This window comes from Finegoldia sp. P2-F-LR, from assembly GCF_052932265.1.
In genome coordinates this window covers 173014-230684 of sequence record NZ_JBRFJF010000002.1, presented here as the reverse complement: position 1 = coordinate 230684, position 57671 = coordinate 173014, and the positions used below count along the sequence as shown (strand labels likewise).

General features: G+C 36.0%; 45 protein-coding genes, 1 pseudogene and 1 other annotated feature. Of the genes and pseudogenes, 28 read left to right on the top strand and 18 right to left on the bottom strand.

Annotated features, from left to right (window positions below; translation table 11 throughout):
- Positions 1–90: 90 nt before the first annotated feature.
- From ACU68W_RS02280 to ACU68W_RS02255, 6 genes are all read left to right on the top strand, one after another.
- Positions 91–13560 carry a SpaA isopeptide-forming pilin-related protein gene (locus tag ACU68W_RS02280; RefSeq protein WP_446756044.1) on the top strand — a complete coding sequence of 4490 codons (13470 nt, stop codon included), beginning with the start codon at positions 91–93 and terminating at the stop codon, positions 13558–13560.
- 315 nt (positions 13561–13875) lie between these two features.
- Positions 13876–16005, top strand: coding sequence for an isopeptide-forming domain-containing fimbrial protein (locus ACU68W_RS02275; RefSeq protein ID WP_446756043.1), 2130 nt, complete (start codon positions 13876–13878; stop codon positions 16003–16005).
- 121 nt (positions 16006–16126) lie between these two features.
- On the top strand, positions 16127–17503 hold the full coding sequence (locus ACU68W_RS02270) for an MSCRAMM family protein (protein ID WP_446756042.1): 1377 nt from the start codon (positions 16127–16129) through the stop codon (positions 17501–17503).
- 176 nt (positions 17504–17679) lie between these two features.
- The gene (locus ACU68W_RS02265; RefSeq protein WP_002840364.1) at positions 17680–18546 is read left to right on the top strand and encodes a class C sortase; all 867 of its coding nucleotides are present in this window, start codon (positions 17680–17682) and stop codon (positions 18544–18546) included.
- Positions 18533–19372, top strand: a complete 840-nt coding sequence (locus ACU68W_RS02260; RefSeq protein ID WP_446756041.1) for a class C sortase — start codon at positions 18533–18535, stop codon at positions 19370–19372. The genes ACU68W_RS02265 and ACU68W_RS02260 overlap by 14 nt, the downstream gene beginning before the upstream one ends.
- The gene (locus ACU68W_RS02255) at positions 19359–20213 is read left to right on the top strand and encodes a class C sortase (RefSeq protein WP_446756040.1); all 855 of its coding nucleotides are present in this window, start codon (positions 19359–19361) and stop codon (positions 20211–20213) included. Before ACU68W_RS02260 ends, ACU68W_RS02255 begins: the two co-directional genes overlap by 14 nt.
- 59 nt (positions 20214–20272) lie before the next feature.
- Here the strand turns inward: ACU68W_RS02255 and trhA are convergent, their stop codons facing one another.
- Positions 20273–20914, bottom strand: coding sequence for a PAQR family membrane homeostasis protein TrhA (trhA, locus tag ACU68W_RS02250; protein ID WP_446756039.1), 642 nt, complete (start codon positions 20912–20914; stop codon positions 20273–20275).
- Between the two features lie 151 nt (positions 20915–21065).
- Between trhA and ACU68W_RS02245 the strand changes: the two genes are divergently transcribed.
- The 3 genes from ACU68W_RS02245 to fic all read left to right on the top strand — a co-directional run bounded on the left by ACU68W_RS02245 (position 21066) and on the right by fic (position 23195).
- Positions 21066–21569, top strand: a complete 504-nt coding sequence (locus ACU68W_RS02245; protein WP_446756038.1) for a GNAT family N-acetyltransferase — start codon at positions 21066–21068, stop codon at positions 21567–21569.
- On the top strand, positions 21569–22303 hold the full coding sequence (locus tag ACU68W_RS02240; RefSeq protein ID WP_446756037.1) for a carbon-nitrogen hydrolase family protein: 735 nt from the start codon (positions 21569–21571) through the stop codon (positions 22301–22303). The genes ACU68W_RS02245 and ACU68W_RS02240 overlap by 1 nt, the downstream gene beginning before the upstream one ends.
- A 316-nt stretch (positions 22304–22619) precedes the next feature.
- A complete protein-coding gene (gene fic, locus ACU68W_RS02235; protein ID WP_446756036.1) occupies positions 22620–23195 on the top strand; it encodes a protein adenylyltransferase Fic in 576 nt (191 codons plus the stop codon).
- 376 nt (positions 23196–23571) lie between these two features.
- Here the strand turns inward: fic and ACU68W_RS02230 are convergent, their stop codons facing one another.
- On the bottom strand, positions 23572–23949 hold the full coding sequence (locus ACU68W_RS02230) for a type II toxin-antitoxin system death-on-curing family toxin (protein ID WP_094202443.1): 378 nt from the start codon (positions 23947–23949) through the stop codon (positions 23572–23574).
- On the bottom strand, positions 23946–24188 hold the full coding sequence (locus ACU68W_RS02225; protein WP_094202444.1) for a type II toxin-antitoxin system Phd/YefM family antitoxin: 243 nt from the start codon (positions 24186–24188) through the stop codon (positions 23946–23948). Before ACU68W_RS02225 ends, ACU68W_RS02230 begins: the two co-directional genes overlap by 4 nt.
- A 376-nt stretch (positions 24189–24564) precedes the next feature.
- Between ACU68W_RS02225 and ACU68W_RS02220 the strand changes: the two genes are divergently transcribed.
- Together ACU68W_RS02220 and ACU68W_RS02215 are read left to right on the top strand one after the other, a co-directional pair.
- Positions 24565–25104, top strand: a complete 540-nt coding sequence (locus tag ACU68W_RS02220) for a helix-turn-helix domain-containing protein (RefSeq protein ID WP_002834810.1) — start codon at positions 24565–24567, stop codon at positions 25102–25104.
- Complete coding sequence (locus tag ACU68W_RS02215; protein WP_146001973.1) at positions 25038–25961, top strand: IS3 family transposase; 924 nt, start codon at positions 25038–25040, stop codon at positions 25959–25961. The genes ACU68W_RS02220 and ACU68W_RS02215 overlap by 67 nt, the downstream gene beginning before the upstream one ends.
- Before the next feature lie 62 nt (positions 25962–26023).
- Here ACU68W_RS02215 and ACU68W_RS02210 read toward each other — a convergent pair whose 3' ends face one another.
- Both ACU68W_RS02210 and ACU68W_RS02205 read right to left on the bottom strand, forming a co-directional pair.
- Complete coding sequence (locus tag ACU68W_RS02210) at positions 26024–26629, bottom strand: hypothetical protein (protein WP_446756035.1); 606 nt, start codon at positions 26627–26629, stop codon at positions 26024–26026.
- A gap of 83 nt (positions 26630–26712) precedes the next feature.
- On the bottom strand, positions 26713–27639 hold the full coding sequence (locus tag ACU68W_RS02205; protein ID WP_446756034.1) for a YdcF family protein: 927 nt from the start codon (positions 27637–27639) through the stop codon (positions 26713–26715).
- A gap of 79 nt (positions 27640–27718) precedes the next feature.
- Between ACU68W_RS02205 and ACU68W_RS02200 the strand changes: the two genes are divergently transcribed.
- From ACU68W_RS02200 to pepD, 11 genes are all read left to right on the top strand, one after another.
- Positions 27719–28504, top strand: coding sequence for a patatin-like phospholipase family protein (locus ACU68W_RS02200; RefSeq protein ID WP_446756033.1), 786 nt, complete (start codon positions 27719–27721; stop codon positions 28502–28504).
- 106 nt (positions 28505–28610) lie between these two features.
- Positions 28611–29105 carry a TDE2712 family protein gene (locus ACU68W_RS02195; protein ID WP_294685572.1) on the top strand — a complete coding sequence of 165 codons (495 nt, stop codon included), beginning with the start codon at positions 28611–28613 and terminating at the stop codon, positions 29103–29105.
- A gap of 61 nt (positions 29106–29166) precedes the next feature.
- The gene (locus ACU68W_RS02190) at positions 29167–30915 is read left to right on the top strand and encodes an ABC transporter ATP-binding protein (RefSeq protein ID WP_446756032.1); all 1749 of its coding nucleotides are present in this window, start codon (positions 29167–29169) and stop codon (positions 30913–30915) included.
- Complete coding sequence (locus ACU68W_RS02185) at positions 30893–32629, top strand: ABC transporter ATP-binding protein (RefSeq protein ID WP_446756031.1); 1737 nt, start codon at positions 30893–30895, stop codon at positions 32627–32629. Before ACU68W_RS02190 ends, ACU68W_RS02185 begins: the two co-directional genes overlap by 23 nt.
- A 1-nt stretch (position 32630) precedes the next feature.
- Positions 32631–34094 carry a 4-alpha-glucanotransferase gene (malQ, locus tag ACU68W_RS02180; RefSeq protein ID WP_446756030.1) on the top strand — a complete coding sequence of 488 codons (1464 nt, stop codon included), beginning with the start codon at positions 32631–32633 and terminating at the stop codon, positions 34092–34094.
- A 59-nt stretch (positions 34095–34153) separates the two neighbouring features.
- Positions 34154–34957, top strand: a complete 804-nt coding sequence (gene thiD, locus ACU68W_RS02175) for a bifunctional hydroxymethylpyrimidine kinase/phosphomethylpyrimidine kinase (RefSeq protein ID WP_094223861.1) — start codon at positions 34154–34156, stop codon at positions 34955–34957.
- A complete protein-coding gene (gene thiE / locus ACU68W_RS02170) occupies positions 34950–35588 on the top strand; it encodes a thiamine phosphate synthase (protein WP_094223860.1) in 639 nt (212 codons plus the stop codon). Before thiD ends, thiE begins: the two co-directional genes overlap by 8 nt.
- Positions 35589–36274: 686 nt before the next feature.
- Positions 36275–36775 carry a DNA-deoxyinosine glycosylase gene (locus ACU68W_RS02165; RefSeq protein ID WP_306479109.1) on the top strand — a complete coding sequence of 167 codons (501 nt, stop codon included), beginning with the start codon at positions 36275–36277 and terminating at the stop codon, positions 36773–36775.
- Positions 36776–36871: 96 nt separating this feature from the next.
- A complete protein-coding gene (locus tag ACU68W_RS02160; RefSeq protein WP_446756029.1) occupies positions 36872–38125 on the top strand; it encodes an L-cysteine desulfidase family protein in 1254 nt (417 codons plus the stop codon).
- Positions 38126–38354: 229 nt separating this feature from the next.
- Entirely contained in the window at positions 38355–39566 is a 1212-nt protein-coding gene (locus tag ACU68W_RS02155) for a DUF819 family protein (protein WP_094223857.1), read from the top strand.
- 83 nt (positions 39567–39649) lie between these two features.
- Positions 39650–41065, top strand: a complete 1416-nt coding sequence (gene pepD, locus ACU68W_RS02150) for a beta-Ala-His dipeptidase (RefSeq protein WP_446756028.1) — start codon at positions 39650–39652, stop codon at positions 41063–41065.
- Between the two features lie 550 nt (positions 41066–41615).
- Here the strand turns inward: pepD and ACU68W_RS02145 are convergent.
- The 11 genes and pseudogenes from ACU68W_RS02145 to ACU68W_RS02095 form a co-directional block, all read right to left on the bottom strand.
- A pseudogene (locus tag ACU68W_RS02145) lies at positions 41616–42724 on the bottom strand (pyridoxal phosphate-dependent aminotransferase).
- A 55-nt stretch (positions 42725–42779) separates the two neighbouring features.
- Positions 42780–44135 carry a phenylacetate--CoA ligase family protein gene (locus tag ACU68W_RS02140; protein ID WP_446756027.1) on the bottom strand — a complete coding sequence of 452 codons (1356 nt, stop codon included), beginning with the start codon at positions 44133–44135 and terminating at the stop codon, positions 42780–42782.
- The gene (locus tag ACU68W_RS02135) at positions 44128–45021 is read right to left on the bottom strand and encodes a thiamine pyrophosphate-dependent enzyme (RefSeq protein WP_446756026.1); all 894 of its coding nucleotides are present in this window, start codon (positions 45019–45021) and stop codon (positions 44128–44130) included. The genes ACU68W_RS02140 and ACU68W_RS02135 overlap by 8 nt, the downstream gene beginning before the upstream one ends.
- Complete coding sequence (porA, locus tag ACU68W_RS02130; RefSeq protein ID WP_446756025.1) at positions 45018–46157, bottom strand: pyruvate ferredoxin oxidoreductase; 1140 nt, start codon at positions 46155–46157, stop codon at positions 45018–45020. Before porA ends, ACU68W_RS02135 begins: the two co-directional genes overlap by 4 nt.
- Positions 46154–46447, bottom strand: a complete 294-nt coding sequence (locus ACU68W_RS02125) for a 4Fe-4S binding protein (RefSeq protein WP_446756024.1) — start codon at positions 46445–46447, stop codon at positions 46154–46156. Before ACU68W_RS02125 ends, porA begins: the two co-directional genes overlap by 4 nt.
- On the bottom strand, positions 46428–46964 hold the full coding sequence (locus ACU68W_RS02120; protein WP_446756023.1) for a 2-oxoacid:acceptor oxidoreductase family protein: 537 nt from the start codon (positions 46962–46964) through the stop codon (positions 46428–46430). Before ACU68W_RS02120 ends, ACU68W_RS02125 begins: the two co-directional genes overlap by 20 nt.
- A 51-nt stretch (positions 46965–47015) precedes the next feature.
- Positions 47016–47241 (bottom strand) — a binding site (T-box leader).
- Between the two features lie 85 nt (positions 47242–47326).
- Complete coding sequence (locus ACU68W_RS02115) at positions 47327–47638, bottom strand: DUF5960 family protein (RefSeq protein ID WP_294685553.1); 312 nt, start codon at positions 47636–47638, stop codon at positions 47327–47329.
- Between the two features lie 2 nt (positions 47639–47640).
- Positions 47641–47976, bottom strand: a complete 336-nt coding sequence (locus tag ACU68W_RS02110; RefSeq protein WP_294685552.1) for a hypothetical protein — start codon at positions 47974–47976, stop codon at positions 47641–47643.
- Positions 47966–49384 carry a Y-family DNA polymerase gene (locus tag ACU68W_RS02105; protein WP_446756022.1) on the bottom strand — a complete coding sequence of 473 codons (1419 nt, stop codon included), beginning with the start codon at positions 49382–49384 and terminating at the stop codon, positions 47966–47968. Before ACU68W_RS02105 ends, ACU68W_RS02110 begins: the two co-directional genes overlap by 11 nt.
- Before the next feature lie 10 nt (positions 49385–49394).
- Positions 49395–49937: an ImmA/IrrE family metallo-endopeptidase gene (locus tag ACU68W_RS02100; protein WP_294685551.1), complete on the bottom strand. Its 543-nt coding sequence runs from the start codon at positions 49935–49937 to the stop codon at positions 49395–49397.
- Between the two features lie 4 nt (positions 49938–49941).
- On the bottom strand, positions 49942–50346 hold the full coding sequence (locus ACU68W_RS02095) for a helix-turn-helix domain-containing protein (RefSeq protein ID WP_294685550.1): 405 nt from the start codon (positions 50344–50346) through the stop codon (positions 49942–49944).
- 181 nt (positions 50347–50527) lie between these two features.
- Here ACU68W_RS02095 and ACU68W_RS02090 point away from each other — a divergent pair, with 181 nt between their 5' ends.
- The 5 genes from ACU68W_RS02090 to ACU68W_RS02070 all read left to right on the top strand — a co-directional run bounded on the left by ACU68W_RS02090 (position 50528) and on the right by ACU68W_RS02070 (position 53661).
- On the top strand, positions 50528–50653 hold the full coding sequence (locus ACU68W_RS02090; RefSeq protein WP_002834945.1) for an LDCC motif putative metal-binding protein: 126 nt from the start codon (positions 50528–50530) through the stop codon (positions 50651–50653).
- Between the two features lie 279 nt (positions 50654–50932).
- Positions 50933–51769 carry a KilA-N domain-containing protein gene (locus tag ACU68W_RS02085; protein ID WP_094223845.1) on the top strand — a complete coding sequence of 279 codons (837 nt, stop codon included), beginning with the start codon at positions 50933–50935 and terminating at the stop codon, positions 51767–51769.
- 59 nt (positions 51770–51828) lie between these two features.
- Positions 51829–52299, top strand: coding sequence for a GNAT family N-acetyltransferase (locus tag ACU68W_RS02080; protein ID WP_094223844.1), 471 nt, complete (start codon positions 51829–51831; stop codon positions 52297–52299).
- A gap of 58 nt (positions 52300–52357) precedes the next feature.
- Positions 52358–53005 (top strand): SIMPL domain-containing protein, encoded by a 648-nt coding sequence (locus tag ACU68W_RS02075; RefSeq protein WP_446756021.1) that lies wholly within the window; start codon positions 52358–52360, stop codon positions 53003–53005.
- Positions 53006–53007: 2 nt separating this feature from the next.
- On the top strand, positions 53008–53661 hold the full coding sequence (locus ACU68W_RS02070; RefSeq protein ID WP_094206303.1) for a hypothetical protein: 654 nt from the start codon (positions 53008–53010) through the stop codon (positions 53659–53661).
- Between the two features lie 39 nt (positions 53662–53700).
- On the opposite strand, the gene ACU68W_RS02065 is transcribed toward ACU68W_RS02070, so the two are convergent.
- The gene (locus tag ACU68W_RS02065) at positions 53701–55062 is read right to left on the bottom strand and encodes a YjiH family protein (protein ID WP_446756020.1); all 1362 of its coding nucleotides are present in this window, start codon (positions 55060–55062) and stop codon (positions 53701–53703) included.
- Positions 55063–55437: 375 nt separating this feature from the next.
- Positions 55438–56700 carry a YkvI family membrane protein gene (locus tag ACU68W_RS02060; protein ID WP_446756019.1) on the bottom strand — a complete coding sequence of 421 codons (1263 nt, stop codon included), beginning with the start codon at positions 56698–56700 and terminating at the stop codon, positions 55438–55440.
- A 135-nt stretch (positions 56701–56835) separates the two neighbouring features.
- On the opposite strand from ACU68W_RS02060, the gene ACU68W_RS02055 reads away from it, so the two are divergent.
- On the top strand, positions 56836–57597 hold the full coding sequence (locus tag ACU68W_RS02055; protein ID WP_316057314.1) for an AIM24 family protein: 762 nt from the start codon (positions 56836–56838) through the stop codon (positions 57595–57597).
- Positions 57598–57671: the final 74 nt, after the last annotated feature.

Here is a 57671-nt window from a genome sequence, read left to right as displayed (position 1 = left end):
TGCATGTAAAGCAGTAGAGAATAAAATTAGTATGATAAATATCAAAAAACTAACATTTGAAATAAAAATCAAGTAATTCAGGAGGTTAAAATGAGAAAAATATTAGACAGACTAACGGCGTTAGTCATGGTAATGCTAATGTTCATACAAACATGCGTACCAGCCATAACATCATTTGCTAAGGAGGAAGAGCTCGACAAGAGATATGTAATACAAAAGCTCGAGACCCTGAAACAGGATACCTATGCCAACTTTTCATTGAACCTCGCTACAGTACTTGATGACAAGAATCTGGACACAGACACGAACGTCAAGTTTGTATTGAACACCACGAACGTCAATTCTAACATCAAACTATTAGTTAGAAAGGATTTTAGTCTTTATGACGAGAGGACATTTGATACAGTAGAAGAGGCTCACAAAAAATTCGACAGAGTGGACAAATCACTCAAAGATCAAGGATTGAGCTTGGATGCATCCGTAGTACAAGAAGATGGAAAATACAGAATCCATAACAACTACGTGCCTAAAACTGATAAGGAAGACTTTGGAGACGACTACAAAGTATACAGCCTTAAAGTTGTAGACGAATTTGATTTTGATAAAGAAGGATTGTTCAACAAACTTCCAGAAAATCTAAAATCAACAGAACAACATAGACTTCAACTTGCAGAAGAACGCAGACTTCAACAAGATGGCGAAGTGCCAGAAGGTGACAAACACAACCGCACTTACATCTTCGACTTCAAAGTTGACAAAGCAGTTGACAGCAAACTAACAGCAATAGCTCTTAATAAGGATGCAAACAATCCACTAGAAGTAAAACAAAACGCAGACCTATTTGCAGCTATATTAAATGATAAAACTTACAGCGTGTACCAAACAGAACAATTACCAGCTGAAGTTACATCATCAATAGAACACAAAAAAGAAGTTGCCGAAGCAAAAGCACAAGCAGACGCCAAAGCAAAAGCAGAGGCAGATGCCAAAGCAAAAGCCGAAGCTGACGAAAAGGCGAAAAAAGAAGCCGACGAAAAAGCAAAGAAGGACGCTAAGGCAAAAGAAGAGGCAGACGCAAAAGCAAAACAAGAAGCAGACGCTAAGGCAAAACAAGAAGCTGAAAAAATAAAAGCTGAAGAAGCTAAAAAAACAGAAGAACAAAAAGCTCTTGAAGAAAAAGCCAAAGCAGAAAAAGATGCCAAGGCAAAACAAGAAGCAGACGCCAAAGCCAAAGCCGAAGCTGAAAAGTTAAAAGCAGAAGCCGAAGCAAAACAAAAAGCAGAAGCAGAAGCAAAAGCAAAACAAGAAGAACTTGCCAAAAAACAAGATGAAGCAGAAGCTAAAAAAGCCGCTGAAGAAAAAGCGAAAAAAGACCTTGAAAACAAAAAACTTCTTGGACTTGTACAAGGCTCAGAAGAAGACCAAGAAGAAGAACCTATTATAAAGAAGAAGGAAACAACTGAAGAAGTCAAAAAAGAACCTGCAACACCAGAAGAAAGAAAACAAAAAGCAGAAGAATTTGACAAAGCATTAAAAGATAGAAAAGAAGAAATCAAAAAATCAGAAGACAAAAAAGATGCTAATAATAAAGATGCTAATAATAAGGAAGACAATAAAAAATCAATTGACAAAAAAGAAGTTAGCAAAGAAACAAAAGGATTATTAGAAGGCATCAAAGAATTCTTCGGATTTTCAAACCTACAAAAAGCAGATCGTGAACTAAAAGCAATCCTATCAGTAAAAGCAAATGGATTAAAAGAAGTTCAAGCATTATTATCCAGCTTTGAAACAAAATATCACCTAACAAAAGAAGAACAAGCAAAGCTAATGGACGATAACAAAGATGCAATCAAAGCACTTATCGAAAAAGATGCAGATAAGAACTTCACACCACAAATGCTTTTTGATAGCCCAGTAGGTGCAACTAGTCAAGGTTTGGAAAATAAAAAGTTTACAATTAGAACTAGATTTGACGCATCTGTGGCAAACGGACAAATTCCAGCTACTCAATCATTTACTATAAAACTTGATGATAGGCTTACTGTTAAAGATCCTTCAACATTAAAACCTATAACAGATAAAAATGGAAATTTAATAGCAAGACCAACTTATGATACTAGTTCAAACTCTATCGTATATAATTTAGCACAACCAATTACTGAAAACATTCAAATTCCTCTTGCGATAGATGTTGACTATAATGTAGAAAAAATCAAAAAACTAGACGGAGATGCTACAAAGCACTCCATCAAAAACTCAATCTCAGGAATTGGAGTTAATGGAGAAGTCAAACTACCAGAAACAGTAGTAGATAACGATGGTAATGTAGTTAATCAAATAATTGAGCCAGGATCTGATAATGTACTTGAAATTGTTGACCAAGGTAAAGACTATAAAGTTTACATGGATGCCAAAGGTAGTCCGATTGTTGAAAACGGGAAATTAGTGGCAATTGATTGGCAAGTTAAATTCTCATCTAATGTGGATTTAAAAGAATTAGGCCTTATATCTAACGCAACCCTAGTAAAGGGATCCGGCTTAGGACAATTTGAAAATATCCTATTAAATGATAATAATGTTAGCATGAACGACTTATCAACAAATGATATTGAAGGTAAGTTCGGCATAATCGCTTCCAAGAATCATAAGCTTTCAACTAGTATGAAGGAAGCAAAGTTTAACTTCAGGACAAAAGTAAACAACGTACAGTCTAAGTACATGATTGACCTCTCTGTAGCCCTTCAAGCTAGACAAAAAACTGGTGCAGTTAGACTACTTTTTGATCAAGGATTTGATGAAGAAGCTATAAAAGAAAGCACATCTAAGCGTGTTGGAATGAACAATAGAACAACAATCTTAGGTGAATTTGCCAGCGAAAACACTGCAAAATGGACTGTCACAGATGGAGTCTCAACTGGAGATACAGTTAATGGATTCCCATTAGCAACAAGAAATCTATCAGGAGAACAAAATTTAACTTCATCTAAGGTTGCTGTATATGGTTTGGACCCAGAAACAGGTAAAATGGTTGTTAAACAAGATGTAACAGATCTTAATAACACTATTCCATCAGCAGGAACTAACCCACAAGGAACACAACTTCCAGGAAGAATTGCAGTTTATGAATATAACACAAGTCTAAATGATTCTAAGCAAGGCTATTCATTAGCTGGTGTTAATATTAACAAATATCAAGACCTAAAGATTAACCAAACATGGGCAGGTATAACTTCTGACAAAAAGATGCCAGCACAAGGCTTCGAAGTACAAGACCAAGCAGGAACAAAATTAAAGTCACTCAATGTTGATGAAGGTCAACCAGGAGTAGCAGATAGAAAAATAAACGTACCTGGAGTTAAATATTGGAACATTGATGGTAATGGAAATGAAACAAGAATTAACCACAAGGTAGTTCAAAATCTTCCAGAAGATAAAATGATTAATGGAAAAACTTATTCTTACAAGGAAAAATACAACAACTACACCTTAGATGATAAAGCCTTCCAAATCTACAACATTATGCAAGAGTCTACGGATGAAAAAGATGCTAACTTTACTATTTTAAAAACTGATGGTAAGACAAACAAACCATTAGCAGGGGCTAAGTTTACACTTCAAAGCCCAACAGAGACAATTGAACTTGTAACTGACAGCAATGGTCGTGCAAACTTTTCTAATGTAAGTCCAGGAACTTATACTCTTATAGAAAATAAAGCACCAACAGGATATAAGATAGACCAAACATCAAAGCAAATCGTAGTTTCCAAGACAGGATCAATATCTGTAACAGGAAATAATATTGTAGCTAGTGGTGGAACTATTGATACAGAAACAGCTCATCACCAATATTACCCACGATATGCATCTTACATGAACTCAATGCACTACGGTAGTGTTGACCAACAAGGAAATATTGTATCCTACATTTATCTAAAACCAGAATCTGACAATGGCGGAAATGGTACAGACAAAAACACTAGATTAAATCTTAATCTTAATGGTGGAACAATTTCCAAAGTAGAAGTAATAGATGTAGCCCCAGATGGCACCACTGGATACAATACAAGATCATCAGTATTTTCTGCTATGCAAAATCAAACTGCAAGTAGTATTACAGGAAGTGATGTTTTAGGCGTTGGCTCTAAAAATGTTATTACAGGAAATGACAAAGTACCAGATACTTACACTCATAAGACTGGCTACCAAATCAAATTCCCAACAGCTAGATTTAACAATGACTGGGGATTCTTAGTAAAAGTTACAGCTACTAAATCACAGGGAGCAACTCCAACATTTTCTTATGATTGGTTAACAGATACTAAGAATGTTGCTGATGAAGCAAGAATCCAAACAAGCGTAGGATTATCAAATAAAACTGCTAGCACTGACCCATCTAACCCTACTGGAGAAAAAAATCCTATAGTTTTAACAATAAAAAACGAAGCCTTTCCAAAAGCAAAGGTACAAGTTACAAAGATAAAAGAAGATAAAACTGTTTTAGCAAATTCTACATTTGTTTTAAAAGACTCTAAGGGCAATGATATTAGTACAGTATTAGCAGATGCCAATGGTCTTGCAGACTTTGGAGAATTAAATCCAGGTAACTATACAATAGAAGAAAGCATAGCACCAAAAAATTACAAAAAATCCAATGTTATCTTTGATGTAAATGTAGCTGAAGATGGTAAAGTAACTTATAAGGCAAGATTTAAAGATGGCAATGGCACTCCTATTAATGGTATAGATTATATATTAGAAGATGTTGAAGCAAATCAACAAGAACAACCAATACAAGTAGGAAATGTACAACAATACATGATTCTACAAGAAAAACAATCTCAACCAGCTGATGGCCGTCTTGGTACACAAGAAGGAATTTGGGAAGCCTACGGTATTGAATCTTATAGATACAAATCAACTTTTACAGTAAATAATGCCAAAAAGGGCGGACGTTTCAAAATCCAATTTGACCCACATCTAGACTTCAAGAGATATGTCTATGAAATGCCAAAACTAAAAGATGGTAGTGGTAAAGTAATAGCAGAGCCATACTTTAATTATGAAACTAATTTGTTGACATATGTATTTACAGATGATGTACAAAATACTGTCAATACACAAGTTGAAATCATCGGTATAATACCAGACAAGTTTTATGCAACACAAACTGATAAAACTAATGGATATAATTTTACAATAACCCTAGATCCAGATGATCCAAACGCAAGCACAGCAAATAAAAAAGTATTACCTGTAAATATTAAGACCGACTACTATTCTTACGACTCTCAAGGCGGAAGTGGGCCACTAACAAGTGAATATATAACAGATGTTTACAAGGGATCAGATGGAAATATTTACCTAAAGGCAGTATCTTATTACAATCCAATAGCAGAATCTAGTGGACCAAGAAAATTAAGATATGATTGGCTATCAATGAATAGACCTCAACCACCAGGTATTGAAAACTATCGTGCTAATGGATACCCAGCCTTTGGTATTGACGACATTAAGGTTTACAAAGTTTATGGAAGTCAGAGTGAAAAACAATATCTTATGCCATTATCCTATGGTATCAGACCTGAACAAGATCCTAATAATTACAACCTAGTGTATTCAAAATCTGGAATCAATGCTAGTAACCAAGGATTTTCAGATTATGATGGAACTTATAGAGTAGAATATAAACCAGAAAATCTTAAATCTTATGAAAGACTTTTAGACGGTGGACACGAAGGACACCCACTAGAAATATCCCTACCTAGAGTAAATAATAACGAAGGTTATGTAGTTATCCAAACCTTTAAGGTTACTGATGAGCAAAGATTTAAAACCTTGTGGAGTGGTTATTACCTTTCTCAAGGATCTAGACACACAGCATCCTACCAAAAAGGTAACTACAACTGGGCTATAGGTTCAGAAACTGGTCAAGAATTACCAAAATACTATACACAAAAAGTAAAATTAATAAATAAAACTTATACACCAGGTAACTTTAAAATCAAAAAAACGGACGAGACTGACACATCTAAAAATCTTAAAGGGGCAGTTTTTGAATTAAGAAACCAAGCTGGAGATGTAATCTATAGACCTAGTGATGATAATGGTATAGTTGAATTTAATGACCTAGAACCAGGAAGATATACACTAAAAGAAAACAAAGCTCCTGATGGATATACAATGTCAGATAAAACATGGCAAGTTGTGGTCTATGACAGTGGAATTGTTTCAATTACAGAAATTGCTCTTGGTGAAACAGGCGAACCTTTAACTGGTAATACTATAACACTTCCAGTAACCAACAAACCATCTGGTACAGACTTTATTGTCTACAAAAAAGACTCTGATGGTAAGACTCTTCAAGGTGCAAAATTTAAGATTACAAAACAAGATGATCCAACTTTCACAGCTGTAGAAAAGACTTCGGATGCAAATGGTATAGTAAAATTTGGTTCACTAACTAAGGGAACTTATGTAATTGAAGAAACAGCAGCACCAGCAGGATATAACAAATCCAACAAAAAATGGGTACTTGTAATTGATGACAAGGGTAATAAAAAAGTTTACAACTACAGAGAAAGTTCTGGCACAACTCCAACATTAAACTCAATCCTAGAAAAACCTAATGTTAATTGGGTTAATGTCGCAGGAAGATCTCTAGACGGCTGGAATCTTTACGATAATAGACGTACAGACTGGACAGGAAACTTCCCAACACCATATAAGATGGGTACAAGAATTGTTGGTATAAATAGAGATGAAAAATATGTAATTCAAAGATTTGTAATAAATCCAGAATCAAATGATCTTGGACCTACTACTGCAACAATCCACAGGGAAAAACCAGAATATCCAAATATGGATTGGTACAAAGGTGACGAGGTTTATCAAGTATTTGAGCTTAACAAGCCAGTTACTGGAGCAATTTCTGACATCAGACTTGCAGAATATGGTGCAAGAGATATTACAACACAAGTTAGACCTAGCACCGACAATACTCATTTTGGTCAACCACCAAGACTAAAACTAGACTTCCCAGCAACTACAAAACCTATAGTTGTTGATATCAAAGTCCCATATAAGGATAATGATGGTGGAGTTGGTCTAGGAATGGACTGGACTGAAAATGGTACAACTTATTGGAAGAGTGACTACTACGAAAAGGCATCAATAATTAAAGAAGCTGACCCCGTACTATCACAATCAACTGGAATCATCGGATCTTTCGTATCAGAAAATTCACTTGATGTGACAAATGACATCTTAACTTATGGTTTCAAACTTAAAAAGGTAATTGATGGTACAGGAACTCAAGTAATTGAAGGGGCAAGCTTTAAATTAGTAGGCCCTGGAGACAGTGGCAAAGAAATAACTAAAACCACTGGTTCTGATGGAATAATATCCTTTGATGGACTAAAACCAGGAACTTATACTATGACAGAAACATCTCCTGCACCAGGTTATGAAAAAACTACGGCAACATGGACAGTCACTGTAACAAAAGATGGGAAAGTTTACTATAAAGTTAATAAACAAGATACTGTAAATAACACAGCATCAGTAGCTACACTTAACTTAATGAGCAGAGCAAAATCCAATATAATGTCTGGTGTAAATACAGCAGTACTGATGAACTTCAACCTAGAAATGAGTCCGGATTTAATTGAAGACGCATTAAAAGCAGGAGCAGATGGTTTTGCAATAGTAGATAATCAAAGTTCAACTCAACCGCAAAAAAGAGAAGATTTTAGACATTCAGATTATAATCAATTGATGGAAACTAAGATTATTGAAATTGATAAGAACACCAATAAATATAAACAAGTATTTTTGTATAATCCTGGTGGAAATAATAATTATAATCGAAATATCAAGATTCACAGGGCATTTGATAATTACGGTATAAGTAATAGTCAAGTTAAAGTAAGAGCTTACCGAGTACCAAGAGGCACAAGCCTAGCAAATATCAAGCAAAGCTCAGATATTGATAAAATATCTAATAAGACTGACATTTCTTCAAAAGTAAAATTTTCTACAATAACAGACCCATCTAGTGGTAGACCTGTATTAAAACTTGAAACAAATTCTATTGATTCTAGTATCGGTGGACCTGTTTTAATGGAAATCGAGACAAATTATGAAGAAAACCAAGCAATTGGATTGGGCTCAAATTATATATTTAATAAAGCGGGTAATGTAAATGGAAACAATTGTTGGCTAGAAAAATCCTATGCTAATGAAGCAGGAGTACCAGTAGTAAAAACCACTGTTAACCACACAATAACATTTGATGGAAATGGTGGAAAATGGCATATGGATCCAGTTACTGTTGAAGATAATAAAGTATATGACTTACCCGGATCATCTTTTATAGCTCCAGATGGAAAAGAATTCGATGGTTGGATGGTAAATGGACAAAAGAAAAACCCTGGAGATAGAATAACTGTAACTAGTGACTTAACTCTGATAGCTCAATGGAGAGATAAAGCTCCAGAGCAAGCAACAGTTTCATTTAGTCCTGGAGAAGGTTCTGGCACAATGGCAGATGTAAAAGTAAATGTTGGTTCAAATTATCAATTACCAGATAACGGATTTACTGCACCAAATGGAAAGAAATTTGATGCTTGGTCAGTAAATGGAGAAAGAAAAAATCCAGAAGACTCAATAACAGTTAATTCTAATACAACAATAACTGCTCTTTGGAAGGAAAAAGCTCCAGAAACTTATAATGTAATAGTTCAAAATTCGCAACAAGAAGGTGGAACAATTTCTGCAGAGCCAACTTCTGCAACAGCAGGTACACAAATCAACTTGACTGTAACACCAAATCCAGGTTTTGAAATTGCAAGTGTATCAATGAATGGAACTGCTCTTACTGCAACTAATGGTGTTTACACATTTACAATGCCAGATGGTGATGTAAATGTAGCCGCTACATTTAAACAGGTTGATTTGGGAACAGAAATCCCAACTAATGGCGCAGCTATAATCAAGAATAAGCAAACGGGTCTTGAACTAAAAATAGCTAAGAAGGACAACAATGGCAGTCCTCTTGAAGGTGCAAAATTTACAATTCAAGAAGAGGGTGGAACAACTATATTAGCAACAGCTACATCAGATAAAGATGGTAATGTAGTATTTGTAGATAAAGATAAAAAACCTATCAAGCTTACAAAGGGTGGCAAATATACTCTTACTGAAACAAAGGCACCTATTGGATTTAAAAAAGCTGCAGCTCCATGGCATATCAAAGTAGAAGAAGTAAATGGACAACTTGTTATTAAGAAGGGCGGTCCAAAAGCTACATCATCATCTTTCTTGACATCAGAGAAAGCTGTAGCTGCTAATAATCTAAATGGAAATATTAAATACAAATCAATTGTAAAGAGTATTGATACAACTTCAAAGACTTTTGTTCAAAGATTATATGTAGATACTAGAGATTACGGAAAAACTGTAAATCTTCAAATTAAACCAAAACACAAGAGAGAAGAAATAGATAGAGCTGGACTTCCTCCAGTAACTATTACAGAAGGCGTAAAGACAGCTTATAGATCAACTTATAAGGTTACAAATCCAGACAATGTTAAAGTGGATGATGTTTTAAATCAATACGATTTGAGACAGCCTAATGTATCTGTAGTAAACACAGCTAGGTGGAGACCATTTGATTGGGGCTTCGATGAAGATATCCTAAACTTAGAACCAGGCGTCTACTTCATAGATATCGAAGGTTACTACGACCAATCTATTATTGATAAAAAGGTTACTAATGAAGTGGCAATAGATAGTAACTACAACTTCACTAAAAAGGATGGTACTACTCCAAGTACAGAACCAGTTAAAAAAGCTCCTTATGAAAGAACTGATATACCACAAGGTGACCTAGGGAAAATCGAACTTCACTTCGACTTCTATGATGGAGCAAGAGAATTCCAAGAAATAAGTGATGTTTCAAATTTAGGTTACAAGCATTTTGAAAAAGGTTCATATCAACATGGTGCTACAACAATAAAGAACTGGATAAAACAAAGATTAATAAATAAAGGTTATAATGCTGATGATGCTCAAACTCTTGCGGATAATTGGGCTAATAGAAAACAACCAGGTCAAAAATATGTAAACGCCTTAAGCAAAAAAGTTAAAATAAATTCTACTGATAGAAATTGGGTTGATACAGGAATAATCGATCCTTCAGTAACAGAAAAACTAGCAGCTCATGTAGATACAAGTCTTGATATTTCATCTCTATACACATCAGATAAACTTGAAACAATACCACAAGAAGGTATGTCAGTAACAAATGATAAGGAAGTTTACAACATTACCTTCTCAAAGCACAAAGAAGGTGGAGATGACAATACAAACAGACTAGAAGGCGCTGTATTCAAGCTTCAAAAGAAGGAAGGTTCCTTCTGGAATGACCTAGATGATTCTTATGTATCATCTGCCTTCAATGGTTACTTTGGATTTAGACGTCTAGAGCCAGGTAGCTATAGATTAATAGAAGTGTCACCTCCTAAGGGATATAGGGCAATTGATGGAACTTTGCTTGAGTTTACAATCAATACTTTTGATCCACATGGGGAAGTTGAAACAAGAGCAGATGGCAAGACTTATGATAAGAAGTCAGGTCTACAAGTAGAAGTACAAACAGACGGAACTAATAAAGTAATAGACCCACAAACAGGGAAAATCATTGAAAATGCCAATGGTTATGTAACCATTGATAGTAAACAAGATAGTTTAAAACCAAATGTAGTAAATAGTGATGCGACAAAGGCTCTTGTAGACTTTGTAACATCTGCTACTGCCAAGAATATTGGTAAGGTAATCAACAAAGTACCAGGAAAAGGTAAAGTAAAGATTACAAAATATGGTGATGATAAAACTAAATTATTACCTGGAGTAGAATTTGTAGCTACAAAATTGAGTCAAGAAAAAGACGAAAATGGCAATCCAAAACCTGCTGCAACTTACACTGGAACTACAGGTGAAAATGGTGAAGTTATCATTGATGGCCTACCAATAGGTAACTATGAACTTAGAGAAAAGAAATCTGTATCAGGCCACATCAACACTGGTCAAGTATGGCACTTCACAGTAGGTGGAGAGGGTCTAGATCCTTACGCCAACGATACAAGCTCAGGTGGCAGAAACTTATCAGGTTATATAAGCATAACTCAATCAGATATTAAAGTTGTAAAGCCTCAACAAAATAATATAGAAGTAGATACAAACCAAATATTCCCACACTCTGGAGAAACTTTTAAAATTAAAAATGATTATGAGGTTGATCCAAGTGTAAAGATAAGCTCAGGCGATTACTTCGTTCTCAAACTAACTGATAATATCGACCTTGAAGGTATAAGAAGGGGAGACCAAGACAATCTTGACTTATTCGCTGATGGTGTAGGAACTATAGCTAAGGCAAAATACGATAAAGAAGCTGGAACTATAACTTATACATTCACAAAATATGCTGACCAATACACACTACAAGATTTCTCCAACACTTTGGCAGCCCATCCTACTCTTGATAGAGTAAAGAAGTCAAGCTGGCAAAATATTGGTACATCAGTAGGCGATAAAGGCCATTATAAGAATATTTACTTCAATTATATAGTTGATAATGAAGTTGATTACGATGATTATAATAACTATATCAGTATGGCATCAAAGATTGTAAGCTTCAACTCAGAAACAGGGGAATTTGTCCACTATTTCTATATAAATAGACCAAGATATACTGCAAATCGTAATTTGACATTTAGGTACCAACCAAGTGCCGCTGTAAAAGATTTGAAATTTACTAAGTATGTTTTATCTTACAATTCTGATGATTATCTATATGATAGTATGCCAGCATCCTTTGGGGTTGATGAAAATGATTATAACTTAGCAGATGCTGGAAGAACATCTTTTGGTAATGTTAGTGCTAATGAGAAAAAAGCTGAATATATTGGACAGTTCCCATCAAACAAATCTATGATTATAAAAGTCACAGGCAAGATTGACACAACTAACCTAATGGAATATAGAGGCTACTCTGCACTGTACTATAGATATCAAGCAAGTAATGGCTACTGGTACACTAATCCAGCGGTTTATAGATGGGATGGAATATACGCCTTTGGTAATGATAATACAGCAAAAGCTGAACTTAATATCAGAGCAGTTAACCCAACTAATAAAATTCAGTTCAAGAAAGTTGACGAAAGTGGAAAAATCTTAACGGGCGCACAGTTCTCACTATACAAAAATGACGGAACTATAGAACAACCATCACAAGCTTGGACTGCTCAAGGTGATCCTAAGGGAACTGATAATAATGGTTTAATTTCCTATGAAAAGCTAGAAAAAGGCTTATACAAATTAGAAGAAACCACAGCACCAAAAGATTATATCAAGCCAACAGAGCCTGTAGCGATATTCAAGGTAGACGAAAATGGAAGAATTTTCAGAGAAGTAACAGTCAATAAGTCTGACGGATCGAAAACAGAAAAGACCTACCAAGAAGTAGATGGAAATATACCAATAAACATCATAAACTACAAATCCATCCAATTTGTAAAGATTGATGGAGATAACAAAGAAATCTATCTACAAGGTGCAAGATTCGAAGTTTGGAAGAAAGCTAATCCGAAAGATACTAACTATTCGCCATATAAAGTCAAAGACTCTGATGGTAAGCTCGTAAAACTTACAGTTTCATCAGATGATAATGGTAAATTTTCTTTAAATATTACTGAAGACGGAGATTACGCACTTAAAGAAGTACAAGCACCTAAGGGATACACTAAGATACCTGGATTTGTAAAAGAATTCAAGATAACAAGTGGAAAACTCACGGTACTTGAAAAAGATCCATTAAAGGCAAGCTTAGTGAAAGGTCAAAATGGCAAGATAACAAGTCAAATTACAAACATAGATACAGAAAATAAGACATTCACTCAAAGGCTTATAATAAATTCTAACCACGACTCTTGGACTTTTGACGGTCCTGACACACAACTTAAACTTGCTCAAAGCGGTTGGAATGTAAACACATCAGGTAAAACTTTAAAAGTTGCTGTAGTCGATAAGGGTAAAAGTATAAATGATTTAGTAGATACGAAATTTAAGGTTGTATCTCCAAGAGATACCTCACTAAATTCAGACACTCTTATTTATACAGTCAAAAATTTCCTTAATAATGGAGATTATACTAAACCAAATCCAAATGGAAGTAATATAGTAACAGAAAAGACATTAGTAGTTGATATTGAGGGTAAAATTCAAGATAAATCTCAACCTGTAGATTTGAACACAGAAATATATTCTAATGGATTTAGTCAAAGTATAGATAAAGTAACTTATAAATTAGATATAAATGCAAAACCTGATGGTCCAGGAACTTATATCGAACCTATCATTCCAATAGCAATAGAAAACCGTAAGGCGGAATATCCATTGACAGGTGCGATGGGTATCATAGGTTTCCTTGTAGTGGGTGCTGTGATTATGACAACTGCGTACTACAAGTACAGACGTAAGAGAAGAGAGAGTGCGTTATCATGATTGGATTAGATCAAAAGATGAGGTACCCTCCGTAAAGGGACTAAATAAGAGACAAGGGGATGAGGCGATGAGCCAAGTCCCTGGTATCTCAAGGTTATTGAAAAACTGAGCAAAACAAAAAGCTTATCAGTATAAGAACTGACAAAAGAAATAAGCGAGTCGAAAGATTTGCGAAAAGAAATTGGCTAGGATAATGATATCGGGTAGGATATTATTAGAGAAAGCCAAAGACAAAAACGCCCACGAGGGCATTAGTAAAAGGTAATAATTTGCGAGAAGCAAATGGTTATAAAATAAATATAAAGGAGTTATATTATGAAAAAAAGATTTTTATCACTAATCATAGCATTAGCGATGATGGTTGGCGTATTCACCCCACTATTATCAAGTGCGGCTGAAACACCAGCAAAAAACACTATCGGAACAATTGATGAAACTAAATTATCAGATACTCTTCCAACAAGTACAACTGTTAATGTGTACAAGTTACAAGCTAAAGAGTACAATGCTCCAAAACAATGGAACCACAATGGTGGTAAATTAACAGACGAACAATTAGCTACTTTAGGTAAAGATGTTAAAGGTCTTAAGGGAGTTGAATTCTCTTACTATTCTGTAACTGCAGCTCAACTTGAAAAACTAAAAGCAACAAAGCCAGCACCGGCAACAGCAGAAGAAGTTAAGAAAGCTTTAGGTGCAGACTTCACTCAAGAACCAACAAAGCTAGCTTTAACTAACAAAGAGGGTATGGCTACTGTAAGCTTAGCTAATGGTAACTATTGGTTTATTGAAACAGCAGCTCCAGTAAATGTTACAACGGACGGTTCACATGCTATTCCATTTGGACTAACATTACCACAAGTTCAATTAACACAAAACGAACAAGGTGAATTAGTGGCTGCAACTCCAACAAAATATTTAACTGAATTAAATATTTATCCAAAGAACACAACAACTACACCAAAAGTTGACAAGGATTTTGAAGGAAAAGCTGACGCTAATAGAGACATCAACAAAGAAAAAACAGAAAAAAGAGATTATACTCTAGGTGATGATGTACCTTACGAAATTCAAACTATTATTCCAGCACACACAAAATATGGTTCAGTTTACTGGACTGACCAAATGACTGAAGGTCTTACATTTAAACAAGATACATTAAACGTTAAGTTTGATGATACAGATGCAGAAGCAGCTGATTTTAAAGTAACACCAGAAGGAAATGGATTTAAACTTGAATTAACAGCTGAAGGACTTAAAAAAGTTGAAAACAAAGATGCAGACGTTAAGATTACTGTAACTTATAAAGCAACTCTTAATAAAAAATCAGTTGTAAACATTCCAGAATCAAACGACGTTATATTCCACTATGGTAACAAACCAGGCAAAGGAAACACACCAATTCCTAACAAACCAGATAATGGTAAAATCACATTCACAAAAACTTGGGACGGAGACGCTCCAGAAGGTGCTTCAATCACAGTTCAACTTTACAACGCTAATACAGGTGAAAAAGTTGGTGAAGCTAAAACATTAAACGCTGAAAACAAATTTAAAGCAGAATGGACAGGTCTAGATGATAAAATCGAATATAAAGTAGAAGAAAAATCTGTAGAAGGTTATGAAGCTGTATATTCTAAAGGTGAAGGACTTGGAGTTCTAGGAGTTAAGAACTGGAAGTCAGAAAACCCAGAACCACTTAACCCACATGAACCAAAAGTAGTTCACTATGGTAAGAGATTTGTAAAAGCTGACAAAGGTACAAATAAGTCTCTTGAAGGTGCAAAATTTGTAGTAAAAGCAAAGACATTTGCAAACAATAATGATAAACATCTTGCAGATGTAGCAGGTAAATACCTAGCTAGAAAATCCGCAGAACAAACAAATGCTGATAGAGCAGCATACCTAGAAGCAAGAGCAATCTATGAAGATATGTTCAAAGAAGGTTCAGGAAAAACACAAGATGAAGCTAACGCTTATTACAATCAAAATGTTAAACCTAAATTTGAAGCTTTAAATACAGAATATGTATGGAAAGAGTCTACAGTTACAGCAGCTACAGGAGAAGCTGACTTTGATAACAAAGACAATCTTGTTGTATTAGAATCTGATAAAGCAGGTAGATTTGCAATTGATGGTCTTCCAGCAGGAACTTATGAATTAGTGGAAGTTAAGGCTCCAAATGGATACGCATTACCAACAAATAACTTTGATTTCTCAGTAAATGAAAAATCATTCAATGAACAAGGTGATGTTAAATACGAAGAAGAAAACAAAGAAGTTACAGTAGCAACTGGTACAACTGCAATGAGAATTAACAACTCTAACATGACTATCCCACAAACAGGTGGTATTGGTACTATTATCTTCACTGCAATTGGTCTTGCAATAATGGCATCAGCTATTATCGCTATCAAAAAAAGACAAGCGACAGAAGCTAGATAATAACTAAAAGAAGAGAGGAAAAGCAATTTTCCTTCTTCTAAAAGTGCAAATATTACACATATTTGCACTTTTAGAAGGATATAACAATGTTAATATAAAACTATAAATGGAAGGTAATAATATGAAGATTTTAAGAAAAATATTAATGGTTATGATAATGGTGGCGATGGTTATCACTAGCAGTTCATTTGCCGCGGGAGATTATTCGATAACTGTGACGGTGGATAAGAAGCTAGGAGAGGCTCGTGGAGAAATTTCGTTGTGGAAGGTGCCTGATGAACAAGTGCCATACGATAATAAATCAAGTAAGCTTGATGAACTTAATAAGTTATCTGTTGAAGAGTTGAATTCTAAGTATTCTGACAAAAGGGTGATGGAGTTTAAGGATAATCAAATTGTGTTTGATAAGTTGAATTCCGGTGCTTACTATATGAGGGATACTTCTGGAATTAAGAGGGACAAGGATATTGTTCCGGCTTTGATTAACCTTCCAAATGATCTTGAAGATGGTTCGAAGAATGTGACTATTCATGCGAAGGAGTCTTCTACTAATGTGAGACTTGTGAAGGTGGATGAGAGCGGCAATCCACTAAAGGGTGCGAAGTTTAAGTTACTTAAAAGAGAAGGTAGCGAATATGTTGAGCTTAAGAACAAGGCTACTTTGAAAGAAAATGATAAGCTTGAATTATCTCCAAAGAACGATGATAGATCCAAGGTGAAATCTGAAGAAAATGCAGAGAAATCCAAGGATGAAAGTTCCAAGTCTGAAGACAAAGATGAAAAATCTAAGGATAAGGCAAAATCCGATGATGGGTTGTATATTTCCAACGATGCTGGTGAGATTATAATCAACGATATTAAAAAGGGCGATTATATTTTCAGAGAGGTGGAAGCTCCAGCAGGTTATGTGATTAAAAATATTGACACTAAGTTTACTATTTCTAATAAATCTGTGGAACTTAGGGTTGTGAATAGTAAGACTTCTACTGACAAGGGTAGACATGATTTTATGAAGACTGATGAAGCTAAGAAGCCTTTGGGTGGTGCGATGTTCAAGGTTATGACTAAGAACAAAGACGGTAAGTTTGAGCCTGTTAAGAGAGATGGCAAGGATTATATTGTAACAAGTGCTGACAATGGTAAGTTTGCTGTGGAAGATATGGATTATGGTAAGTATTATTTGGTAGAGATAAAGGCTCCGGAAGGTTTCATTTTGTTGAGTGAGCCTGTTGAATTTGAAATCAAAAAACAAGCGGATGACAAGACTATTTCCATTGCTTTCATTACTAACAAGAAGAATACTACTATTACTAGACGAAAAACTCCGGGCGACGATATTACTAGAAGAAGAACTCCAGGTGGAGATATTACTCGTCGTATTCCAAAGACTGGGGACATTAGATTTTTCATGAGTATGATTGGTGGTGCGATTATGTTCTTTATTGGTAAGTGGATAATTGCGAAGGACGATAAGTTAATAGGAAAAGATATTAAGTAAGTCGAAAAATAGATTTTAGAATATGTAAAAATAAACCCTCATGCTATGTGATCTACGATTTTGTGAGATGTGTTATTGGTGTGAGGGTTTGGTTATGTTCGTTATCAAATATTTTTCGATTTTATTTTTTGAGGTATAATTGACTTAGAAATCGGTGTTGGAGAAAGGTTATTGTAATGTGGAAGAAGATTAAGCATAATTTTGTGTTTATTTTAATATTTTTATTGGGATTTGGTGTGATGATGTATCCTGTGATTTCTAGGTTGTATTATAGGGTGGATTCCACAAATCAAGTGAAGGAGTTCGACAAGGCTGTGAAGGGTTTGTCGAAGGAGGAATTGGATAAGAGGTTGGCTTTGGCAAAGGGCTACAATGATTCGTTGAACAATGTGGTGAGCAAGGACCCTTATGATAAGAAAAACCAAGAAGAGGGCAGAAAGGCTTATGCGAGAATGCTCGAGGTGAAAGAGAAGATCGGTCACGTTGAGATTCCGAAGATTAATCAGGATTTGCCGATGTATGCTGGTACGAGCGAGGATGTGTTGCAGATTGGGATTGGCCACTTGGAGGGGACTTCTCTTCCTATTGGTGGGAATAATACTCATGCGGTGTTGACTGCTCATAGTGGACTTCCTACGGCGAAGTTGTTTACGGATTTGAAGATGATGAAGATTGGCGATAAGTTCTATGTTCACAATATTTTCGGGACGTTGGCTTATCAGGTGGATCAGATTAAGATTGTGGAGCCTTCGAATTTCAATGATTTGCTGATTGTGAAGGGACATGATTATTGTACGTTACTTACTTGTACTCCTATTATGATTAATTCGCACAGGCTTTTGGTTAGAGGCCACAGGGTTCCTTATGTTCCTGCTGTGGATGAGGCGTTGATTGCTGATAACAAGGCAAGTTATATTTACAGGTATTTGTTCTATGTTTCTTTGGTTATTATCGCTATTTTGTTGTATTTGATTTATCGTCAACGTAAGGCGAAGAAGAGGTTGAAGGAACTTGATGTAGAGGATAAGCATGAAGAAGTCTAAGTTAAAGGAAAATTTGAAATATGTGTTGATTTTCTTGGTGGGATTTGCCGTGGCGATGTATCCTTTGATTTCGAGGTTGTACTACAGGATTGAGGCTAACAGTGCGGTGCACGATTTTGATACTACGGCTAAGAAGATGGACAAGAAGGAAATCGACAGAAGGATTAGGCTCGCTCAGATTTACAACAAGACTTTGGATCCTAGTAAGCTTGCGGATCCTTATTCTGAGAAGGAAAAAAAGAATGCGATTAGCGAGTATGCGAGAATGCTCGAGGTTAAAGAAAAGATAGGTCACGTTGAGATTCCGAAGATTAATCAAGATTTGCCGATTTACGCTGGTGCGAGTGAGGAGGTTTTGCAAAAGGGTGTTGGCCACTTGGAGGGAACTTCCCTTCCTGTTGGTGGCAAGAGTACGCACACTGTGTTAACTGCTCACAGGGGGCTTCCTACGGCGAAGCTGTTTACTGATTTGAATAAGATGAAGAAGGGCGATGTGTTTTTCATTCACAATATCAAAGAGGTGTTGGCGTACAAGGTTATCGACATTTTTGTTGTGGAGCCGAGCGATTTCGACAAGGTTTTGGTTGTGGAGGGCAAGGATTATTGTACGTTGTTGACTTGCACTCCGTATATGATTAATTCGCACAGGTTGTTGGTGCGTGCTGAGCGTACTGAATACAATCCTGCTGCTGTGGAGAAGGATTTGGTGAGTCAAGTGACTGGTAAGTACAAGATTTATTTGATTATTTCACTGATTATTATAGCGATTTTGTTGTGGTATTACATTAGACAAAGAAGAAGGAAGAAGAATAATGAGATCAAGTAGGAAGTTTGGTTATGTGATTTTGTTTGTGGGGATTGGGTTGTTGACGTTTTGTTTGAGCAATTTGTCGTACAAGATTTTCTCGCAAGATAAAAAGATGGATGATTTTTTGAGGACACAAGGTGAGATGTCGACTGAGCTTTCCGAAAGAATCGAAAAATACAATTCGAATGTGAATGTGGATGAAACGGGGCTTGTGGATCCCTTTAATTCAGAAGATATTGAGCTTGAGAGTAGCAAGGTGATTGATGAGAATGGGATTTTCGGGTATTTGGAGATTCCTAAGATTAATTTCAAGAAGCCTATATATTTGGGAGCGAGCTACAATCATTTGGCGAAGGGTGTCGGTCAACTTGACGGTACTTCGATTCCTGTGGGTGGTAAGGGCAGACGTAGTGTGCTTGCAGGTCACAGGGGTTGGTACGGAGATATTATGTTGTTGAAGGTGGGTCAATTGTATTCTAATGATGTGGTGTATGTGCATCATCATGGGAAGACGTTGACTTACAAGGTTGTCGGAAGAGAGTACATCAGTCCGTCGGATTGGGATAGATTGAAGCCTGTGGAAGACAAGGATATGCTGACTATATTGTCGTGTGATCCGATGTATCCTCCGTTTACTAGAAGGATTTTGATTAACTGCGTGAGGGTTGATGAGAATTCTGGTAATACGGGTGTTGATGTAAGCTCCGATAAGAAAAATACGACACAATTGAATGCGAAGAGCGATTCGTCATCAAAAACACTTGATTATGTGTTGTTGGCGCTTACGATACTAGCATGGATTGTGCTTATTGTGAATATTAGAAAATTCGTGTTGGATATTAGAAAACACAGGAAATAAATAAAGGGTAGTGCAATAGATTTTCTATTGTGCTACCCTTTTTGTTTGAACTGAAAATTTTATCCGAAATATATTCCGAAAAACTGTGCTACTGATGCTAGTATTATGAATATGTGCCATATTGAATGGAAGTATTTTCTTTTCTTAGCGTAGAAGTACACTCCGATGGAATAGAGTATTCCTCCCGACAATATGAGTATGAATGAAAGCATTCCAGAGATTTGGATGACTTTTTTCATAAGTAGAACGGACATCCATCCCATTACTACGTAAAGTATGAGTGATTGCTTTTTGTATTTTTCTTGGAGATTTTTCCTGAATATTGTGATTTTGAGGATTATTCCTACTAGCGCTATAAGCCAAACGGCTACGAGAAATCCTACTCTTTGTGCGCCTTGTAACACTCTGACTATTATTGGTGTGAATGTTCCAGCTATGCAGATGAATATTGCAGAGTGGTCAAAATATCTGAGGACTTTTTTTGCTTTGGTGTTGGTGATGGCGTGATATAGTGTGGAGAATAGGAACATCAGCATTAGGCTTACTCCGTAGATTATGTTTGCAATTATGAGTGGAGGGTTGCCTTGTGATTTTATGATTAACAATACCATGAACGCTATTGCTATTAGAACTCCCACTCCATGTGTGACGGAGTTGAAGATTTCTTCGCCTATTGTGTATCTTTTATTAGTTTGTTGCATTGATTCCTCCTTTTTATGTTAATGAAATTTTATTCTTTAATTGTGGTTATTTTATGAGTTTGTGAAAATGTTTGTGATGCGATGATACAAATGGCAAAAGTGTGCGAATTAGGATATAATTGATGTAACGAATGATGAAAAAGAGGGATTTATGAGATATAGATTATATAATGCAGATGATTATGACAGATGTTGTGATTTGTTGAGAGATTCTGATATGAAGTATAGTTTTTCTGAGAAGAGCGATTGTAGGTTGTTTGAGGATATTGTGAAATCGGAGAGTTTCTGTGAGGATTGTACTTTTGTATTGGAAGATGAAGATGTGATTTGTGGGCTTGTGATGTTCACGAAATGTCGTGTGAGGAAGTTCGATGGGTTATTGCTGTCGATTTTCTACATTGACTATGAGCATTTGAGTGATGATAATGTGGATTTGCTTGTGGGAAATGCTGTCGATGATGTTATGAGTCGCGGGGTGAAATTTGTCTGCGTGATGGGTGAGCCTAGTGTGTTCACGAGGTTTGGTTTCACGAGGGCGAGGGACTACGGGATTTTGTGTCCTTTTTATGTTGAGGATGATTATTTCATGGCGAGATGCGAGGATGGTTTCAAGACTCGTGGAGAGCTTAGTTATGCAAAGGAGTTTTTTGAGTAATGAAGATTAGTTTGTGTGCTGTGGAGCAGCGTTTGAATGATAAGGTATTTAATATGAAGCAGATTGAGAAATATGCGAGAGAGGAAGCTGAAAATGGAGCTGACTTGTGTGTATTTGGGGAGAGTTTCTTGCAAGGGTTTGAGTGTTTGAGTTTCGTGTACAAGGATGATGTCGGTGTTCCTGTGACGCAAAATTCGAATGAGATTGCGGAGATTCGTAGGATTGCGAGGGAGAATGAGGTTGCGATTTCGTTCGGATATATTGAGAATGATCATGGTGCTTTTTATTCTTCGCAGATGACTGTGACGAAACGTGGTGAGATTTTGAACAATTACAGGAGAATGAGTCCTGGTTGGAAGGAGCCTTCTGCTTGCAGCGATTACAGGGAAGGCGATAAGTTGTATTTGTACAAGATGGATGGCGTGAGTTTTTCTACGTTGATTTGCGGTGATTTCTGGGATGAGAATTTGTATACTTATATTTCTATGATTGACTCTGATATTTTGTTGTGGCCTGTGTTTGTCGATTTTTCGGTGAAGGACTGGTTTAAGAATGAGTTTGGGGACTACAAGAAACAATCGCAGCTTGTGCCAATGCCGGTGTTGTTTGTGAATTCGTTCGTGGATGAGGACGACAGGGCGAAGGGTGGCGCTTATGTGTTTTACCAAGGGAAGGTTGTTGAGGAATTGGAGCCAGGGAAAGAGGGCGTGTTGAGGTATGAGTTTGTTAGGTGAGGTATTAGAGAATTCGTGTGAAGGTAGGTTTTGAGTGAGGGGGAAGTTGTTAGAGTTACTGTAGAGAATTCGTGTGTAGGGTTGTGTTTGACAGGCGATTGATTGCTGGAATTACTCTGTTTCATACCAGAATAAAAGGTTTAACTTCGCTCCTCTGGCTTCCAAAAATTGGCAAACTCTAATCTCGAAATCCTAAAATTTGAAGCACGCTTCGCTTATATAAAAGAAAATAAAAATTATAACCGTATGAAATTCGACACGTTTGGAAAATAAGTAAGAATTTACATAAAATAATGATAAGAAGGGATGGTGTTTGATGGGTATGTTGATTGATGAGGAGCTTTTGTCTAAGAGGAGGGCTATTGAGCTTTGGGACAAGGGTTTTATCAATGACTTTGAGGTCGGTACTTACAAGGGTTTGCAGGAGATTCACGGGTTTTTGTTTCAGGATATTTTTGAGTTTGCTGGTAAGACTCGTGATGTGAATTTGTCCAAGGGAAATTTCAGGTTTACAAATTTGTTGTATTTAGAGAGTAATTTGGCTATTATTGAGAGGATGCCTGAGGGTTCTTTTGATGAGATTATTGAGAAGTATGTGGAGATGAATGTGGCGCATCCTTTCAGGGAAGGGAATGGTCGTGCGACTAGGATTTGGCTGGATTTGATGTTGAAGAAGAATTTGAATGTGTGTGTTGACTGGACGATGGTGGACAGGGATGATTATTTGAGAGCTATGGAGAGGTCGCCGGTGAATTCTTTGGAGATTAAACACTTATTAAAGAATGCTTTGACGGATAAGGTTGATGACAGGGGTATTTATTTGCGTGGTATTCAACAGTCGTATGTTTATGAGGATTTGGATAGGTATGATATTGAGGATATAGAGGAGTAAAAGAATTCGTATGATCGTAGTTTTTTACAAGCGATTGATTGCTGGATTTACTTTGTCGCGTACCAGAATAAAAGGTTTAACACGCATCGTCTGGCTTCCAAAAATTGGAAAGCCTCTAATCTCGAAATCCTAAAATTTGAAGCACGCTTCGCTTACGCGGTCAAATTTTAGCCGGATTTCTGCGATTGAGTTTTCACAATTTTTTCCAGATGACTCGCTTAGTTAAAGCCTTTTATTCTAAAGAAATTTATGGATAAACTTATGGTTTTCGCTGGAAATTGTGTGATAGAATTCGTATAAAGGTAGGTTTTCTATTTATATACTATATTTTAAACGATTACAGAAATTACGTAAAAATTGAGAAGTTTCAAGGCTTTTATAGGATATGATTTCTAGTCCACTCTAATAAATCTTTTTCTGTTTTTTCTGACGCGGAAACAGACATAATAATTTCGATTAGTTCTTTTTGGCAGTATTTCAAGGAATATCCATTAATTTCTAACAAAACTAGCATAACGTGTGTTCCTATTCTTTTATTTCCGTCAATAAAAGGATGATTTTTTATTAGCGAAAACCCTAAATGGACAATTTTATTAATATTTCCTTTATATAAATCTTCGCCGCCAAATGTTTGAAACGGAGAGTTCAAGGATAAATCCAGTAGATTTTCATCCCTTACTCCCCGTTCTCCTCCAAACTGTTCTATTAATGATTTGTGAAGCATTATAACTTGTCTTTTTGTTAAACTTATCATTTAGCAAGTTCCTCATAAGCTTCTTTGTTTTGATTCATTATACGTCTTGAAATTGAAAGTATATCTTCATCATCGGCTATTTTTACATTTTCAAATTCAGAATATTCTATTAGTACATATTTTGGGTTGTTGTTTTTTAGTATGACAGCAGATCCTTGTTCATCTACTAGTCGTGCTACTTTAGAGAAGTTTTGGTTTGCTTCTGTGATTGATACAAGATTTTTTGTGTTAATTTTCATGATTATACCTCCTATTAGAATTATACCACGATTTAGGATAAATTAAACCTAAAATTTATATTTTTAACATAAGAAACCATATCTTTAAATGAGAAAAAAAGCAGATTACTACAATTGCTGTAGAATATCATCTGGAGAAAATAAGTATAAATCCATGCGAAATAAACCGTTAAGAAATCTCACTCGTGCCAGAGCGAAGCTCGCACTTGAGATTTTAGGTTTATGAGCTTAGGATTTGTTTATTTTCGTAAGCTAGATATTTGGGCAATAGTAGTTTTCTTCTTTGCATATTTTGAAGAGGTTTTTATTCTCACAAAAAAAGAAGCTGTTTTGACCTGAACCCCAAAATCCGGAATACGGATGGAGGGGTTTTTGTATGCCAAAATACACAAAAGAATTTAAAATAAAATTAGTACTAGAATATTTATCAGGAAAAACAGGGGGTCATAAAAGTGTGGCTAAAAAATATGATATTCCATATTCAACCATGCGGAACTGGATAAATAAATACAAATCTGGAGGATTTGATAACTTATCTAAAAAGTTAAAAAATAATAATTACACTAGTGAATTTAAGTTATCTGTAATACAATATAGGCAAATCAATAATACTTCGCTTAGAGAGACTGTAGAGCACTTCGACCTTGTAAATGAATCTATGGTATGCAGATGGGAGAAAACTTATCAAGAACATGGTCTTTCTGGGCTAGAAGATAAAAGAGAAAGGCCTAAAAAAGACATGACCAAAACAAATAATAAGTCTAAACTTAACACTCCAATAAACGAAACCGAAAAAGAAGAATTAATAAGGTTAAGGGAAGAAAATAGACTTCTCAAAATGAAGATAATATACGAAAAAAAGCTACGAGCCTTGCTACTGGAAGAGGAAGCAGAAGCAAGGAAAAGACAAAGATAATCCTCAAACTTCTAAAAGAAAATCCACAAAGTAAAGTAAGTGAATGGCTAAAAATAGCTAAATTACCAAAATCATCATACTATGAATGGAAAATAAAACTAGAAAATCCAGTAGATAAAGACAAGGAAGTTAAAGATGAAATTAAAACAATAATAGAAGTGTCAAAAGGTAGATATGGCTATAGAAGAGTAACTATGGTATTAAAAAATAAAGGATTTAATATCAATCATAAAAAAGTCTTAAGAATAATGAGAGAAGAATCCTTGCTATGTACTAAATTTAAAAATAGATCAAGAAAATACTCATCATACAAGGGACAAATAGGTAAAGTAGCAGATAATATTGTAAAAAGACAGTTTACAGCTACTAAGCCAAATCAATTATGGCTAACAGATGTAACAGAATTTAGAATTAAAGGACAAGAAGAAAAACTTTACCTATCACCAATATTAGACCTATACAACAGCGAAATAATTAGCTATACGTTAAGTAATCACCCAACAATAGGATTAACAAATACAATGTTAGAAAAAGCATTAGAAGAAAATAAAGACATTAAAGATTTAACTATACACTCAGACCAAGGATTTCATTATCAACACAGTTCTTGGACTAAAAAACTAGAAAAAATGAATATTAGGCAAAGTATGTCAAGAAAAGGGAATTGTCTAGACAATTCTCCAATGGAGAACTTCTTTGGAATATTAAAACAAGAAATGTATTATGGAGAGGATTTTACTAGTTATGATCATTTGATAAGTGAGATAGAAAAATATATTAAATGGTACAATGAAGATAGAATTAAAACAAAATTAAACGGAATGTCCCCTGTTATGTACAGATTACATTCCGCTTAAAATATTAATAAATTATTCCGTGTTTACGGGTTCAGGTCATTTTGCAGCTTCTTTCATCATTTCTATTGTAATTTGTTTACTACATTTTCCAAGGATTCTAGTTTGATTTGTGGATCCCATGTTGCGCCACTGTCTTTTAGTTCTTGGATGTATTGTTGTTTGTTTGATTTGTAGTATTCTATGGTATCTTTTAGTCCTTTTACTGATTGTTTGAAGTTTTCAGTGTCTTTGACTTGGGATACTTTTTTGATTAGATATTCTTGTGATTTTTCTGGTTTTGTTTCTAATGATGTGCATCTGTTGACCATTTCTGTGAATAGTCTATCCATTTTTAGTGATGCGCCTGCTGTTCCGTTTTCGTATTTTTCTAATCTTTCTACAAATTCATCTAGTGTTGCTTTTTCATCATCTGTAAGTTCTTGTTGGTTGTCTTTTTTTGTTTCGCCTTTTTCTGTAGCTTCTGTTGTTTCTTCTGGTTTTTTGTCTTCTTTGTTTTCTTTGTCTTCTTTTTTGTTTTCTTGTGTGTCGGCTGCTGTATCTTTTTTGCTGTCTTCAGCTGTTGATGTTGTTGTATCAGGTTTAGTTAATGATTGTTCGCTGCTGCAGCTTGATAGCGATACTGAAGCGATTAATGCAAGTAATAATCCAAATTTTTTAATGTTTTTCATAAAATCCTCCTCCGATTTCTTTACATATATTATACCACTATTTCGATTTTCCAATCAGGAGAATGTCTACAAAATATCTACGATTATATTAAGATGCCTATTATTATGGTGATGATGACAAGCATTATGATGTGAAGTACGATGTCTAGGTAGATTGCGGCTAATAATTCTATTAGGTAGGTGTTGATTTTGGAATTGAGGTTAGATTCTGCGGGTATTACTGTCCAATTGACTTTCATTTTGTTGCAGATGAGTTTGGTTCTGAATGCGTGGAAGTTGTTGGTGATGACGCAGACTTTTTTTCTGTCGTGTTCTGCATCTTGCTGTTGTATGAGTGTTTTTACGTATTCTATGTTTTGCATTGTGTTCATGGCAAGTTTTTCCAATAAAATATCTGTGTCCTGGATGTTGTTTTGGACGGCGAAGTTTTTCATGGCTACGGATTCTTCGATGTCTCCGTTGGATTTGCCGCCGGAAAATATCATAATGCTTTTATTGGTTCTGTAGTAGGCGAATGATGTGAGCATTCTTTGTTTGATGAGCTCAGAGAGTTCGATTCCTTTCATGGATCCTCCAAGGACTATGATGTAGTCAAAATCTGTGGCGATTTTTTGATATTTGATGATGAGGTTTCCGAGTAGGTGTGACAGTACAATCAAGCTGAGATACAAATTCATTCCTATTATGTATTTGTAAAGGTCAAATATTTTGAACAGGTTTATTGCTATCATTGCGATGTATAGTAAACTTGCCGATAAGTGAAGTGCGATGTTGGCTTTGACTTTTGCTTTTTGGTAGAGTCTGTATGATATTATCGCAAGGATAAATAAATTTGTGATTAGGTTGATCGCTATGATTATGTTCAAGATTACATTAGAATTTGGTGCAAATATTAGTCCGATGACACTAATTGCGAACAAAACGGTGCTTGTCGCTGTGAACATGCTTATGAAGTTGTCTGTGGCTGCGATTATTAAAAGTATCGCAGATATTAGTAGTAGTGTGTACATGTGTATTCCTTTCACGAAAAATTATATCACACATTGTGGGGTTGGTTGATGATATAATCATATTAAGAAGGGGGTTTTTATGAGAGGGTTAGTGTTGGAAGGCGGCGGAGCGAGGGGCTGCTATCAGATTGGCGCTTACAAGGCGTTGGTGGAAATGGGAATTGACTTTGATTATATCGTAGGAACTTCGATTGGAGCTATCAATGGGGCTATGATTTGTCAGGGAGATTGGGAGATTGCGTATAAATTGTGGGAGAATTTGACTTACGATGATGTGATTAGCGTAAAGGACAATGATGTCAATTCTATAATGAAGGAGAGGCTTTGCTTAGAAAATGCAAGGGATAAGCTGAACTTGGCGAAGGATTTTTTTGATAACAAGGGTTTCGGGGTGGAGCCTTTGAATGAGTTGTTGAGCGAATATATTGATGAGAAAAGAGTCCGTGAATCTAGGATGAAGTTCGGTCTTAATACTGTTGATGTGGAACAAAGAAGGGTTTTGAATTTGTTTATTGACGATATTCCACAAGGTCACTTACGAGATTATTTGCGTGCAAGTTCTAATTTGCTGGTGTTTAAGCAAGAAAAATTGGACGGTAAGAGGTTGATTGATGGTGGATATATGGAGAATAATCCGTACAAGATGATTGATGATGTGTGTGATGAGATTGTTCTTGTATCGTTGAAGCCGTATTTGTTGACGAATAAGTTGAAGAAAAATCCAAAATACACGATTATTAAAACGTGGGACAGAGATTTTCCAAAAGTTTTGGAGTTTGAAAAGGAAAAGATGCGATACGGTTTGAAGCTTGGATATGATGATACGATGAAGGTGTATGCGGATTTGAAAAAAGAAAATTTGTAGAATTATTGGAAAATATGATAAAATTTGAAAATTTTGTTGGAAAAAGTTTTTGTTAGTTGTATAATATTTAATATAGAGAATTTTTAGAGAGAAGGAGGTCTGAATAATGAACATTAAAATTAATAATGAAGTAGTTGAAATGATGCTATATTTCTGGCAATCAGCGTCAGAAGGTCAAAAGGTTGCTGAATCTTTTATCATTGATGTGGCTAATAGAGACGAAATGAAATTAATATACAATGACAAATTTGATGAGGAAGCTGTTAGAAGAGTTTTATCATCTATTACAAACAAAGAGCTTTTGAATGGTGGAAGTCCTGAAGAAAAAAGATTCTGGAACAACAACATGTGGATGATGGAAGATATGGGTGTGGTTGAAGCCATGGTTGACCCTATCAAACATTTGAACCTTGATGATGTTGAAACAGACAAGAAGGAATTGATTTTCGTTCCAGGTCATATTGAAGAACACTATGATTTGGGAGACAAATTAGTTGTGAACTTCTTCAAGGTATCTGTGGATATTTTTGGTGGCACAGGTGCTGTTACTATGGACGGAGAAGATTTCAGAGAACACATCATTAAATTATTGCAAAAATAGAATTTGCTATTTGGGGCTCTTTATGAGCCCTATTTTTTATTGCAAAAGTAAAGGAGTAAGTATGTTAAAAAGGTATAAGTGGTTTATTGATTACTACAAGAAAAGCTACATAATCGCAATTATCGCACTTATTTTTGATTATGCTTTCAAGTTGGTTTTGCCGTACATGATTGGTAATGTGGCGGACAATATTTTTAACAAGAATGTGACAGTTGAAAATTTGAAGATTAATTTGGGAATTTGCTTGGTTGCAAGTGTTCTGTGTTATGTGGTTAGCGTTGTGTGGAATTTGAATGTGTTTAGGGGCGATGACACGATTAGGTATTTGGTGACTACAAGGTTGTACGACAAATATTTGAAACAATCGCCGGAGTTTTTCGAGAAGAATTCCACGGGGTCTTTGATGGGGAAGGCTACAAATGATCCGTACGCTTTGGGAGATTTTGCGGGATATGGTTTGATGAGTTTATTCGATTCGACTTTTTATCCTATTTTGATAGTTATCGTGATGATTGTGACGACAGATTTCAGGTTAACTTTATTAAGTGTGCTTCCACTTCCGATTTTGGTTGTGGTGAGCAACAAAATTGGCAACAAATTGAATACGACTTTTGATGAGTCGCAAAAATCGTTCGATAAGATGAACGATCAGACTTTGGAGACTGTAAGTGGTGTGCGTGTGGTTCGTGCAAATAATTTGAAGGATTTTCAAAGAAAGAAGTTCCAAGATAGGGCGGATGATTTGTATGAAAAAAACATGGCGACTGCAAAGTTAATCGCATGGTATGGCCCAATCCAAAAGCCGATAGAGGTTATGACTTATGTGTTGGCGATTTCTTATGGAACTTATTTGATACGAACAGGAAGCATTACTGTGGGAAGACTGATGAGTTTTATGTTTTATTTGAATTTGTTGATTTGGCCGATGATTGGCATGGGCGATTTCATCAGTGTGAAGAAGCAAGCCGATGCGAGTATGGACAGGATTCAAGAGGTGTGGGATTACAAGGAAGACATTGTGAATAAACCTGATGCTGTTGATTTGAAGGAAAATCCTACGATTGAGTTTAGGAATTTGTCGTTCAAGTATCCGACTTCGAAGGAGAATGTTCTCAGTGATATCAATTTCTTAATTACACCTGGAAAAACTTTGGGAGTTTTGGGAAAAACTGGAAGCGGCAAGACTACTTTGTTGAAGCAATTTCTTAGATTTTACGATGTAGAAGATGGAGAAATATTTCTGAATGACAAAAACTTGACCGATTATACTATCGAATCAGTCAGAGAAAGAATGGGTTATGTTCCACAAAATCACATGATTTTTTCGAAGACTATTGGCGAAAATATCAAGCTTACAAACAAGGATGCAACGGATGAAGAATTGATGGAAGCTATACGAATGAGCGATTTTGAGAAGGATTTGGATAAGCTTGTGAATGGAACGGATACGTTGTGTGGAGAAAAGGGAATTAGTTTGTCGGGCGGTCAGAAACAAAGGATTGCGTTGTCGAGGGCTTTGATAAAGAATCCGGATATTTTGATTATGGACGATTGCATGAGTGCTGTGGACGGAACGACGGAGAAGAATATTTTGGATAATTTCAGAAAAATTCGCTCCAGCAAGACGAATATCATCGCGACTCACAGGATTAGCCAGGTGAAGGATGCAGATGAGATTATCGTTCTTGAAAACGGCAGAATAGTTGAAAGAGGGACTCACGACTCTTTGATGAAACAAGATGGTTGGTACAAGGAGCAATATTTGAGACAGACAGTGGAGAGTGCTTATGAGAAAGAGTGTGACGAATAGAATAATAAAATACTCCCTAAACGAGAAGAAAAACTTGACGATAGGGATGTTGTTTACGGTGTTGATGACGATATTCGAGATTATCGGGCCGATTATATTGGCGTATATCATCAACAATTTACTTACAGGAGAAAAACTTGTATACAATATTAGAAAATTAGCGTTGGTGTTGTGCTTGTATGCGGCGGTTTTCTTCGTGGATTCACTGTGGAAGTACAATTCAACGGTGTATTTGGAGAAAACTGCGAACAAAATCGCACGCAGAATGCAGATGGATGTGTACGATCACATTCAAAAAATGCCGATATCTTTTTACGATAATTTACCGGCGGGAAAAGTTGTCAGCAGGATTACAAACGACACGAAAACTGTGAAGAGTTTCTACCAAATGGTGTTGGCACAGCTTATGGTAAGCGTAATCGTGAGTATTTTTATGATTGCGATGGTGCTTATAACTGACACGAAAATCGGGATTATTGTGTGCCTATTTTTTCCAATTATGTTTTATATTTTTAAGAAATTTTTGCAAAAATCACGCTTTGCATTTACAAATATGAGAAAATACATTAGCGAAGAGAATGCGAAAATCAACGAGACTATCAATAATATCGAGATAATCAAGGCGTATAATTTGGAAGATGATTTCAGTAAGGATTATGAAACTTCTGCGAAAAACGTGTATGATTACGGATATATGGTGACGAGGGCTTACGGTACGATGAGCTATAATGTGTCGCAGCTTCTCAGAAATTTTGCGACGATTACGATACTTGGAATTTACGCGTACAATGTTTTGACTGGAAATACTGATGTAAAGTTGGGGAGCATGTATTTGACGATGGAATACACTTCGAGGACTTTCTTGTACATCAGTAACTGCGTGGAAAGAATGGGCTCATTGGAGCAATCGTTCAGTGCAGCAGAGCATGTGTTTGAATTATTGGATACTGAGGTCGAGGAATTTCCGGAACGAGAAATCGGCGACATCAAGGGTGATGTTAAGTTTGAAAATGTTGATTTCTCGTATATTGAAAACGAACCTGTGCTTAAAGATTTGTCGCTTGATATAAAAAGCGGAGAAAGTGTTGCATTCGTAGGGTTTACTGGAAGTGGCAAGACTACAATAATCAATTTGCTTTTAGGATTTTATAAGCCACAACGAGGTGTAATCAAAATCGACAGCAAGAACTTCAACGACTACAGCGTGGATTCTATAAGGAAGAATATTTCCTTGGTGCCACAAGATCCTGTGCTTTTTATGGGAGATGTTAGGAGTAACATCAGGCTCGACAAGGATTTTACAGATGAAGAAGTTGAGAATGCGTTGAGGGATATCGGTGCTGACAGGTTGATAGATTTCAGAAATGGTCTTGATGAAGAAGTCAAGGACAATGGCGCAAGTTTCTCTGCTGGTGAAAAGCAGCTTATAGCATTTGCGAGAAGTTACATCACCAATCCGAAGATTTTGATATTGGACGAGGCGACGGCAAACATCGACACGCAAACGGAATCTGTGATTCAGTATGCAATCGACAAATTGAAACAAAACAGGACTACATTTATAATTGCGCACAGATTGTCTACGATTAAAAATGTGGATTGCATTTACGTGTTGGACAAGGGCGTTATTGTAGAAAAAGGAACGCACGAAGAATTGTTGGCGAATGGCAAGATTTACACGAGAATGTATCGTGAACAAAACAAGAAGGGCTAATATGAGTGGTAATAGAAAAGCAGGGATTTTGTGTCCTGTGTTCAGTTTAAGTTCAAAATATGGAATCGGAAGTTTTGGTGAGAGTGCGTATGAGTTTGTGAGGTTTTTGAAGAAATCGAAGCAGACTTATTGGCAGATATTGCCACTTGTTCCGATTAGTTCTGACGGCAACAGTCCGTATTTGTCGCCGTCAACTTTTGCAGGAAACTACATGTACATCGACATCGACAAGTTGATTGAGGATGGTTTGCTGACGGAAAGAGATGTTCGTGGCTACAAATTTGAAGATGATTTTGTTGATTACGATTATGTGGCGAAATCAAAGGATCAGATTTTACGCAAGGCTTTTGAGAACAACAAGGTTTTGAAGATAATCGACACAGAAAATTTTAGTGAGCGTGAACTTGTTCGTGGATTTTGTTTGTTTCAGGCTTTGAAAAAGTATTTTAATGGCAAATCTTGGTTGGAATTTCCGGATGATATAAAATACCGCAAGAAGAAAAGCGTCGATTATTACGAAAATTTGTTAGCTTCTGAGATTGAATACAATGTGTTCGTACAATGTTTGTTTTACAAGCAGTATTTCGAATTGAAAAATTATGCGAATGATTTGGGGATAAAAATATTTGGAGATTTGCCGATTTATGTATCGAAGGAAAGCAGCGATATGTGGCAAAATCCCGATATGTTTGTGGTGAACGAGGATTTGTCACCGAAACTTGTTGCAGGTGTTCCTCCGGACAGATTTTCTGAAACTGGGCAATATTGGGGAAACCCCGTGTATGATTGGGATTATTGTGAGAAAACTGGTTTTGAATGGTGGTTGAAAAGGTTGAAGCATAATTTGAAAATGTACGATGTGCTTCGTCTGGATCATTTTAGAGGATTTGAAGCTTTTTGGGCGATTGATGCATCGGAAAACACTGCTGAAAACGGACACTGGATTGAGGCAAAGGGCGAGGAGTTTTTTGAGATTTTGAAAAAAGAAAACTTGATTGACAGGATTGTTGCCGAGGATTTGGGTTTGATTACTGATGATGTTATCAATCTGCGCGACAGATTTGGGTTCAAGGGCATGAAGGTGATGCAGTTTGCTTTTGATGTGAATGAGGAGTCGGATTATTTGCCACACAACGTGGGAGAAAATTGTGTTTACTACACTGGAACTCACGACAATCAAACGTTGTGGGGATTTGTAAATAGCAGAAATTCTGATGAACTTGAATACATTAAAAATTATGTGAATTCAGATGATGTTGAAATGGCTTTGATAAAAGTTGCGTACATGACGAGAGCCGATTTGTGTATGTGTCAGATGCAGGATTTCTTGGATTTGGATGATGATTACAGGACAAATACGCCGAACACGTTGGGTAATTGGACGTGGAGAATGAAAAAAGATTGGCTTACGGATGAGCTTGAATGTAAAATTTCTTCGATTGTGAAACTCTACAACAGGGATTAGTTGAAGTAAAATGATTATAGGTATATAATTTAATTTGCAGCAAATTATTAGGAGGAGTTATGAAGAAAGTTCTTACTATTGCAGGTTCTGATTGTTCAGGCGGAGCAGGAATTCAAGCGGATATCAAGACTATGTCAGCACACGGGGTGTATGCGATGAGCGTTATTGTTTCGGTGGTCGCAGAGAATACTTTTGAGGTGGTGTCGATTGAGGATTTGCCAGATACGATTATAAGGGATCAGATTGATTGTATTTATAACGATATGGGTACTGACGCTGTGAAGATCGGAATGTTATCGAACAAGAGGATTATGAGTTGTGTTAGGGACAAATTATTGGAGTACAAACCAGAAAATGTGGTGTTGGATCCTGTGATGTATGCAAAGCACGGCGCTTGTTTGATGCAAGAAGATGCGATTGATTTGTTGATTGAGGATTTAATTCCTTTGTGCACTTGTATAACTCCGAACATTCCAGAGGCAGAGAGAATTAGTGGAATGAAAATCGACGGTGTAGACGATATGAAAAAGTGTGCTGTGATTATTCACGATATGGGAGCGAAATACGTTCTTGTGAAGGGCGGTCATCATGTGGGAGATGCGATTGATATTTTGTATGATGGCGAGAATTTTCACGAATTTGTGACTGAAAAGATTGACACGAAGAACACTCATGGGACTGGTTGTACGCTTTCAAGTGCGATCGCTAGTAATTTGGCGCTTGGAAAATCGATAGATGATGCTGTGAAATTCAGTAAGGATTACATTACTAATGCTATTAAGCACGATTTGCATATTGGCAAGGGAAATGGACCTACAAATCATTTCTACAAGTTTTTTAAAGGAGAGTTGGAAAATGAATAAGAAATTTAACTTAGGGTTGAACTTGGTCACGAATAAACAAACTCTCAAAGGAAGGGATTTGTCGGAAACTATTGAGATTGCGCTGAAAAATGGTGCAGATTCTGTAAGACTTAGAGAAAAAAACATGGATACTAGAAGTATCATGCGTGAAGCTTTTAAGATAAAAGAGATTACTCAAAGTATGGGCAAACTTTTGATTGTGAATGACAGGGTTGATATTGCTAAGGCGTGCGATGTCGACGGGGTGCATTTGGGACAAAAGGATATGCCGATTAAATACGCGAGGGAGATTCTTGGCAACGACAAGATTATCGGAATTAGTTGTCACACGTTGGAACAAGCGTTGGAGGCACAAGAAGCTGGCGCAGATTACATCGGTGTGGGGGCGATTTTTCCGACGTTCACTGGAGATGATTTTGTGAGGGTTACAATCGACACGTTAAAGGAGATTTCCGAGAAGATTCACATTCCAATCACTGCGATTGGTGGCATTAACAAGAACAATATTAGGATGATTTTCGATTGTAATGTGGATTCTGTGTCATTGACATCAGCGGTTTTTTCGACGGGAGATGTTGCAGCATCAACACAAGAGTTGAAACAAAAATTCGATATGATTTTGAGTAGATAACGAGGGGTGATGATTCACCTCTTTTTTGTTGCGGGGAAATGAGGAATAGTTTCATAGCAAGAGAATTGCTGAAGGTAGTTTCTAGACAAAGTAAAGTAGAAAACCAGTTTGCAAGACATTTACACGTTACAGGGGCAGGGAACACAAAAACTCGTAAACCGATCATCTGTCTACAAAAATTGATAAATTCATCGCTTATGAAACTAAAATCGCAAACTCGCTGACGCTCAAACAGTGCGATTTTTTAACGTTTCATTTCGCTTGAATTTAAAACAATTTTTCCGAATGATTCGCTTGTTTACGATGTTTTTGGTTTGTTTCAATGCAAATCTCCGTTTTACAAGGACAGGGAAAGTAGAAAACCAGTTTGCACGAATATCTGGACTACACAAATAAATAAATTCTAAGCTTGTGAATCTAAAATTGTGAACTCGCCTTCGGCTCAAACAGCACAATTTTTTTACGATTCACTTCGCTTGAATTTATACTTATTTTCTCCGTATGATATTCTTAGCAAACTTGGTAATCTACTTTGTTTCAATGCATCCTTATCAAATCTAATAATCTACTTTATTTCACAACGCCATAAAACCACCAATCCACATAACCACAACAAAGATTTCACCTAGCGGGGACGGAAGCGCTTTGTGTTGTTATGATATAATCTAGGTTGATAGGGGGATTTTATGAAGGGAAATTACGAGACGATTGTTCATCCGTTGAAACCTCTTTACGATGAGGATTCGAAGATTTTGATTTTGGGTTCTTTTCCGTCGGTGAAGACTAGGGAGTACGGGTTTTTCTACGGTCATCCACAAAACAGGTTTTGGAAGTTGATGGAGAGGCTTTTCGATGTGGATTTGGATGTGAGTATTGAGGAGAGGAAGAGATTTTTGTTGGAGCATAATATTGCTGTGTACGATTCGATTTATCAGTGCGATATTATTGGTTCATCAGATTCTAGTATCAAAAACGTGGTGCCTTCTAATTTGAAGGGGATTGTGGATTGTGCAAATATTAATCATGTTTTTTGCAATGGGACTGCTTCTTTTAAGTGTTTTGAGAGATATCACAAAAAGAATTTGGGGGTGGATGCTACGAAGCTTCCTTCGACATCACCTGCAAATGCTAGATACAGGTTGGATGATTTGGAAAAAGAATGGAAGGTTATTTTGGAGTATTTGTAACAGCTTGAAATCATTTGCAACGAAATATTTCAAGTGTTATAATGATTAATGTATGGAAGAAATTGTTATAAATTTATTTTTTATTGAGGAGTACTAATGAAAAATTACACTGATTTATTAAAATCTGAATTGATTATGGCGTTGGGATGCACTGAACCTATTTCTATTGCGTTGGCTGCGGCTAAGGCTAGGGAAGTTTTGGGAAGTATTCCAACTAAAATCGAGGTTATGTGTTCAGGAAATATTATTAAAAACGTAAAGGGTGTTACTGTTCCAAACACTAACGGAATGAAGGGCGTGGAAGCTGCGACTGCTATTGGAACTGTTGCGGGCGATTCTTGTCTTGGTCTTGAGGTTTTGTCAAAGGTTACTGAAGATGACATCAAGGTTGCGAAGGATTTATTGGAAAAAGACATCATCACTGTTAGCCTAAAAGAAGGCGTTGAAAACTTAGACATTGAAATCGTAGCTGAAGATGACAAGAAAAACACTGTGGATGTAGAAATCAAAAACAAACACACAAACATAGTTAAGGTTACCAAAAATGATGAGGTAATACATATTGATAATTGCTACACTCACACTCCAGAATACGAAAATTACGACGAACTTTCAGTGAAAGATATTTTCGAATACGCAAACAACGTGGACTTGGGAGAAGTTAAGGACTTATTGGAAAAACAAATTACTTTGAATTCTGATATTTCCGATGAAGGATTGACTGGAAAATGGGGAGTTGCAATGGGCAAGATTTTGATAGACGAAGATGAATCTATCAGAACGAAAGCTAAGGCAAGAGCAGCAGCAGGATCAGATGCACGTATGAGTGGCTGTTCATTACCAGTTGTAATTAATGCGGGAAGTGGAAACCAAGGCATAACTTGCACGATGCCACTTGTTGTATTTGCAAATGAAAAAAATTACGACAGAGAAACATTATATCGTGGACTTTTGATTACGAACTTGACTGCACTTCACATCAAAAGATTTATAGGTAGACTTTCAGCATTTTGTGGAGTTACATCCGCAGGAGTTGCAGCAGGAGCTGGAATTTGCTACATGGAAACTAAGGATTTGGATTTGATTGAAAAAACAATAGGAAATGCGTTGATGATTGCATCGGGTATGATTTGTGACGGTGCGAAACCATCCTGTGCTGCAAAAATCGCAACAGCTGTAGATGCAGGCATTTCAGGATATTATTTGGCGAAAAAAAACAGAAACTTCGAACCTGGAGATGGTTTATTAAAAGACGATATCGAAGAAACTATCAGAAGTATTGGTTATGTTGCTAAGGAAGGTATGAAGGAAACGGATATTATTGTGCTTAACACAATGATTCAAAAATAATTTTGAAGGCGTTAGTAAATCTAATGCCTTTTTTATTTGTGTGAACAAAAACATTTTCACATTTAACACAAAAATGAATTGAATTTAACGCTGAATTATAATGAAAATACCAGTTTAAAAGCAAGTAAATTACTTGTGATTTTATTTATAAATTTCAAGAAAACACTTGCATAATTTATTTATTGGTATTATAATTTAATTAAATAAAATATTTTGAAGGAGGATTCTTATGGGATCATTTATTAGTGCCGAAAGTACTTGGATACTTTGGGCTGTGTTGGCATCATGTGCTGCTCTTGCAATATATTTGGAACAAAAATATACATGGGCAAGTAAGGTTACAGGATGTATTTTGGCTTTGACTTTTACTTTAATTCTGTCAAACCTTAAAATTATTCCAACAGAAGCACCGGTTTACGATGCTGTATGGAGTTATGTAGTTCCTTTGGCTGTACCAATGTTGTTATTCAACGCTGATATCAAAAAAATTGGTAGAGATTCAGGAAGAGTTTTAATTATTTATTTATTTAGTGGTATTGGAACAATTTTAGGTGGATTTGTTGCATACTTTGCTTTGAAGAATGCAATTCCTGCTTTGAACGACATCGTTCCAATGTTTGTGGGTACTTATACTGGTGGTTCAGTAAACTTCGTTGCAATGAGTCAACAATACAAGGTTCCTGGAGCAACTGTATCAGCTGCATTAGTTGCAGATAACTTACTTATGGCTTTATATTTCTTCACATTGATGGCACTTCCAACAATGGCTGTTATCAAGAAACATTATAAGATGCCACTTGTTAACGCTTTGGAAGAACAATCAGAATCTGACAAGGAAGCTAATAAAACTATGGCTGCAAAATATTGGGGAGCAAAAGAAATTTCTCTTAAAGACATTGCTTTCACAGTTGCATTATCATTTGTTATCGTAGCCATTTCTGACAAATTAGCTACAGTATTTGGAGATTTGTTCAAAGGCGAAGGCGCTGTAAGTGCAATTTTTGGTGGATTATTGGGAAATAAATACTTGTTAATGACTACATTTACTATGATACTTGCATCAGTATTCCCTAAACAAATTTCATCTATCAGAGGAAGCCAAGAAATTGGTACTTTCTTAATTTATTTATTCTTCGCAGTTATCGGAGCTCCAGCTTCAATAGGATTGATTTTGAGAGAATCTCCATTGTTATTAGTATTCGCATTAATCGTTGTATTAATCAACTTAATAGTTTCATTGATATTTGGAAAACTTTTCAAATTCAATATTGAAGAAATCATTATCGCATCAAATGCGAATGTTGGTGGACCAACTACTGCAGCAGCAATGGCTGTATCAAAAGGTTGGACAGAACTTATCGTTCCTGCACTTCTGGTAGGTACTTTAGGTTATGTAATTGGTAACTACTACGGTATTCTTTCGGGAATATTGTTACATTAATTTAGAAATTTGAACACATTCTTTGGGTTAATCTCAAAGAATGTGTTTGTTTGAACAGTAATTTGAACAGAAAAGGAGAAAATATGTTAGAAAATTTAAAACCAGAAAGAGTGTTTCATTATTTTGAAGAATTGACTAAAATTCCTAGAGAATCTGGAAATGAACAAGCAGTGAGTGATTTCTTGTACAAGACTGGAAAAGATTTGGGACTTGAAACAATTCAAGACGAAAGCAATAACATTATAATTAGAAAACCAGCTCATCCAGATTATGTGGATCATCCTTCAGTTGTAATTCAAGGCCACATGGATATGGTTGCAGAAAAAGCTGACGGAGTTGACCACGACTTTTTGACAGATCCTATTCCACTAGTTGTAGATGGCGATTGGGTTAAAACAGAAGGCACTACTTTGGGTGCAGATGATGGTATTGCAAGTGCGATTGGTCTTGCGATTATGGAAGACAAAAACGCTAAGCACCCTGCACTTGAATTGTTGGTTACTACTAACGAAGAAACTACAATGGTCGGTGCGAGAGCTTTGAAGAGAGAAAATATCAAAGGTAGAAAACTTTTGAATATTGACGCTGAAGTAGAAGGAATTTTGTTGTCTGGTTGTTCTGGTGGACACAATATAATTGGTACGAAAAAACTAAATTACGTGGACAATAAAATGAAAAACACATTTGTTATGAACATCAACAATATGCTTGGTGGTCACTCAGGAATGGAAATTCACCAACAAAGAGGTAATTCCATTAAATTTGCACGTGAAGCTTTGAAGTTAATCGAAGAAAAATCACCTGTAGCACTTGTTAGCATCGAAGGTGGAACAAAACACAACGCTATTCCAAGAGATGCGAAGGTTGTGTTCAGTTCTAACGAAGACGATTACGATGTTGATTTTTCCAATTTAATTGCAAAATATCCATTGGATAAAGATATGAGAGTTAAGATTGAAAAATGTGACAACACCGAAAAAGTTTTGGATGAAAATGACAAAAAAGATATCTTATCTTTCATCGGAGAGGTCCCTCACGGAGTTTACAGCATGATGAAGGAATATCCAGATATCGTTGAATGTTCCAACAACTTGGCAATATTTGAAATCAAAGAAAATGTGTTGAAAGTAACCATTTCTCTTAGAAGTTCAAACCCAGAAACTTTCGACGCACACACTGAAGATGTGTCAAAAGTTTATGAAAAATATGGATTTGAAGTTAAGAAGGAAGATTATTACAAACCATGGGCATTTGCAAAAGAGTCTAAATTGAGAAACTTGGCGCTTGAAACATACAAAGATTTGTTTGGAAAAGAAATGAAGGTTGAAGTAGTCCATGCAGCATTGGAACCAGCAGTATTCATAGATACTTTCCCAGACATGGAAATGATCTCCATAGGACCTACTATGAAAGATGTTCACAGTCCTAAGGAAAGACTTTCAATTGAATCTACACAAAGAACTTACGAATTTGTGAAATCACTTCTAGAAAGACTTTAGTTTTTGACAAAATAAATCACAGAGAAAGACTGTGATAAACAAACCCTTATGCATAGAAATCGACGATTTTGTTGTCTTGTGCATAAGGGTTTTTGTGTCTTCCGTCCCTGTGAGACATAGATGTCCAACGATTTTGTATTTCAGTGAAATAAAAATAGACGATCCGATACGGTTAGAATATCATACGGAAAAAATTACATCAAATTCAAGCGAAGTGAATCGTTAAAAAATCACACTGTTTGAGCCGAAGGCGAGTTTGCGGTTTTAGATTCATGAGCTTAGAATTTGCTAATTTTTGTAGTCTAGATATTCGTTCGTATCGGTGTCTATTTTCGTATACCCTGAAACTACTTTAAGCAATTTTTGTAGACAGATGAGTGGTTTACGAGTTTTTGTGTTTTATTGTCCCTGTAATTTGTCTATGTCTTGCAAACTGGTTTTCTACTTTCCTTTGCCTTGAAACTACTTTAAATTTTACGACATAGCAAAACCGCAACTAATGTCGCGGTCATTGCTTAGGAGTATTTATTTGAAATTAGGTAGATTTATTTTAGTAAACCAACAAATCGTTGATTTTTCGTAGGCGATTGATTGCTTCAATTAATGTGTCATCGTTTTTGGCGAAATGGAATCTAACATAATCGTTGTTGTCGTCTTTGAAAAAAGATGAACCAGGCACCGGTGTTACGCCGATTTTTTGAGACAATTCTACGCAGAAATCATAGTCTGATTTGCGATTGAACTTGGATATGTCGACCATTACGAAATACGTTCCTTGTGGAGAGTAGAAGTCTAGTCCGATTTTTTTAATCCGTTGAGAAAAATATCTCTTTTGTGAGTGTATTTTTCTTGCAGCTTTTCGTAGTATTCGTCACCAAAATTAAGTCCAACTATTGCCGCTTCTTGTAGTGGGGCTGCTGCTCCGACTGTAAGAAAATCGTGCACTGATTTGATTGCTTGTGTGATTTCTTTGTTTGCGATTGTGTAGCCAAGTCTCCAACCTGTAATTGAGTATGTTTTGGAGAGAGATGTCGTGGTGATGGTTCTGTCTTTCATTTTCGGTAATGATGTAAAATACGTGTGCACGTATGGTTTGTAGACTATGTGTTCGTACACTTCATCTGTCACGACGTAGGTGTCGTATTTTTCTGCAAAATCTGCTATTATTTGTAATTCTTCTCTGGTGAATACTTTTCCAGATGGGTTAGAGGGATTGCAGAGGATGATGGCTTTCGGATTTTGTTTGAATGCATTTTCCAATTCGTCTATGTCAAAATCAAAATTTGGAGGGTTTAATTTTACGAATATTGGCTCTGCTCCGGACAAAATCGCGTCGGCTTTGTAGTTTTCATAAAATGGAGAGAATATGATAACTTTGTCACTAGGATTTGTGATTGCCATCATGCTCGCCATCATTGCCTCTGTACCACCGCATGTCACAACGACGTTTTCATCAGGGTTAGTGGTGTTTCCTGTGAGTTTTTCGTGTTTTTTTGCGATGGCTTCTCTCAAATTTTTCGCCCCACAAGTTATGGAATATTGGTGTGGGCCTGTCAGAGAAATTTCTTGTAATCTGTTTAATATTTCAACTGGCGGATCAAATTCTGGGAATCCTTGCGCCAAATTGATTGAATTGTATTTGTTGGCGACAAGTGTCATTTTTCTGATGACAGATTCTGTGAAACTTGTCGCTCTATTTGATAAGTTTTTCATTTTAGTGTCTTTCGTCTATAACTCTGTTTGCTTTGTGAGTTTGTCTTGGAAGATATCCATCTTCGTGGATGATGATTTCGTGAGGTTTCACACCAAGTCTAACTTTCAATTCTTTCCATATATTTTCTCTCAAAGCTTCTACATCTGTGATGTCGTCGTTTTTCTCTACTTCAACAGAATAAGCTGTGCTTAAGTTTTTGTCTAAGATTCTGATTCTGTATTCTCCAGTGATTCCTTCTACTTGTCTGATTGCGTGTTCTACATCTGAAGGAAATACGTTCACTCCAGATACTATGAACATGTCGTCTAATCTTCCTTGTATGTAAATCCTTGTAGATGTTCTGCCGCATTTGCATCTTTGTTTGTTTACATATCCGATGTCTCCAGTTCTAAATCTAATCATTGGTCTTGCTTGTTTTCTCAAAGATGTGAAGACCAATTCTCCGACTTCTCCTTCTGGTAGAACTTTTCCAGTTTCAGGATCGATTACTTCAACTAAGATTTGATCCTCAGCGATGTGAAGTCCATCTTTTTGTTCACACATTGCAGCGCACGCTCCAAAGATATCACTTAATCCGTAGAAATCATACAAATCAGCGTTCCACAATTCCTCGATTTTTTCTCTTGTGGCATTGATTGATCCACCAGGTTCTCCTGCAACGATTATTTTCTTCAACGATAATTCTTTTGGATTGTAGCCGTGTTTCTTGGCAGTTTCACCCAAATACCACGCATAAGAAGGAGTCGTCCAGATTATAGTTGGTTTGTAATTTACAATTATGTTCAATAGTTTTTCAGATGGAATAGTTCCTGCCCAAATACAAAGTGCGCCGACATTTTGTGCTCCGATTACATCAGGACCTCCGACAAATAACGAGAAGTTGAGTGCGTGAACGTAACGGTCCCTTTTTCTCATTCCGATTTGGTAGAAAAATCTGGATTCTACGTTTTGAAATTCGTCGAGGTCTTGTTGTGTGAATGGAGAAATCGTAGGAACTCCTGTTGATCCAGAAGATGCGGAGATGAACACTACGTCGTCTTCACTTGTACATGCCATTTGTCCAAGGAAACTTCCTTTGTGTTGTGTGTCACGTTCTGTTTTTTTGTTGATAAATGGATAGTTTGCAAGTTCTTCAAGAGATGAAAATTCGTATGGATCTAACAAATTTTCATCAAAGCTTTTTCTGTAGTATTCTGAGTTTTCGTAAGCGTGAACCAATATGTTTTTCAATTCGTGTAATTGTAGTTTTTCGATTTCTTCACGGCTTAGTGTTTCCAATTCTTCTTCCCAGTATTTGGATGTTCTTAAACTTTCTAATTTTTCTTTTGTAATTTCTTTGATGTTGTTTCTAATCATGATAAACCCTCCTAAGTTTGTTTTCGTAATTTTTGATTGTGTTTTCTTCAATTAAATCTATTTCTTCATCTGTTAAATGTTTGTATCTTCTTTGTTTTCTGATGTAATCGTGAACTGATTTTCTATTTTTGATTTCTTTGATGGAATATTTTCCATTTTCGTATTCTTCTAATGGGAACATGCAGTTGTCCACGATTTCTTTCGCCAAATCAATGGTATCGTCTGTATTTGTGCCCCAACCGACTGGACAAGGGGAGAGGACGTGAATGTATTTGGTTCCGCGGATTTTGGATGCTTTTTCAACTTTGTCGATGTAATCTTGAATGTAGCCGACAGATGCAGTGGCTGCGTAAGATATGTCGTGGGCTGCGATTATATCGAAAATATTTTTCTTGTTGCGAGTGTTTCCGTGGATGTTTTTTCCTGCAGGTGTTGTAGTTGTCGATGAGCCAAATGGTGTCAAGGACGATTTTTGAATTCCTGTGTTCATGTAGGCTTCGTTGTCGTAGCAAATGTAGATTACATCGTCACCTCGGTCGATTGCAGCGGATAATGTTTGAAATCCAATGTCTGCCGTAGCACCATCTCCTGCAAATCCTACAATCTGCAAATCTTCAATCCCCAAAGTCTTTGCTCCTTCGTAAATGCCAGAAAGCATGGAGCCTGTTCCTGCGAACGTCGAAATAATCGAGTTGTTCTTGAAAGCTAATTGTGGGAAATTAAATCCAACTGCCGACATGCAACCTGCTGGAAGAACTGAGATTGCTCTTTCTCCGAGAACTTTCAAAGCGATTCTAACTGCAAGGGCAGCGCCACAACCGGAACAGGCCTTGTGTCCGTAAAAATATTCATCTTGTGTAATTGTTCGTTTGTTTATGTTACTCATAACTTCGCTCCTATAAAATTAAGTTCTTCGCCATTTTGTTTAAGTTTTTGGAAAATCTCCTTGATGTTATCTCGTGTGATATTTCGTCCTCCAAGTCCTCCTACGAAGTTTTGTGAATCAATGTCTGTGACTGATTTTACATTAGCGTAGACTGTACCGAAATGTCCGAATGAAATATCTTTTTCCAAAACCCCAATTCTTTTTGCGTTTTGAAGTTCTTTTCTCAATTTTTCTGTCGGGAAAGGTCTGATGTATCTTAGTTTCAAGTATCCGACTTTTTCTCCTTGTTCTCTTAATTCATCGATTACACTTCTGATTAATCCCGAGATTGATCCGATTGAGATTAGAACGTAATCCGCATCATTTACTTTGTAGGAATCAATCACGCCACCGTGGTCTCTGTTGAAAATCTGTTTGAATTTCGCTCTGGATTCTTCGATTATCTCCAACGAATCCACAACTGCTTTGTTTTCTCTGATTTTCCATTCCAAATTATCAGAAGGTCCAACGGAAAATCCTAAATTTCTAGGATGATTGAGATCGAATTTGTTTTTGGTTTCAAATTTTGGTAAGAATTCATCTACATCATTAGCATCAGGTACATCTACTGGTTCATAAGTATGTGTGAGGTCGAATCCATCCAAGTTAATCATTACTGGAGTGGAGACTTTCTTGTTTTCAGCTATGTAATACGCTTCAATCACTGTATCCAAAGCTTCTTGTGCATCTTCCACGTACACTTGAATCCAACCGCTATCTAATTGCGACAAGGAATCTCGTTGGTCTCCAAAAATATTCCAAGGAAGTGCAGTTGAACGATTCGCATTCACCATAACGATTGGGAATTTTCCGCCAGCAGCGTAGGGAAGACATTCTGCCATGTACAACAGTCCTTGTGAACTTGTCGCCGTAAAAGTCCTCGCTCCGATTGCACTTGCACCAATCGCACAAGAAAGTGCGGAGTGTTCGCTTTCCACATGGACAAATCTAGAATCAAGCTGTTTCTGTTCTACTATTTCCGATAATTTTTCAACCACTGTAGTTTGTGGAGTGATAGGGTAGGCCGAAATTACGTTTGGTTTCGATAATCTAACGCCTTCTGCTACAGCTTCATTTCCCGATAAAAATCTTCTCATTTTGTTTTCCTTTCTATCGCATCGAAATTGCAAATCTTTTGGCAAATTCCACACCCTTTGCAGAAATCTTGGTTTATACTAACGTATGAATTTTGCTTTTCAATAGTTCCATCCGGACAGTACAAGTAACATTCCAGGCAGTTTTTGCATTTGTCCTTGTCGACGAAATAATCAAAACTTCGGTACGAATCGTTGGTAACTGTAAGAAAACCCGCTTCGTAATATGTTCCCAAAGGATAATCTTCGATTTTTTCAAAACCGTTGAATTGTTTAAGCTCTGGTCTTTTCATTTTCGTTCACCTCTTTCAAAACTTCTTCGAATAATTCTACGTTTTTATCCACGACTGATGGCGACAAATTATCCTTGAAACTTTCTACAATGCTCTTTTTGTCGATGACATCGAATTTGGAAAACAGTGCTGCAATCATTGCAGTATTTGTAATCGGCTTATGTAAAATATCCAAAGCGATTTTGGTTGCATCTACAGAAATAACATTTTTTTCTTCAAAATTTTTTGAAGAATTGATGAATACTGTGCAATCTGTTAGATTTTTTAATTCATTCACATCGAACAGCGATTCGTCGAGTATAACCAAATAATCTGGGTTTTGCACTTGGGTTCTGTCTTCGATTTTTTTCGTATCTATTTTAGTAAAAGCACTCACAGGAGCGCCTCTTCTTTCTGGACCAAACGTTGGGAAAGCCAACGAGTACAAGTTGTCTTGTTTTACACATGCATTTCCAATTATTTTAGATGCAGTGAATGCTCCCTGTCCACCTCTTCCTCTAAAAGTTATTTCAATCATAATCTCCTCCTAATTTTTGTAATAAAAAAAGCCCTTTCTATTATTTCTAATAGAAAGGGCGAAATATCCGCGGTACCACCTTTTTTGTGTATGTAAAAATACACCACTTCAAGCTCCATCAAGCTCTAACTCATGATAACGGAAGTCGCCGTACAGTCCTAATATCGAACTGTCCCCTCAAAGACCATGTTCACCATAACATCAATTTGCTCCTCTCACCAAATGGAGCTTCTCTGTAAAATCTATTTATGACTACTCTTCTTTTCTGTAGGTTTGATTTTTAATCATTATACATTCGTAAAAAAATATTGTCAAGCATTTTTTTGAAAAAATTATATAATTATGAAAAATTTTAAGTAAATTTAACGATTATCTGTCAAATTCTCAAACTCCAATTGTGTTTTGTGGCAGATGTATTCAAAAAGAATTATGGATTTGTTTTCTTTTGCGAAATTTTTCCTGAAGATAAAATAATGGTCCATGTTATCCTTGCAGTTTTTCGCATTTATCCTGAAATAATCATTTTTCGTGGATATCATATGTTCTAAAATGTCGTCTGTCAAGAATGTAAGTGGCACGTTGATGTTTGCGTATTTGTAAAAGTCCTTTTCAAAAGCTATGAAATTGTCCGAAAAATAATCGAATTGAAAAGTATTTTTGTGTAATGTATTCATAATTACTCCATCAAATTAATGTTCAAAATATTGTCGAATTTTATATTTATCATTTGATTGTCACATTCAAAATACAACGTATCATCAAAAATATCGTAAATTGTCCCTACGTATGATTTGTTGTTGTGAGTGAAGATTTCGACTGTGAAATCATTCAGAAAAGCTTGGCTTATAAGTAAAAGCAAACTACTCGCACCCAACGATTGTACGCTTACATTTTCAGTCATCGAATGTAGTGCTGTAGTGTGTTCTGATAGGAAAAATCCCATCCATTTTGCCATTTTTCTGTCGCAATATTCCCTTGCCGATTTGTAGGGAAGATAATTTCTAATAATCATAAGTGCCGTCCATTCCGCCGCAGTGGCCTCCAATTAGTTTGCTTCGTTCGATAACACGCGATCCTTCCATAAGAGATGTCGCTTTTTGAATGGAAGTGAATCCGTATTTGTCTCTGATTTCATCGATTGCAGATTCCAAATTTTTCTGTTTTTCTATTTTCTCAATGTCTTCGAAAAGTGAAAATGATATGCATGCTTCGTCCACCAAATTTTCATAACTTACGCCAAGTCTTCTCACAGATCCTCCCTGATATTTCTTGTGAAACAAATCCATAACATGAGCTATTAGCTCTGCTGTTGATTGTGAAGGTGAGATGGTTTTTTGTGCGTGGATGGATTTTTTGATTTCCTTGTAGGAATATCCAACATAAATTGACACTACAGTCGCTTTCTTTCTGATTCGTCGAATTCTTATAGCAACTTGTTCTGCGATTTCTTTGAGAACTATTTCGATTTCACTTTTCTTGGAGTAATCTCTGGGAAGAACTTGTGAATTGCCCAGTCCCTTGGATTTTCCTTTGTAAGGTTGTGTGACTTTGGATTCATCTACGCCGTTCGCGTGAAACCACAACTGCACGCCAATAATTCCGAATTCTCGTTTCAAAATATCTGGATTGGAATTTGCGAGATCTCTCACCGAGAAAATACACAATTTATTCAGCCTTCTTTTCGTTCTTTCGCCGATTCCCCAAAAATCTGTCAAATCAGGAATGTTCCACACTTTTTGTTCTACATCTTCATACGACCAATTCGCTCTCATATTCACAGTTTTCTTCGCTTCGTTGTCCAGCGCAAGCTTAGCCAACAGAGGATTGGAATTACTCATTCCAACAGTAGAATACAAACCAGTTTTGTTTCTGATTTCGTTTTGAATCCTAGAAGATATCAAATCCAACTTGTCCTTGCGAGATATTGTTTTATCGGGGATAAAATAGTTCAAACTAGTTGTCAAATCGATAAATCCCTCGTCGATAGAGTAGGGAAGAATCTCGTCTTTTGCTGCGTAATTCATGAAAATCTTCTGGATTTTCAAATTCTCCTCAATGTACAATGCCATTCGAGGAGGGACAATGATGGTGTTTTTCGCCCACGTTTCGATGTAATTAATATATGAATCGGTGATGGGTAAATTCTGTCTGAGAGCTGATTGGAAGTTAAACTTCCTATCGTGGACGTGAAAAGGCAAATCAAAAGCCCTGCCGACGTTTTTCTTCCCGAAAACTTTCTTGAAAGTAGGAGAGCTTGCGAGAATTAATCCGCTTGCATTGTCGGAATTACTCATAACGCAAAGAGAAGTTGTCAAGGGATTTAGATTTCTCTTGACGCATTCAACGCTTGCATAAAAACTTTTGATATCCACAAAAGCAATATCAGATTTTGGCTCCAAAGAGTAATCTATAAGTCCCATAACAACCTCCTTATTCATCGTCCAATGGACTGTAATCTTCCAAAAACGTCGATTTTGGATTTTCAATATAGAAAATATCTGCAGGAAACTTGTTCAGCTTCACCATTTCAGATATTTTCAAATTCAACAAATTAATATCCACACCTAACTTGTACGCCATAGTTTTGTCGTCAGTGTACTCGCGCATAGTTTTAATCAAATTTTCATCAGAAATCAAAAGATGCGCCGCGAAAATATTTGCTTCATTTTCAAAAACATCGGTAGGATTGAACACCTTGTTCTCGTGAAAAGCGTGGCCATCAATGCAGTATTTCCTGTGAAGTTGATCGTGGCCAATCTCGTGAGCCAGTACGATTTTTTTCAAACTTCCGATATTGTTCGCAATCAAAATAACCCTATTTCTAAGAATTACTTGATACACTCCCAAAAGTTTGGACGGGCTATCGATATAATGAAGCTTAATTCCCAACAACTCCAAAAGCTCCTCGGGATTTCTGGTGTGGTATTTTTCAACCAAACTATTTACCTTATCATATATCCATCTATTGTACATAAGACTACCTTTTATTCTTGTTTTGTCCGTATTTTTTATTCTCTAATTTGGCTTCGTAATACGCCTCAGCAATCGCATTGAAAAGTTTATCCTTGTCTTCTTCAGGAAGAGAACCTCCAGCAAAAAGTCCTGACAAATTATCCACCAAATTCTCCGCATCTTTTTTACCAGAATATCCGAATTTTTTAGCAGAATCCAGCACGAAATTATCTTCCACAGTCAACAAAAAATTGATGTCGACATTGAAAAAATCCGAGATTTTTTTGTACATATCTTGAGTGCGTGGACGAGTGCCTTTAGTTTCGTAGTTACTTATAGTCTTCAAAGTAACACCAAGCTTGTCCGCAAGTTCTGTCTGAGTAAGACCCCTGTCTTCTCTAAGTTGTTTTAATTTAGCACCAAAGCTCATTGATTTCCTCCATAAATAAAATTAGAAGTTCAAATTCAAAACATATGAACTGTAACTACTAATATTATAATTTAAACTTCTAATCACGTCAAATTTTTTGTGGAATTTGAAAATGAAATTCAATAGGTGTATAATATAAGTGTAAACAAGTTGACATTGGAACTAAAAAGGTAGTGATTAAATGAAAATTTTTAGTAAAATAAAGAAAAATTTTGAAGAATTTTTAAAAAAATTGGGCAACGAAAACAAAAACACTTTCGGCGAAGAAAGATTGGACTGTTGCACAATGAATAAACAAGATAAATAGAACATCACAGATCGGATTTGATTATTCAAATCCGATTTTTTTATAAAACAAAATTAATTTTTAAAATCAGATCGAAAGAAACCAAACTTTCGATTTATTTTTATGCAGAAAATCAAATGCTACAATACTGAATTTACCAACTCATTTTGGTATAATAATAGGTAAGAATATTTAATAAACAAGAATGAAAATATAGCAGGTGATCACATGGATAACATAACAGGAGCTAACCTTGGATTTGAAATTGTAAAGAGTTCACCAGCATAAGGAGGGAGTAAATTGTCGAAAATCAAGAAAGATCAAATTTCTGCTAAGGGATTTTCAATTCAAGTATATACCGAAGATTTTAAAAATGATTATATAAGCTTAACAGATATAGCAAAATATAAAAATAAAGATGATCCAAGATTTGTTATTCAAAATTGGATGAGAAATAGAAACACTCTTGAATTTATAGGATTATGGGAAGTTTTGAATAATCCAAATTTTAACCGTGTGCAATTCGACACGTTTAGAAATGAAGCAGGCCTAAATAGATTCACAATGACCCCAGGAAAATGGATAGAATCTACAGATGCCATAGGTATAGTTTCAAAAGCGGGCCGATATGGAGGAACTTATGCTCATTACGATATAGCAATGGAATTTGCGTCTTGGCTTTCTCCAGAGTTTAAGCTTTATATTATTCAAGACTATAAAAGATTGAAGGAAGATGAAACCTCAAAACTATCATTAACTTGGAATCTTCATAGAGAAATTTCTAAGATTAATTATAAAATTCATACAGATGCAATAAAAGAATATCTCTTAAAAGACCTAACTAATGAACAATTATCTTATAAATACGCAAGTGAAGCAGATATGCTTAATGTTGCCTTATTTAACAAGAGAGCAAAACAGTGGCGTGAAGAAAATCCGGATTTAAAAGGTAATATGAGGGACTATGCAGGTTTGAATGAATTACTTGTGCTTGCAAATATGGAAAGCTATAATGCAATTCTTATTGGAAAAGGTGTGGATCAAAAAGAACGAATGATAGAACTTAGAAAACTTGCAAGAACACAATTGTTATCACTTGAAAAACTTGGAGATGTCGGTATTAAAAAATTAGAGTAGAAGAAATAATTATTATAAGCAATAAATAGATAAATTTTGAATTTGAGGAGGATGTTGAAATGATATTCATTCAGGAGATACCTGTTTCAAAAATCAACGAGTATTGGGATATTCAGTTTCAGTATTTGGTAAATGACGGATTTATAACGACAGAGGAAGAAAAGAAATACTTCCAGAGCGCGGAGTATCGAGATGTATTGCAAAGTCATATGTTGCGCACTCCGGACACATTACACATGGTATATTTTGTGCGTGACGGAGTTAAAATAGGCGCTTCTCAGTACTGCACTTACAAAAGCGAGGACGGAAAATGTTTCATTCTTGATTTTTGGGTGTTCCCAGAGTATAGAGGGAACGGGACAGGACACAAATGTTTCCAAACGCTTATGGAATACACAAAAAACGACGGCGCAATTTATTACGCCCTTAACTACGCTAAAGAGGATTCGCATAGATTTTGGGCATCGCTTGGTTTCTCTGACGATGGAATAGATGAATACGGATCTCCATTGATGATAAAAAGAAACTGATAAACCTCAGTTTGGCTGGCTGAATAAAACTAGATACCAAAGATACAAGGAGATTATTATGGAAAGAACTATTAGCGTAAAAGGAAAGGGCAAGATTTCGGTGAAGCCTGACACTATCAAGATTACGATAAAGGCTGAGGGGTTGCGCTGGAATTACGACGAAACTATTGAACAATCGACACAAGACACGAGGATTTTACGAGACGCTTTGAAAAATGCGGGGCTCGATCCGAAGGATTTGAAGACGACATATTTTTCGATTGATTCTAAATACGAGAGCTATCGTGACAAAAACGACGACTATAAGGAAAAGTTCGTAGGTTACGAATACGAGCATCGCACATATATTAAGTTTGAAAATGACAATAAGATACTGGGGAAAGTTCTGTACGAATTGGCGCATTGCGATGTAAAAGTGAAGTTTGATATTAATTACACCGTGAAGGACAAGGAAAAGGTCAAGAATGATTTGCTAGAAAAAGCTGTAGAAGATTCTACAACGAAGGCAAAGGTGTTGGCGAAGGCTTCTGGTGTGAAGTTGAAGGAAATACTAAACATAGATTATTCGTGGGGAGAAATTGATATATATTCTTCGCCGATGGATGATTTGATGGTTTGTAAAGCGGCATCGACATATGACATAGACATCGAGGCTGACGACATCGATGTGCAAGATACTGTGACAATTACGTGGACAATAGAATAAATATGAATCATACAAAAGAAATAACGAAAAAAATATATATGCTATCAGGTTTAGGATGTGATAAATCAAACGTAAGTGAGCTTGAAAAAGAGTTAAATAAATTCAATTATACCATTGAATATATCAATTTACCTGGACAATATTCAAATATAGATGTGAACGTCGAAAACAAAGAAGATTTTGAAAAATGGATAGAAACTCAGATACCAAAAAATTCAATAGTTATTGGATATTCACTAGGTGCAGACTTATTGATTAGAAACATTGAAGTGATAAAACCGGATAAACTAATTATTTTAGATGGTGCAATAATTACGAATGATTTCACGAAAACAACATTTGAAAAAGAAGTTGAATTTAGTAGAAGTTATATAGAAAAAAATAGTCTTGAGATGAGTGCTGACACAATTTCTAATTTACTTTATATAAAGTTCAAAGAAGATGTGGATGTTTTTGACATGGATATAAAAGTAAAAACGCTGTTATTATTAGCTGATACACCAGATGATTTATATGAATATAAGAAAAACAAAGTAGAAAAAAATAATAATCAAGAGAATATAAAATCACTATTTGTCCAAAACACATCACACGATTTTCACACTGAAAAGCCAGTTGAAATAGCTGAGTATATTGGTGAATTTTTAATGGAATAATCAAAAAAACCAGAGAATTGCACGTTCTCTGGTTTTCGTTTACATAAACAACAAATGTGCGATTGGGGCTACTATCAAAAGCGAAATTATTGTTCGTTCGATAAATATGGCGAATAATTCGAACAAGTTTACAGGAATTGACGATGCGAGGATTAGTCCGCCGACTTCTGATAAGTAGATCAATTGTGTTACGGAGATTGTCGCTACGATGAACTTGGTCATTTGTGATTGAATTGTGCTTGCAGCTATGATTGAAGGTGTGAACATGTCGCTGAATCCTACAATCATTGTCTTGGATGCTTCCAAGCTTTCAGGAACTTTCAAGAAATTCAACAGTGGCAAAAATGGCTTGCCCAAGATTTCAAAAACTTGCGTGTTGTTTGCAAGTACAAGTGATGCTGTTCCGATTATCATAACAATCGGCATTACTGAAAACCACATTCCAAATGCGTTTTCGATTCCGTTTTTCAAAAATTCTCCGATTCCTTTGTGAGACTCTGCACGTTTGATTGCCAAATCTAATCCATACTGTACAGATGATGAATAATTTTCTGCTATATCTTCATTAGTGTGATTAGATTCTACAACGTAGTCGTCTTTTTTGAGTGATAATGGTGGAATTCTCGGAACTATGATTGCACAGACAATTCCAACTAAGCAGACCAAAAGGTAGTAAACTCCGAAATAGTCGACCATGTCAACTTGGGATAAAACGATAAGGCTGAATGTGATGGAAACTGCAGAGAAATTCGTAGAAATAATTGCAGCTTCTTTTGCTGAATAATATCCAGATTCGTATTGATTTGAAGTGAGCATGACACCCAATGTTCCATCTCCAATCCAACTTGTGATGCAATCTACTGCGGCACGTCCAGGAATCAAAAATACTGGGCGCATTATTTTCGTGAAAATTGCACCGATAAATTCCAAAAGTCCGAAATCTAATAAAAGTGGAAGAAGCATGCTTGCTATTACAAAAATTATTACAAGTGATGTCAACAAATCGTTGAGTATAAATGTCGCAGATTCATCGGCAACTATCATGTCGAAAAACGGCCCAAGGTTAAGCTTGTCCTTTAACACAACCATCCACACGACGATAAATCCTAGAATTCTAAGTACTAGCCACACAGGCGTTACAGAAAATGTTTGATCTAAAAGTTTGTTTTCTTTGATGAATTTTACATTGAAACTTGCCAAAACACTCATTACAAATGATATTGTAATTATTATTGTGCAAAGTACTGGCAGATAATCGCCGATGGTTTTGGCTATAAAATCAGCGAAAATTTTGACAATTATAGTCCATTCGCCATCGAATTTTACAGGAATCATGAAGATAATTACCCCAATAATCGATGGAATCAGAAAATTCAGTAATGATTTTTTGTTGGTTTTCATATTATCTCCTCGCTTTAAAATATTTCAACTAGTATAACACTTATGAAAATATGATGCAAGAAAATAACAAATAAAATTAATTAGGAGAAGCAGGAAATCATATGGCACGAAGAATTAGAAAAATCCTCTAGCACGAATATCTAGACTACACAAATTGAAGATTTCTAAATCTCAAAATCCTAAAATCGTAAGAACTCTAACGCTTACGCAAATACGATTTTTGACGGATTTTTTCGATTTGAAATCAAACAATTTGTTTCGTATGATATTCTTAGCCAGAGGATTTTTTAATTAGCTGAGGTTTCTAATCCGTAGGACTTTCTAATCTACAAAAATTTCCACTAAAAAAGGCTGCTTACAAAAGCAGCCCACATATTATTTTTCTGTGTTTTCTTCAGTAACATCGTCGTCTTCTTGATTTTCTTCAGCTATAGTTTCCATTTCTTCTTCCAATACGTCGTTGTCTAAGTTTGACTGATTAATCATAGATTTTACTTTTCGTTCGTCTTTTTTAGTGTAATCTTGATCGTCGTCGTATTTCTTTTCCAACAAATCCAAGATTTTGAATCTTCTTTTGGATTCTTTTTTGATTTTTTGGAAGTCTCTGATGTATGCGTAAATCAAAAATATTATCAAAATTATTCCGGCGTAACCAATTATAGGGTATGTGATGCTGATAAGTTTTCTGAAACCTAAAAAGCTTAGGAAAAATCCTATCGTTACAAATCCAATCAAATACATTTTGTATTTTGTAGGATTGTCCTTGGAAGCTCTTTTAGCTAACGAATAATACAAGCCAATAGCTGTGTTGAAAATCATTCCGAATATTACAAAACTCATTATCAAACCTAAAACTGGATTGATTTCTTCGATTAGAGTTTGTGTTGGAAGATCTGCATCTTTTAATATATCGACTCTCATGAATAGTACAACTGCCAAAAGAGCTGTTACTGTTCCTGTGATAAATCCTCCCAACAATCCACTTACTTTGGCCTCTTCTGATAAAACGTGATTGCCACCGATTGCAAACGCCGTACTTAAACCAACCATCATACACAATGAAAAATAGTTCACTACAGAAAGCCAAGGATTGCCGAAATTTTTCGGAATAGTTCTTGCAATTGGATCTAATTGGTCAAAACTTCCGTCAAATTTTGCTATTGTATAGACCGATGCGATTAAAATTAACGCAACAATAATTGGCGTGAATGATCCGATAATTCTTGTAACTTTTTCAAAATCCATCATTCCTACGAAAATTACAAGTAGTGCGCAAATCAAAGACCCTATCCATGGAGCTAGTCCAAATTGTTGGTTGAGGTTGGATCCTGCACCTGATAGCATTACGAATCCGATTATAAATCCTGTCAAAATAAGTAAAATGTCGAAAATTCTAGTGAATTTTTTGGATGCTATCTCGTCCAAAACATCGCTGTGTTCATCTGCAAAATAATACGAACCCAACTCTAAAATAATCGCTCCAATAAATGTATGCAACAACAAAACAAATAGCGCAGTCCACAAACCAGATTTGCCATAAGCTGTGAAATATTGCAAGATTTCTTGTCCACTTGCAAGGCCAGCACCAGTTAGCACTGCGACGTATGCAAGAGATGTGCTTAATATTTTCTTTTTCATAGTTCTCTCCTTCTTTTGTAAAATTATATAATAAAATTCAAAAATAGCCAAGATATAATTATATAACAAATTTGATAAAATGCAAATCAGAAAAATTGAACATTATGGTATAATATTCATGAAAAGAGGTGCTAAATGTTTAAAGTTAAAAATTTTGAAGACAATGATGATGTTATAATCAAAGAGCAAAATGGAGCATTTAAAGTTATTGAATACAAGAGGGATTTGTCGGTGGATTATGAACAAGCACAAAGTTCTTACTTCGCTTCAGAAATGAATGTGAGAAGAAGACAATTATTGTGCGATGTTTCCAAATCAAATATAACTGTGCAAGCAGGTGCTATGCAATGGATGCTAGGAAATGTCAGCTCAACTACTGGAATAAAAGGAGCTGGAGATTTCTTCAAAAAAGCTTTGCGTGGTTCTGTAACTGGCGAAGGTGCGATAAAACCAGAATACACAGGCGACGGGCTTTTGGTTTTGGAACCGACATACAAGCACATTTTATTGTTGGATGCAGATGATTGGGACAATGAAATCATCATAGAAGATGGATTGTTCTTGGCTTGTGATTCTGAATTGGAACACAAAGCTATTATGCAATCCAATATTTCATCTGCTGTTGCAGGTGGCGAAGGGTTGTTCAACTTAGGACTTCACGGAACGGGAATTGTCGCGTTGGAATCTTATGTACCAAGAGAAGAATTGATTGAAATAACGCTTGACAATGATGTGTTGAAGATAGATGGAAACATGGCAATTGCTTGGAGTGGATCGTTGAGTTTTACAGTTGAAAGAGCTGGTAAATCATTGATAGGTTCTGCGACAAGCGGTGAAGGACTTGTGAATGTGTACAGAGGAACTGGAAAAGTTCTAATGGCACCAGTTTTGGAATAAATTTTAAAAATTAAATATTGAAACACTGGATAACAAACCTAAATGCTCGATTATCATAAAAATCAATTTGTGTA

Excerpts from the sequence above, each read along its gene's own strand:
- ACU68W_RS02280 (WP_446756044.1), top strand. The coding sequence starts at position 91 with ATGAGAAAAATATTAGACAGACTAACGGCGTTAGTCATGGTAATGCTA.
- ACU68W_RS02275 (WP_446756043.1), top strand. The coding sequence starts at position 13,876 with ATGAAAAAAAGATTTTTATCACTAATCATAGCATTAGCGATGATGGTT.
- ACU68W_RS02270 (WP_446756042.1), top strand. The coding sequence starts at position 16,127 with ATGAAGATTTTAAGAAAAATATTAATGGTTATGATAATGGTGGCGATG.
- ACU68W_RS02265 (WP_002840364.1), top strand. The coding sequence starts at position 17,680 with ATGTGGAAGAAGATTAAGCATAATTTTGTGTTTATTTTAATATTTTTA.
- ACU68W_RS02260 (WP_446756041.1), top strand. The coding sequence starts at position 18,533 with ATGAAGAAGTCTAAGTTAAAGGAAAATTTGAAATATGTGTTGATTTTC.
- ACU68W_RS02255 (WP_446756040.1), top strand. The coding sequence starts at position 19,359 with ATGAGATCAAGTAGGAAGTTTGGTTATGTGATTTTGTTTGTGGGGATT.
- trhA (WP_446756039.1), bottom strand. The coding sequence starts at position 20,914 with ATGCAACAAACTAATAAAAGATACACAATAGGCGAAGAAATCTTCAAC.
- ACU68W_RS02245 (WP_446756038.1), top strand. The coding sequence starts at position 21,066 with ATGAGATATAGATTATATAATGCAGATGATTATGACAGATGTTGTGAT.
- ACU68W_RS02240 (WP_446756037.1), top strand. The coding sequence starts at position 21,569 with ATGAAGATTAGTTTGTGTGCTGTGGAGCAGCGTTTGAATGATAAGGTA.
- fic (WP_446756036.1), top strand. The coding sequence starts at position 22,620 with ATGGGTATGTTGATTGATGAGGAGCTTTTGTCTAAGAGGAGGGCTATT.
- ACU68W_RS02230 (WP_094202443.1), bottom strand. The coding sequence starts at position 23,949 with ATGATAAGTTTAACAAAAAGACAAGTTATAATGCTTCACAAATCATTA.
- ACU68W_RS02225 (WP_094202444.1), bottom strand. The coding sequence starts at position 24,188 with ATGAAAATTAACACAAAAAATCTTGTATCAATCACAGAAGCAAACCAA.
- ACU68W_RS02220 (WP_002834810.1), top strand. The coding sequence starts at position 24,565 with ATGCCAAAATACACAAAAGAATTTAAAATAAAATTAGTACTAGAATAT.
- ACU68W_RS02210 (WP_446756035.1), bottom strand. The coding sequence starts at position 26,629 with ATGAAAAACATTAAAAAATTTGGATTATTACTTGCATTAATCGCTTCA.
- ACU68W_RS02205 (WP_446756034.1), bottom strand. The coding sequence starts at position 27,639 with ATGTACACACTACTACTAATATCTGCGATACTTTTAATAATCGCAGCC.
- ACU68W_RS02200 (WP_446756033.1), top strand. The coding sequence starts at position 27,719 with ATGAGAGGGTTAGTGTTGGAAGGCGGCGGAGCGAGGGGCTGCTATCAG.
- ACU68W_RS02195 (WP_294685572.1), top strand. The coding sequence starts at position 28,611 with ATGAACATTAAAATTAATAATGAAGTAGTTGAAATGATGCTATATTTC.
- ACU68W_RS02190 (WP_446756032.1), top strand. The coding sequence starts at position 29,167 with ATGTTAAAAAGGTATAAGTGGTTTATTGATTACTACAAGAAAAGCTAC.
- ACU68W_RS02185 (WP_446756031.1), top strand. The coding sequence starts at position 30,893 with ATGAGAAAGAGTGTGACGAATAGAATAATAAAATACTCCCTAAACGAG.
- malQ (WP_446756030.1), top strand. The coding sequence starts at position 32,631 with ATGAGTGGTAATAGAAAAGCAGGGATTTTGTGTCCTGTGTTCAGTTTA.
- thiD (WP_094223861.1), top strand. The coding sequence starts at position 34,154 with ATGAAGAAAGTTCTTACTATTGCAGGTTCTGATTGTTCAGGCGGAGCA.
- thiE (WP_094223860.1), top strand. The coding sequence starts at position 34,950 with ATGAATAAGAAATTTAACTTAGGGTTGAACTTGGTCACGAATAAACAA.
- ACU68W_RS02165 (WP_306479109.1), top strand. The coding sequence starts at position 36,275 with ATGAAGGGAAATTACGAGACGATTGTTCATCCGTTGAAACCTCTTTAC.
- ACU68W_RS02160 (WP_446756029.1), top strand. The coding sequence starts at position 36,872 with ATGAAAAATTACACTGATTTATTAAAATCTGAATTGATTATGGCGTTG.
- ACU68W_RS02155 (WP_094223857.1), top strand. The coding sequence starts at position 38,355 with ATGGGATCATTTATTAGTGCCGAAAGTACTTGGATACTTTGGGCTGTG.
- pepD (WP_446756028.1), top strand. The coding sequence starts at position 39,650 with ATGTTAGAAAATTTAAAACCAGAAAGAGTGTTTCATTATTTTGAAGAA.
- ACU68W_RS02140 (WP_446756027.1), bottom strand. The coding sequence starts at position 44,135 with ATGATTAGAAACAACATCAAAGAAATTACAAAAGAAAAATTAGAAAGT.
- ACU68W_RS02135 (WP_446756026.1), bottom strand. The coding sequence starts at position 45,021 with ATGAGTAACATAAACAAACGAACAATTACACAAGATGAATATTTTTAC.
- porA (WP_446756025.1), bottom strand. The coding sequence starts at position 46,157 with ATGAGAAGATTTTTATCGGGAAATGAAGCTGTAGCAGAAGGCGTTAGA.
- ACU68W_RS02125 (WP_446756024.1), bottom strand. The coding sequence starts at position 46,447 with ATGAAAAGACCAGAGCTTAAACAATTCAACGGTTTTGAAAAAATCGAA.
- ACU68W_RS02120 (WP_446756023.1), bottom strand. The coding sequence starts at position 46,964 with ATGATTGAAATAACTTTTAGAGGAAGAGGTGGACAGGGAGCATTCACT.
- ACU68W_RS02115 (WP_294685553.1), bottom strand. The coding sequence starts at position 47,638 with ATGAATACATTACACAAAAATACTTTTCAATTCGATTATTTTTCGGAC.
- ACU68W_RS02110 (WP_294685552.1), bottom strand. The coding sequence starts at position 47,976 with ATGATTATTAGAAATTATCTTCCCTACAAATCGGCAAGGGAATATTGC.
- ACU68W_RS02105 (WP_446756022.1), bottom strand. The coding sequence starts at position 49,384 with ATGGGACTTATAGATTACTCTTTGGAGCCAAAATCTGATATTGCTTTT.
- ACU68W_RS02100 (WP_294685551.1), bottom strand. The coding sequence starts at position 49,937 with ATGTACAATAGATGGATATATGATAAGGTAAATAGTTTGGTTGAAAAA.
- ACU68W_RS02095 (WP_294685550.1), bottom strand. The coding sequence starts at position 50,346 with ATGAGCTTTGGTGCTAAATTAAAACAACTTAGAGAAGACAGGGGTCTT.
- ACU68W_RS02090 (WP_002834945.1), top strand. The coding sequence starts at position 50,528 with ATGAAAATTTTTAGTAAAATAAAGAAAAATTTTGAAGAATTTTTAAAA.
- ACU68W_RS02080 (WP_094223844.1), top strand. The coding sequence starts at position 51,829 with ATGATATTCATTCAGGAGATACCTGTTTCAAAAATCAACGAGTATTGG.
- ACU68W_RS02075 (WP_446756021.1), top strand. The coding sequence starts at position 52,358 with ATGGAAAGAACTATTAGCGTAAAAGGAAAGGGCAAGATTTCGGTGAAG.
- ACU68W_RS02070 (WP_094206303.1), top strand. The coding sequence starts at position 53,008 with ATGAATCATACAAAAGAAATAACGAAAAAAATATATATGCTATCAGGT.
- ACU68W_RS02065 (WP_446756020.1), bottom strand. The coding sequence starts at position 55,062 with ATGAAAACCAACAAAAAATCATTACTGAATTTTCTGATTCCATCGATT.
- ACU68W_RS02060 (WP_446756019.1), bottom strand. The coding sequence starts at position 56,700 with ATGAAAAAGAAAATATTAAGCACATCTCTTGCATACGTCGCAGTGCTA.
- ACU68W_RS02055 (WP_316057314.1), top strand. The coding sequence starts at position 56,836 with ATGTTTAAAGTTAAAAATTTTGAAGACAATGATGATGTTATAATCAAA.